At 53.3% G+C, this 57,671-nt stretch carries 42 protein-coding genes and 1 CRISPR repeat array (1 of these 43 running past the window's edge); of the genes, 21 read left to right on the top strand and 21 right to left on the bottom strand.

The features are described from left to right. From ACMHXH_RS12475 to ACMHXH_RS12465, 3 genes are all read left to right on the top strand, one after another. Positions 1-1,645, top strand: the 3' portion of a protein-coding gene (locus tag ACMHXH_RS12475; RefSeq protein WP_335912305.1) for a diguanylate cyclase. It extends 257 nt beyond the left edge of the window; the window shows 1,645 of its 1,902 coding nt (coding positions 258-1,902); its start codon lies off the left edge, out of view; its stop codon occupies positions 1,643-1,645. Then, positions 1,642-2,652, top strand: coding sequence for a porphobilinogen synthase (hemB, locus tag ACMHXH_RS12470; protein ID WP_039034053.1), 1,011 nt, complete (start codon positions 1,642-1,644; stop codon positions 2,650-2,652). The genes ACMHXH_RS12475 and hemB overlap by 4 nt, the downstream gene beginning before the upstream one ends. A gap of 202 nt (positions 2,653-2,854) precedes the next feature. Next, the gene (locus tag ACMHXH_RS12465) at positions 2,855-3,391 is read left to right on the top strand and encodes a thioredoxin family protein (RefSeq protein ID WP_071475694.1); all 537 of its coding nucleotides are present in this window, start codon (positions 2,855-2,857) and stop codon (positions 3,389-3,391) included. 104 nt (positions 3,392-3,495) lie between these two features. Here the strand turns inward: ACMHXH_RS12465 and ACMHXH_RS12460 are convergent, their stop codons facing one another. Together ACMHXH_RS12460 and rhlB are read right to left on the bottom strand one after the other, a co-directional pair. Then, positions 3,496-4,416: an exopolyphosphatase gene (locus tag ACMHXH_RS12460; RefSeq protein ID WP_039034051.1), complete on the bottom strand. Its 921-nt coding sequence runs from the start codon at positions 4,414-4,416 to the stop codon at positions 3,496-3,498. Then, complete coding sequence (rhlB, locus tag ACMHXH_RS12455) at positions 4,417-5,730, bottom strand: ATP-dependent RNA helicase RhlB (RefSeq protein WP_039034050.1); 1,314 nt, start codon at positions 5,728-5,730, stop codon at positions 4,417-4,419. It lies immediately after the preceding gene. A 153-nt stretch (positions 5,731-5,883) separates the two neighbouring features. Here rhlB and trxA point away from each other — a divergent pair, with 153 nt between their 5' ends. Together trxA and rho are read left to right on the top strand one after the other, a co-directional pair. Beyond that, a complete protein-coding gene (gene trxA, locus ACMHXH_RS12450; protein WP_025011563.1) occupies positions 5,884-6,210 on the top strand; it encodes a thioredoxin TrxA in 327 nt (108 codons plus the stop codon). 213 nt (positions 6,211-6,423) lie between these two features. Next, positions 6,424-7,689: a transcription termination factor Rho gene (gene rho / locus ACMHXH_RS12445; protein WP_039034049.1), complete on the top strand. Its 1,266-nt coding sequence runs from the start codon at positions 6,424-6,426 to the stop codon at positions 7,687-7,689. A gap of 107 nt (positions 7,690-7,796) precedes the next feature. Here rho and argA read toward each other — a convergent pair whose 3' ends face one another. Further along, entirely contained in the window at positions 7,797-9,116 is a 1,320-nt protein-coding gene (gene argA / locus ACMHXH_RS12440; RefSeq protein WP_039034102.1) for an amino-acid N-acetyltransferase, read from the bottom strand. Between the two features lie 672 nt (positions 9,117-9,788). Between argA and ACMHXH_RS12435 the strand changes: the two genes are divergently transcribed. Together ACMHXH_RS12435 and pbpC are read left to right on the top strand one after the other, a co-directional pair. Then, positions 9,789-15,431: an alpha-2-macroglobulin gene (locus ACMHXH_RS12435; RefSeq protein WP_335912306.1), complete on the top strand. Its 5,643-nt coding sequence runs from the start codon at positions 9,789-9,791 to the stop codon at positions 15,429-15,431. Beyond that, positions 15,428-17,713, top strand: coding sequence for a penicillin-binding protein 1C (gene pbpC / locus ACMHXH_RS12430; RefSeq protein WP_335912307.1), 2,286 nt, complete (start codon positions 15,428-15,430; stop codon positions 17,711-17,713). Before ACMHXH_RS12435 ends, pbpC begins: the two co-directional genes overlap by 4 nt. 132 nt (positions 17,714-17,845) lie before the next feature. Further along, positions 17,846-19,973: a CRISPR direct-repeat array (repeat unit 28 nt; unit sequence TTTCTAAGCTGCCTGGGCGGCAGTGAAC). 150 nt (positions 19,974-20,123) lie between these two features. Here the strand turns inward: pbpC and cas6f are convergent. The 10 genes from cas6f to ACMHXH_RS12380 form a co-directional block, all read right to left on the bottom strand. Next, complete coding sequence (gene cas6f / locus ACMHXH_RS12425) at positions 20,124-20,762, bottom strand: type I-F CRISPR-associated endoribonuclease Cas6/Csy4 (protein ID WP_071475678.1); 639 nt, start codon at positions 20,760-20,762, stop codon at positions 20,124-20,126. 9 nt (positions 20,763-20,771) lie between these two features. Beyond that, entirely contained in the window at positions 20,772-21,803 is a 1,032-nt protein-coding gene (csy3, locus tag ACMHXH_RS12420; protein ID WP_071475679.1) for a type I-F CRISPR-associated protein Csy3, read from the bottom strand. An 11-nt stretch (positions 21,804-21,814) separates the two neighbouring features. Continuing rightward, positions 21,815-22,702, bottom strand: a complete 888-nt coding sequence (gene csy2 / locus ACMHXH_RS12415; RefSeq protein WP_335912308.1) for a type I-F CRISPR-associated protein Csy2 — start codon at positions 22,700-22,702, stop codon at positions 21,815-21,817. Further along, positions 22,699-23,961, bottom strand: a complete 1,263-nt coding sequence (gene csy1, locus ACMHXH_RS12410) for a type I-F CRISPR-associated protein Csy1 (protein ID WP_335912309.1) — start codon at positions 23,959-23,961, stop codon at positions 22,699-22,701. The genes csy2 and csy1 overlap by 4 nt, the downstream gene beginning before the upstream one ends. A 14-nt stretch (positions 23,962-23,975) precedes the next feature. Beyond that, entirely contained in the window at positions 23,976-27,353 is a 3,378-nt protein-coding gene (gene cas3f, locus ACMHXH_RS12405) for a type I-F CRISPR-associated helicase Cas3f (protein WP_335912310.1), read from the bottom strand. Next, positions 27,350-28,339 carry a type I-F CRISPR-associated endonuclease Cas1f gene (cas1f, locus tag ACMHXH_RS12400; RefSeq protein ID WP_071475682.1) on the bottom strand — a complete coding sequence of 330 codons (990 nt, stop codon included), beginning with the start codon at positions 28,337-28,339 and terminating at the stop codon, positions 27,350-27,352. The genes cas3f and cas1f overlap by 4 nt, the downstream gene beginning before the upstream one ends. A gap of 113 nt (positions 28,340-28,452) precedes the next feature. After that, complete coding sequence (locus ACMHXH_RS12395) at positions 28,453-29,289, bottom strand: WYL domain-containing protein (RefSeq protein ID WP_335912311.1); 837 nt, start codon at positions 29,287-29,289, stop codon at positions 28,453-28,455. 215 nt (positions 29,290-29,504) lie between these two features. Then, entirely contained in the window at positions 29,505-32,348 is a 2,844-nt protein-coding gene (locus ACMHXH_RS12390; RefSeq protein ID WP_412514182.1) for a M16 family metallopeptidase, read from the bottom strand. 1 nt (position 32,349) lies between these two features. After that, on the bottom strand, positions 32,350-34,122 hold the full coding sequence (locus tag ACMHXH_RS12385; RefSeq protein WP_413738122.1) for an ABC transporter ATP-binding protein/permease: 1,773 nt from the start codon (positions 34,120-34,122) through the stop codon (positions 32,350-32,352). Between the two features lie 58 nt (positions 34,123-34,180). After that, on the bottom strand, positions 34,181-36,643 hold the full coding sequence (locus ACMHXH_RS12380) for a TonB-dependent receptor plug domain-containing protein (RefSeq protein WP_413738120.1): 2,463 nt from the start codon (positions 36,641-36,643) through the stop codon (positions 34,181-34,183). Positions 36,644-36,847: 204 nt separating this feature from the next. Here ACMHXH_RS12380 and ACMHXH_RS12375 point away from each other — a divergent pair, with 204 nt between their 5' ends. The 8 genes from ACMHXH_RS12375 (at position 36,848) to ACMHXH_RS12340 (ending at position 43,026) form a co-directional block, all read left to right on the top strand. Next, a complete protein-coding gene (locus ACMHXH_RS12375; protein WP_143078346.1) occupies positions 36,848-37,588 on the top strand; it encodes a DUF3450 domain-containing protein in 741 nt (246 codons plus the stop codon). Further along, positions 37,585-38,913 carry a MotA/TolQ/ExbB proton channel family protein gene (locus ACMHXH_RS12370; RefSeq protein ID WP_039034037.1) on the top strand — a complete coding sequence of 443 codons (1,329 nt, stop codon included), beginning with the start codon at positions 37,585-37,587 and terminating at the stop codon, positions 38,911-38,913. The genes ACMHXH_RS12375 and ACMHXH_RS12370 overlap by 4 nt, the downstream gene beginning before the upstream one ends. Further along, positions 38,910-39,404: a MotA/TolQ/ExbB proton channel family protein gene (locus ACMHXH_RS12365; protein ID WP_052248049.1), complete on the top strand. Its 495-nt coding sequence runs from the start codon at positions 38,910-38,912 to the stop codon at positions 39,402-39,404. The genes ACMHXH_RS12370 and ACMHXH_RS12365 overlap by 4 nt, the downstream gene beginning before the upstream one ends. A gap of 3 nt (positions 39,405-39,407) precedes the next feature. Continuing rightward, positions 39,408-39,815: an ExbD/TolR family protein gene (locus ACMHXH_RS12360; RefSeq protein WP_039034036.1), complete on the top strand. Its 408-nt coding sequence runs from the start codon at positions 39,408-39,410 to the stop codon at positions 39,813-39,815. Continuing rightward, positions 39,784-40,443: an energy transducer TonB gene (locus ACMHXH_RS12355; protein ID WP_039034035.1), complete on the top strand. Its 660-nt coding sequence runs from the start codon at positions 39,784-39,786 to the stop codon at positions 40,441-40,443. The genes ACMHXH_RS12360 and ACMHXH_RS12355 overlap by 32 nt, the downstream gene beginning before the upstream one ends. After that, on the top strand, positions 40,427-41,617 hold the full coding sequence (locus ACMHXH_RS12350; protein WP_335912318.1) for a hypothetical protein: 1,191 nt from the start codon (positions 40,427-40,429) through the stop codon (positions 41,615-41,617). Before ACMHXH_RS12355 ends, ACMHXH_RS12350 begins: the two co-directional genes overlap by 17 nt. 127 nt (positions 41,618-41,744) lie before the next feature. After that, positions 41,745-42,446: an iron-sulfur cluster repair di-iron protein gene (gene ric / locus ACMHXH_RS12345; RefSeq protein WP_039034033.1), complete on the top strand. Its 702-nt coding sequence runs from the start codon at positions 41,745-41,747 to the stop codon at positions 42,444-42,446. Positions 42,447-42,510: 64 nt separating this feature from the next. Further along, on the top strand, positions 42,511-43,026 hold the full coding sequence (locus ACMHXH_RS12340; RefSeq protein ID WP_039034032.1) for a helix-turn-helix domain-containing protein: 516 nt from the start codon (positions 42,511-42,513) through the stop codon (positions 43,024-43,026). Here ACMHXH_RS12340 and ACMHXH_RS12335 read toward each other — a convergent pair. From ACMHXH_RS12335 to lptM, 7 genes are all read right to left on the bottom strand, one after another. Next, positions 42,996-43,580, bottom strand: coding sequence for a HupE/UreJ family protein (locus ACMHXH_RS12335; RefSeq protein WP_335912319.1), 585 nt, complete (start codon positions 43,578-43,580; stop codon positions 42,996-42,998). The two genes, ACMHXH_RS12340 and ACMHXH_RS12335, sit on opposite strands and share 31 nt — an antisense overlap. Before the next feature lie 211 nt (positions 43,581-43,791). Next, complete coding sequence (locus ACMHXH_RS12330) at positions 43,792-44,508, bottom strand: HAD-IA family hydrolase (RefSeq protein WP_335912327.1); 717 nt, start codon at positions 44,506-44,508, stop codon at positions 43,792-43,794. Next, a complete protein-coding gene (xerC, locus tag ACMHXH_RS12325) occupies positions 44,508-45,404 on the bottom strand; it encodes a tyrosine recombinase XerC (protein WP_335912320.1) in 897 nt (298 codons plus the stop codon). The genes ACMHXH_RS12330 and xerC overlap by 1 nt, the downstream gene beginning before the upstream one ends. Beyond that, entirely contained in the window at positions 45,404-46,039 is a 636-nt protein-coding gene (locus tag ACMHXH_RS12320) for a DUF484 family protein (RefSeq protein WP_071475688.1), read from the bottom strand. The genes xerC and ACMHXH_RS12320 overlap by 1 nt, the downstream gene beginning before the upstream one ends. Next, positions 46,036-46,863 carry a diaminopimelate epimerase gene (gene dapF, locus ACMHXH_RS12315; protein ID WP_039034028.1) on the bottom strand — a complete coding sequence of 276 codons (828 nt, stop codon included), beginning with the start codon at positions 46,861-46,863 and terminating at the stop codon, positions 46,036-46,038. The genes ACMHXH_RS12320 and dapF overlap by 4 nt, the downstream gene beginning before the upstream one ends. Before the next feature lie 49 nt (positions 46,864-46,912). Then, positions 46,913-48,157, bottom strand: a complete 1,245-nt coding sequence (gene lysA / locus ACMHXH_RS12310) for a diaminopimelate decarboxylase (RefSeq protein WP_335912322.1) — start codon at positions 48,155-48,157, stop codon at positions 46,913-46,915. Further along, on the bottom strand, positions 48,158-48,307 hold the full coding sequence (lptM, locus tag ACMHXH_RS12305; protein WP_162206859.1) for an LPS translocon maturation chaperone LptM: 150 nt from the start codon (positions 48,305-48,307) through the stop codon (positions 48,158-48,160). It abuts the gene before it with no gap. A gap of 80 nt (positions 48,308-48,387) precedes the next feature. Between lptM and cyaY the strand changes: the two genes are divergently transcribed. After that, complete coding sequence (gene cyaY / locus ACMHXH_RS12300) at positions 48,388-48,717, top strand: iron donor protein CyaY (protein ID WP_025011356.1); 330 nt, start codon at positions 48,388-48,390, stop codon at positions 48,715-48,717. Between the two features lie 14 nt (positions 48,718-48,731). On the opposite strand, the gene ACMHXH_RS12295 is transcribed toward cyaY, so the two are convergent. After that, positions 48,732-51,158 carry a class I adenylate cyclase gene (locus ACMHXH_RS12295; protein WP_071475690.1) on the bottom strand — a complete coding sequence of 809 codons (2,427 nt, stop codon included), beginning with the start codon at positions 51,156-51,158 and terminating at the stop codon, positions 48,732-48,734. A 199-nt stretch (positions 51,159-51,357) separates the two neighbouring features. Between ACMHXH_RS12295 and hemC the strand changes: the two genes are divergently transcribed. The 5 genes from hemC to ACMHXH_RS12270 all read left to right on the top strand — a co-directional run. Next, entirely contained in the window at positions 51,358-52,287 is a 930-nt protein-coding gene (gene hemC / locus ACMHXH_RS12290) for a hydroxymethylbilane synthase (RefSeq protein ID WP_071475691.1), read from the top strand. A gap of 12 nt (positions 52,288-52,299) precedes the next feature. Further along, a complete protein-coding gene (locus ACMHXH_RS12285; protein ID WP_039034024.1) occupies positions 52,300-53,028 on the top strand; it encodes a uroporphyrinogen-III synthase in 729 nt (242 codons plus the stop codon). 51 nt (positions 53,029-53,079) lie between these two features. Continuing rightward, positions 53,080-54,189 carry a uroporphyrinogen-III C-methyltransferase gene (locus ACMHXH_RS12280; protein WP_052248048.1) on the top strand — a complete coding sequence of 370 codons (1,110 nt, stop codon included), beginning with the start codon at positions 53,080-53,082 and terminating at the stop codon, positions 54,187-54,189. Further along, positions 54,186-55,355: a heme biosynthesis HemY N-terminal domain-containing protein gene (locus ACMHXH_RS12275; RefSeq protein ID WP_071475693.1), complete on the top strand. Its 1,170-nt coding sequence runs from the start codon at positions 54,186-54,188 to the stop codon at positions 55,353-55,355. Before ACMHXH_RS12280 ends, ACMHXH_RS12275 begins: the two co-directional genes overlap by 4 nt. A 277-nt stretch (positions 55,356-55,632) precedes the next feature. Next, positions 55,633-57,671 (top strand): retention module-containing protein (locus tag ACMHXH_RS12270; protein WP_413738116.1); only part of this gene is annotated, 2,039 nt, incomplete at its 3' end.

Here is a 57,671-nt window from a genome sequence, read left to right as displayed (position 1 = left end):
TGCCAAAGAGCCGGGCCATTTCAACAGAATACTGGCCTTTAATAACCCCAGTACGGACAAGCTGGAGATCTACCACTACATCGATGGTCGTCTCCAGCGTCAGCTAACATTGGGAGATACCCAGGCCTTTGGCCACAGAAGCATATTGAGTACCAGCTTCCTCTATGCCTTTAACATCAAACAGCAGGAACAGCACCAATTCTGGCTCAAATTGACCACCGCTGGCAGCAGCTATCTGCCTATTCACCTTTGGGAGCCATACGCGCTGCTACAAAGCCAGGAAACCCGCAATATGCTCAATGGCATACAGTTAGGCGCCCTGGCCGCTATAGGCTTGTTTGCATTGTTTATCGCCCTAACAACCCGCTCCTTCAGTTACAGCTATTATGCCGGTTATGTATTGACCATGACGCTATTGGTTGCCTGCATCAATGGTACGGCCTTTCGCTATCTTTGGCCCAATGTGCCGCAGCTGCAACAATATGTTATCCCTTCGTTGGTCCCTCTGGTGATTGCCTTTGGGATACTCTTTACCGAGAAGGTATTACAGCTCAAATACCACAGTATCCGTATGTTGAGGGCCTGTCGCTATACGGCGGCCAGCGCCATACTGCTGATTTTCGCCACTATACTGCTTGATTACGCACTCGCCATCTATATTGAGATAGTCTCAGTCATGTCTGTGAGCCTGATGCTACTGTTTTTCAGCATATTGCAGGCGATACGCGGCAATAAACTCGCCAAACTCTACACAGTATCCTGGAGCGGGATGACGCTGGGGATCTTCGTCTCCTGTTTCATGTATCTGGGTATTTTAAAGCTACCCCTGATGCCACAAACGCCGGTGCTATTGGGGCTCACCTTCGAAGTCGTATTTATGGCGGCAGTGTTGGCGATACGCTACAACGATGAACGCAAAGCCAAGCAAAGAATTCAACAGGAAGCTCTGAGACAGGCGGAACGGATCCGCGAAGCCAGAGAAGAAACCCTTAGAATGGAAGCCGAGAGTAACGAGAAGCTGGAACGTATGGTACAAGAACGCACTCTGGAGCTGGAAATAGCGCTCAGAGAGCTGAATGAGGCCAACCAGAAGCTCACCGAAAAGGCCACTATAGATAGCCTTACCGGGGTCAAAAACCGCTCCACCTTCGACAAGCGTCTGCAGGCCGAAGGGCGCATCAGCCGCCGACAACAGACGCCGCTGGCACTGCTGATGCTGGACATAGACAGATTCAAGACCATTAACGACACCCATGGCCATTTGGCCGGCGATCAAACCCTTAAAAGTATTGCCAATACCCTCAAGAATATCCTCAGGCGCCCAAGTGATCTGGTATCACGTTTTGGTGGTGAGGAGTTTGCTATTATATTGCCTAATACTGATACTATCGGGGCCCTGAGTGTGGCAGAACAGATACGTCACGCCATCTCGGCCTTGGATGTCAGCTGGGATAAACAGACAATCCCTCTGACCGCCAGTATCGGCGTCAGTGTCGCCATTATAGAGTCGGATATGCACATCACCCAGTTGCTGGAGCAAGCCGACAAGGCACTGTATTGCGCCAAGAATTCAGGCAGGGATCGGGTCTACGCCTTTGATCCCGAGCAAGATACCCTTTCAGATCCAGCCAGGAGCCCAAAGTGAACATAATTACCAGTGCCTACCCACAGCGTCGTATGCGCCGTATGCGCAAGCATGAGTTCAGCCGCCGCCTGATGGCTGAGAACCTGTTGACAGTCAATGATCTCATCTACCCCATGTTTGTGCTCGAAGGTAACAAGCGTACCGAATCTGTAGCCTCCATGCCGGGCGTTGAGCGTTACAGCATAGATCTGCTGCTCAAAGAAGCCGAAGAGCTGGTAGAGCTGGGTATCCCTTTGATTGCCCTCTTCCCGGTAACACCGGCGGAGAAAAAGTCTCTGATGGCCGAAGAAGCCTACAATCCTGACGGTTTGGTGCAACGAGCCGTTCGAGAGCTCAAGGCCGAGTTCCCTCAATTGGGCGTGATGACAGATGTCGCACTGGATCCCTACACCACTCATGGACAAGACGGCATCATAGATGAGACCGGTTACATCATTAATGACATCACCACAGAAATTCTGGTGAAACAGGCACTGTCCCACGCCGCAGCCGGTGCAGATATGGTAGCCCCTTCAGATATGATGGATGGCCGCATAGGTGCCATACGTCAGGCACTCGAAGCCGCAGGCCACGTCAACACTCAGATTATGGCTTACAGCGCCAAGTATTCCTCCAACTACTATGGCCCCTTCCGCGATGCGGTCGGCTCTGCCGGCAACCTCAAAGGCGGTAACAAGCACAGCTATCAAATGGATCCGGCCAACTCGGACGAAGCATTGCATGAAGTCGCCCTGGATATTCAGGAAGGCGCCGATATGGTGATGGTGAAGCCAGGCATGCCTTATCTGGATATAGTGCGCAGAGTCAAAACCGAACTGGGTGTACCGACTTTTGCCTATCAGGTCAGCGGTGAATACGCCATGCATATGGCAGCAATTCAAAACGGCTGGCTGGCAGAAAAAGCCATAGTGATGGAATCTTTGCTGTGCTTCAAACGCGCCGGCGCCGATGGCATTCTCACTTACTTTGCCAAGCAGGCCGCCCAATGGCTGAAAGACGCCAAGTAAATTGAACTCCAAAGCCGCCTTCAAGGCGGCTTTTTGTATTTGTCTCATTCCCGGCAAGAATCCACTCCCTCGTTGAAAAACCTCTTTGTTCAGATCAAAATTATTTAGTGATCTTGCTAACATACATAGTGTTTGTCTCTTTGCGATATCCCTCACCAATGGTTGAATCAAGGTATGGAGTCACCCCACCCGAGGTAGTATGATGCACCAGAATGTAAAAGCGTTACTCGCCACCACCGCGTTATTCTTCAGTTGCCAGGTTATGGCCAATGGCGGTTGTGGTTTCGAAGACAAACAGGAAGGCTTTATCGCCACCTGCAGCGAGGAGAAACAGGAAGTGATCTTAACGGGCGCAGTCGAAGCACAGAAACTGGTGACAGAATTACCCGAATTCAGCAGTGGCTATCAAAGTTATCAGGTAGAAGCAGAGGTATTGGCTCCAGTAAAAGCGGTCAAGAAAGCCACAGAAATTGTCGTCATCATAGGTACATGGTGCCCGGACTGCCACAGAGAAACACCGCGCTTTATCCGCATCATGGAGCAAGTAGCCAACCCTAATATCCAAGTGCGTTATATCGGGGTAGATCGCCAGAAACAGGATCCGGAAGGCTTGGCCGCTCAATATGACTTCCAGCGGATCCCAACCTTTATTGTGCTTCAGGATGGCAAAGAGATTGGCCGTATCGTTGAACGCCCGGAAGTATCTCTGGAGCAGGATCTAGCCAAGATCCTCGAGTAATCTTTCAAGCCACTATGCCGCGTAACCTAAGGTGCACTCGGACTGTAGCAACAAAAAAATGAGATAGTAAAAAGGACCTGGTTAAGGTCCTTTTTTAATTGTGCTTATTCTGCAAACTGCCGTTTGGCCAACATCTGCAGCACCCCTTCACGCAAAGCGCCGCCGGATAAATGCAGGCGTTCAATACCCAAAAGTTCAAACAGCGCCAGCAAGATGGCAACTCCGGATGCAAAGGTCGGCGCCCGCTCGGGACAAAGGCCACTTATGCTATCCAAAGTTAGGCTCTCCTGCGCAAGCAACTCCTGTTTCAACGACTCCAGTACCGTCAGGGTCAGGGTTTCCGACTCCTGCCTGTGCTGCAACACTTCAACCACTGACTGCACTGCTCCGGAAGCACCGACCACCGAATGCCAGCCCAGCGCTTTCAAAGTCGATTTGTGTTCAGCCAAGGCCTGCTCCACCTTGGCTCGCACATCGTCAAAGTCCAGCGGTTGCAGGGGGGCAGAGGTGAAAAAGCATTGATTATAGGTGACACAGCCTATGGGCAGACTGGTTTTAAACAGCACCTTTTCACCGTCACCCACAATAAACTCGGTACTGGCGCCACCTATATCTATCACCAGGCGTCGCCCTTCACCATGAGTGGTCGCCACCATGCCTTGATAGATAAGTTCGGCTTCGCGCATACCGCAGATGATCTCTATCGGGTGCCCCAATATTTGCAGGGCACGACGATTGAATTCATCTGAATTACTGATACATCGAAGAGTTGCGGTAGCAATAACAGCCACATTGGCATCACCAACTTGATGCTCGACAAGCATATTGGCGAACATCGCCAGGCAATCGAGGCCTCGTTCGAATGCCGCCTGATTAAGACTGCCATCGGCCTCAATTCCCTCGGCCAACCTCACCTTACGTTTGTATTTGGCAAGAACCTTGGGCTGGCCGCCGACGGTACGGGCAACCAGCATATTGAAGCTATTGGAGCCAAGGGTTATGGCGGCGTAGGCGGGTTTCGGCATTCAGGAATGTCTGCGGGTCCTGTCGTGACGAGGTGGACGACCACCGCTACGATGAGCTCCCTGAGGACGTCCCTGACCGCGATCGCGGGTATTACGCGGTCCGGCATGCTTACGATGGATACGAACCGGTGCAGGAATATCATCGAGCAAGGCTTCGGCATCGTAAGAGGTTACCGGAATCGAGTGCTTGATATAGTCTTCGATAGCCGGCAGGTTGAGGGCGTATTCTTCACAGGCAAAGCTGACTGAAACCCCTTTGGCACCGGCGCGGCCGGTACGACCGATACGGTGAACATAGTCTTCACAGTCATCAGGCAGGTCGAAGTTATAGACATGGGACACATCAGAAATATGCAGGCCACGGGCTGCGACGTCTGTGGCCACCAAAATATCCAGATCACCCTTGGTGAACTGCTCCAGGATCTTAAGACGTTTCTTCTGTGGCACGTCACCGGTCAGCAGACCGACTCTGTGACCATCTCCTTCGAGCCAGCCCCAGAGGTTCTCACACTGATGCTTGGTGTTGGCAAAGACTATCGCCTTATCCGGCCAATCTTCCTCTATCAGGGTAAGCAGCAGTGGGATCTTGTCCTTCATCGAAGGATAGAACAGCTCTTCCTTGATGTTTTTTGAGGTCTTCTCTTCCGGTGCAATTTCGACTTTGACCGGATCATTCATATGGTCATAAGCCAGCTCCTGCACCTTCATCGACAAGGTAGCCGAGAACAGCATGTTGAGCCTGTCTTTGGCATCCGGCATACGGCGGAACAGGAAGCGAATGTCTTTGATAAAGCCCAGATCAAACATGCGATCCGCTTCATCCAACACTACCGCCTGAATGGAACTGAGGTTGATAACCCCTTGACGCACATAATCTATAATGCGTCCTGTAGTACCAATCAGGATATCCACGCCCTTGTCCAGCACCTTGCGCTGGGCATCATAGCCTTCGCCGCCATAGACAATCCCCACCTTGAGTTTGGTGTGTTTGGACAGCAAGGTGGCATCTTTGGCTATCTGAATCGCCAGTTCCCGGGTTGGTGCCATAATGATGGCTCTGGGCTGATTAAGTTGGCGTTCGGCGGGAATATCGGTTGAAAGTAAATGGTTAAAAGTTGCTACCAGAAAGGCCAGGGTCTTGCCCGTACCTGTCTGCGCCTGACCGGCGATATCCTTGCCCTGCAAAAGTACCGGCAGGGAAAGTGCCTGAATAGGCGTACAATATTCGAAACCGTTTTCTGCAAGCGCCTGAATTACTTCAGGATGTAGTGGCAGTTCGGCAAATTTTTGTTGAGATAAATGTGTTTCGCTCATAGCGCAAGCATACCAGTTAGGGTTGCAATAAGATACTCGATCGTTTGAAATAGCGACAAGAAAAAAACGGTGACTTGAATTGCCGTTAATCCAACCCAATATACAGGTTAAGCCATTAACAGACCAGTAATGGCAACCCAACTGGAGAACATCATGAGCGATAAAATTGTGTACCTGAGCGACGACAGCTTTGAAAATGACGTCCTGAAATCAGAACTGCCTGTATTGGTAGACTTCTGGGCCGAGTGGTGTGGCCCATGTAAAATGATCGCTCCCATCCTGGACGATGTTGCCGAAGAATACGCTGGCAAACTGACCATCGCCAAATTAAACATAGATCAGAACAACGCTTCACCTGTTAAATACGGTGTTCGCAGTATTCCTACCCTGTTGCTGTTCAAAAACGGTGAACTGGTTGCCAATCAAGTTGGCGCCCTGTCCAAGACTCAGTTGAAAGAGTTCATCGACGCCCAGATTTGATCACTCAAATCAAATAAGTGACACCCGGCACGCCCTAGAAATAAAAATGTGCCGGGTTCAGTTAAACTTCTGGACGCCCTGTCCTGATAGTGCTACTTTAATAACCAGATTCTTTCTACTAACCCACTTCTCGCTGTTCAATCAACATCCATCAAGTCCAATTTGAGAGATTGAGCGCGTAAGCTTTGTCGCGTGAAACAAGACCCACCAAAAATGAATTTAACTGAATTAAAAAACAAGTCTATTGCAGACTTAGTCGCACTGGCCGAAGAAATGAAGCTGGAGAATATGGCTCGTGCCCGCAAGCAGGATATCATCTTCTCTATATTGAAAGCCCATGCCAAGAGTGGTGAAGACATCTTCGGCGGCGGCGTTCTGGAAATACTTCAGGATGGATTTGGTTTCCTGCGCAGTTCCGATGGTTCGTATCTGGCCGGTCCCGATGATATTTATGTTTCGCCAAGCCAGATCCGTCGTTTCAACATGCGAACGGGTGACACCATTTTCGGCAAAATACGTCCCCCAAAAGAAGGCGAACGCTATTTTGCTCTGTTGAAAGTCAACGAAGTTAACTTCGACAAGCCTGAAAACTCCCGCAACAAGATCCTGTTTGAAAACCTTACCCCACTGCATGCAGAAGAACGTCTGCGTATGGAACGTGGTAACGGTTCCACCGAAGACATCACCGCCCGAATTCTGGACCTCTGCTCACCCGTGGGTAAAGGCCAGCGTGGTCTGATTGTTGCGCCACCCAAAGCCGGTAAGACTCTGCTGCTGCAGAACATTGCCCAGTCCATCACCTATAACAACCCTGAAGTGGTGTTGATGGTACTGCTGATCGACGAACGTCCTGAAGAAGTGACCGAAATGCAGCGTCTGGTTCAAGGTGAAGTGATCGCTTCCACCTTCGATGAGCCTGCAAGCCGTCACGTACAAGTTGCAGAGATGGTTATCGAAAAGGCCAAGCGCCTGGTTGAACACAAGAAAGACGTAGTGATCCTGCTGGACTCTATCACCCGTCTGGCTCGTGCTTACAACACGGTTGTACCTTCATCCGGTAAGGTACTGACAGGTGGTGTAGATGCCAACGCACTGCACAGACCCAAGCGTTTCTTCGGTGCTGCCCGTAATATCGAAAACGGTGGCAGCCTGACTATTATCGCCACTGCGCTTATCGATACCGGCTCCAAGATGGACGAAGTAATTTACGAAGAGTTCAAGGGTACAGGTAACCAGGAACTGCATCTGTCACGCAAGGCCGCTGAGAAGCGAGTATTCCCTGCCATTGATTTCAACCGCAGTGGTACCCGCCGTGAAGAGAAACTGACCACGCCGGATGAGCTGCAGAAAATGTGGATCCTGCGTAAGATCCTCAATCCTATGGATGAAGTCAGCGCGATGGAATTCTTGATCGACAAACTGGCAATGACCAAGACCAATGAAGAGTTCTTCACTGCGATGAAGCGCACCAAGTCTTGATGCAAAAGGCAACGGTCCTCATAGGACCGTTCCTACTCTGAAATCCATTAACACCATTCAGTCAAAGTTTGCTTAACTGAATGGTGTTATGTCAAACAGGTTGAATCTTACAGGTCGAGTGCCAAGATTTTCGAGCGGCGCTGGTAGTTGTAAAGCTGCTTCTTCTTGTTAGGCAAAGCATCCACCTCCACCAATTCAAAACCATGCTCAAGGAACCAGTGAATACTACGGGTCGTCAACGCGAATAACCTGGAGTAACCACGTACCTTGGCCTGGCCTATGATGTTTTGCAGCAGCAAGCTACCGCGATCGGCATCGCGATAGTCAGGGTGTACCACCAAACAGGCAAATTCGCCGGCATTATCCTCTTCAAAGGGATAAAGCGCCGCGCAGCCTATCACCAAGCCATCACGCTCAATAAGCATAAACTGCTCTACCTCTATCTCCAGTTGTTCGCGGGAGCGACGCACCAGGATACCCTGCTCTTCCAACGGGCGGATCAGGTTGAGTATGCCGCCAATGTCGGCAATGGATGCACGCCGTAAGCGCTCGGCACTCTCAGTGACTATCTGGGTACCTATACCTTCACGAGAAAACAATTCCTGCAACAGGGCGCCATCTTCCAGATAGCTGACCAAATGGCAACGGGGTACGCCACTGCGACAGGCATCAATACTGGCCTTGAGAAACGCCATGGTGCCGACGCAACCTTCACCTTGACCAGCCAGTTTATCGAGAATTTTCTGGGCATCGTTGGGCATCAGCTCGGCAATCACATCACCATTACGGTCCAAAATACCGTTCTGGGAGCTGAAACCTATCATCTTGTCGGCTTTGAGCTTGATTGCTACTTGAGTCGCTACCTCTTCAGCAGTGAGGTTAAAGCTCTCGCCGGTGACCGAAGCAGCTATCGGCCCCATCAGGATGATGCAGTTATTTTCCAATTGCCGCTTAAGCCCTTGAACATCAATACGGCGCACCTTGCCGGAGAGGCAATAGTCAATGCCATTGTCGACCCCCAAAGGCTGGGCGATGACAAAATTACCGCTAACCACATTGATCTGAGCTCCCTGCATAGGTGTGTTCGACAAGCTCATGGACAACCTGGCTGTAATATCAAACTGCAAAGAACCAGCCACCTGCTTAATCAGCTTGAGAGTGGCTTCGTCGGTGATCCGTACACCTTGATGATAGGCGGGCTCAATCTGATGATGAGCCAAGGATTCATCTATCTGCGGCCGGGCGCCATAAACCAATACCACCTTGATCCCCAGGCTATGCAGCAAAGCAACATCATTGATGATGGAACGAAACTTAGGCTGAGCCAGCGCCTCCCCTCCTAACATCACAACAAATGTCTTACCCCTGTGAGCATTGACATAGGGAGCAGAATGACGAAAACCATCAACCAATTCTGTGGTACGCACCTTGGGATTTACCTCACACTCGTTAAAACCGGCAGAAATGAATGCCACACCTGTGGCACGAACAATATGTTAATGCATTTAAATTCACTTAAAAAGCATTTATTTTCACATGCAGTTATTTTAAGCCCTAACCATTCACAAGCAGGAGAAGCAATCTCCAAATGCTTTTCCCAAAGACCACTATCGAGTCAATATTCGCAGCCAGGGTTCCAGTTACTGCAAAGAAAGGTATAGCAGGGATCTGTTGAGAATGTATGAACCTGTAGCGCCCCGGAACCAGCGCCATAAGGTTTGCTATTATCGATGGGCAGATAGACAGGACCTGCAACTCAACCTGCCCCAAACAAGAAGAACTCCAGGTAAGAGACACGGATACGGCGAATATAAAGTACAAAGTCAAACCTCGAGTACCGACGTCCTGCCGGCGGGCTCGTAGCTGGGAAGGAGGGTTTCTGCAAATATCGATGCAACTGCCGCCCTATTATCAATTTTGAATTCAAACGCGGATCAAAAATCAGCCTGATTGCTGTACCATATAGCCACAGTTACAGAGGCGATATCGAATAGGGCATCACAGCATCGGCCCGGTCTGATTGACATCGGCGACTGACATCTTTAAAACGTCACCCAACTTGGCGATAGCGCTACGAGACACAGCAAGGACATGGACTGATGGGACAGCTTATAGGAAATTTCTTCTCGGTAGTTTGGCGAGTTCTCGCTGCCGTTTTTGGTCACTGGCAAGCGCCGCCCTGGATGCATTGGTGCATAAAACATCCCTTTAAAGCATTGGGAAGCCTACTGCTGCTATCTGTATTGACTGTGCTTTGCTGGGGCGGCTGGTATTGGTACCAGCATTTACCCAAGCCCTATACCCTGCACTACACGCTCAAGGCGCCGAGGCTGACCGATTACCACCAAGCCAAACCTCAGGTCGCTCCCTTGACCCTGACCTTCAGTGGTTCGGTCGCGCCTTTGGATGTCATAGGCAAACCCGTCTCCAAGGGCGTCAGTCTCAGCCCCCAACTCGCCGGACAGTGGCGCTGGGCCAGTGACAAACACCTGCAATTTACTCCGGATAACGACTGGCCGATTGCGGAAAAGTTCGCAGTCAGCCTGGATAAGAAGCAGCTGCTGGCAGACCATATCTTACTGGATAAATACCAGAGCGAATTCAGCACAGCCGCCTTCACGGCCACCATCTCTGACGGACGCCTGTACCAGGATCCGGCCCAGCCGAGTATTCAAAAGCTGGTCGCCACCCTGGCCTTCAGCCACCCGGTGGATACGGCTTCGGTCAAACCCCAACTGGCGATATTGCTGAGCCCCGGCTTGACCTACAGTGGCAATGGCGATACCGAAGTCACCTTCGACGACAAGCATCTGTTCGCTTACATACATTCTCCTGCGCTCGTCACGCCACTTGAGCAGAGCACTGTAACCCTGGAAGTCAGCAAAGGGATCCTGGCGGCCAGCGGCGGCAACAAGGCGGGCAAGAGCCAATGGCAAGTAGAGGTTCCCGGCCGTTATCAGCTGAGCTTTAAACACCCTCAGGTCAACTTCGCCTACAACGACAAGGATGAACCCGAGCCGGTATTGACAATGGAAAGCTCACGTCCGGTCAACGACGAAGCGCTTCAAGGCAAGGTACATGCCTGGTTGCTGCCGCTGAAAAATCCCAAGGGAAGCCGTCACTGGTATCAGGAAAATGTCACCGAGCAGGTGCTGGCCAAGGCCGACAAACTGACTTTGACCCAGATCCCCGGCGCCGAAGGCCTCAACCAGTTGCACAGCTTCAAGCTGAAAGCTCCGGTCGATCGCTACGTGGCGGTAATGGTGGATAAGGAAGTCGAAGGCCAAGGGGGTTATCTGTCCCGCGATGCCGTGCTGACTGTGCTGCGAATGCCGCAATATCCCAAGGCGCTCAACTTCCTCGGCGAAGGCTCCTTGCTGACTCTGGACGAAGATCAACGCCTCGGCTATCTGGCCCGTGGGGTGCAAAAGGTGCAGATTGAAGTCGCCCAGTTGCTGCCTGATCAGCTCAATGCCCTGATAGATCAAAGCTCGGGCAGCTTTGCCGAGCCCTACCTCAACAACACAGATTTCGACCGTTTGGTCACCCGTCAGGTGTTCAAGCAACAGCTTGCCGGGCGCGATCCCAGCAAGACGCTCTACGGCAGCGTCGACCTCAAGCCCTTCTTCAAGGACAAGCGCGGCATCTTTGTGGTCAAGCTGACTCCGGCCGATGAAAGAGACAGCCAAACCTTCGACTATTACCAAACCGAGGCCCACGATCTGCGCTTTGTGGTCGTGACAGATCTGGGGATACTCGCCAAACGCAGCCGTGATGGCAGCCAGGATCTGTTCGTGCAATCCCTCGGTAAGGGGACTCCAGTGGCCGGAGCCCGGGTGGCCGTCATCGGCCGCAACGGTTTGCCGGTAGCCGAGGCTTTGACCGATGAACGCGGTCATGCAAGCTTTGCCAAGCTTGGCGATCTACGCCGGGAAAAGACCCCGCTCTACTATCGGGTCGAAAAGGATGGCGATCTCTCCTTCCTGCCGCTGGCTGATTGGCGTCGCCAGCTCAATCTGTCCCGTTTCGACACCGGCGGCAGCTACGAGAGCGACGATCCCGGCGCCCTGAGAGCCTACCTCTTCACCGACCGCGGGCTGTATCGCCCCGGTGAAACGGCTCATATCGCCAGTTTGGTGCGGGGCCAGGACTGGAGCACCGCCCTGGGTGGCCTGCCGGTAAAAATGCAGATCACCGACCCCCGCGGGGTGACCGTGCTGGATCGCACCTTCAAACTCGATGGCAGCGGCTTTGACAGCCTGGACTTCAGCGCCGGTGAAACCGCTGTTGCCGGTGACTATCTCGCCACTCTGTCCCTCATCAAAGACAGATACCGCCTCACACGTCTGGGGGATGTCACCTTCAAGGTGCGCGACTTCGAGCCGGATCGCATCAAGGTGCGAGTCTCTCTGGGCACCGACAAGCAGTTTGAAGGCTGGCGCAAGCCGCAGCAACTCAAGGCCGAGGTCTTGGCCGAGCAACTCTTCGGTGGCCCGGCGAGCGATCGCCGAGTCAGCGGCGAAATGGTGCTATCACCAACCGATATCAGCTTCAAAGCCTGGCCCGGCTATCGCTTTGGGGTATTGGGCAAGCTCAAGGAATCGTTCCGCGAAGACTTGAGCGAAACCACCACAGACGGCGAAGGCAAGGCCAGCCTGGACTTGGCGCTGGACCGCTTTGCCGGCAGCACTTACAAGCTGCACTTGCTGGCGCGGGTATTTGAAGCCGGTTCAGGCCACGGCGTCAGCGCCCAAGACCAGCTACTGGTATCCGATGCCGACTGGTTACTGGGCTACAAGAGCGATGGCGATCTGGACTTCATCAGCAAAGACGGCAAGCGTGTGCTCAACCTGCAAGCCGTTGGCCAGGACCTTCAAGGTGTAGCTACTGAGCTCAAAGTCGAGCGTATCGCCCGGCGCTGGGTGTCTGTGTTGGTGAAACAGAATGACGGCACCTACCGCTATGAATCGCGCCGCAAAGACAAACTGCTGGGCAGCAGCGCCCTGAGTCTGGCCGCAAGCGGTGGCCAATTGGAACTCGACACCAGGGAGCCGGGTGACTACCGCCTGCGACTGCTGGATGAAAACGGCCGCCAGTTGAACCAAATAGATTACAGCGTTGCCGGCAGCGGCAACGCCAGTCGCACGCTGGAGCGCAACGCCGAGCTGGAACTGACGCTAAACAAGGCAGAATATCTGCCGGGTGAAAGCATTCAGGTAGCGATCCAGGCCCCTTACAGCGGCGCCGGACTCATCACCATAGAGAGAGACAAGGTTTACGCCTTCAAATGGTTCAAGGCCGACAGCACTCGTTCGTTGCAAAGCATTACCCTGCCGCAAGGCATTGAGGGCAATGCCTATATCAATGTGCAGTTCCTGCGGGCACCGGACTCGGAAGAAGTCTTTATGAGCCCGCTGTCCTATGCCGTGAAACCCTTTAAGGTGGATCTCGGTGAGCGGCGTCAAGCCATCGCCCTGAGCCTGCCGGAAAAGGTTAAACCCGGGACGCAACTGGATATCGACCTCAAGCTGCCAAGCAAAGCCAGAGTCGTGGTATTCGGGGTTGATGCCGGTATTTTGCAGGTGGCCCGCTATGAAGCGCCGGATCCACTGGCGCACTTCTTCGACAAGAAGGCTCTCAGCGTAGATTCGAGCCAAATTCTCGACCTGCTGCTGCCGGATCTCAAGGTGCTGATGCGCCAGGCTGCCCCCGGAGGTGACGCCGCCGCGCTGCTGGCAGCCAACCTCAACCCCTTCAAGCGCAAGCGCGCCAAGCCTGTGGTCTACTGGTCGGGTATTCGTGAGTTGGCCGCCGGAGAGCAGCGGCTGCAATATACTGTGCCCGACAGCTTCAACGGCAGTATCCGCTTCTTTGCCGTCAGTGCCACCGAAAGCGGCATAGGCACCAGTGAGGCCAGTGTCGCGGTTAAAGCGCCTGTGGTGATGAGCCCCAATGTGCCGGCTTTCCTGGCACCCGGAGACAGCGCCGATGTTACTGTGGGACTCTATAACACAGAAGCCGAGGCGCAGGATGTTACCCTGACCCTCAGCCTGAGCGGCGCCCTTCGCAGCGACCTGCAACCGCAGCAGTTCCATATCGAACCGGGCCGAGAGGCCACGGCGCACTTTGCCGTCAAGGCAGGCGAAAATCTGGGTCAAGGAGAACTCCACTGGAAGCTGGCCACCAGCGAAGGCGAGCTCAAGATCAGCGAGAGCATCTCGGTGCGGCCGTTAACGCCCCACCGGTTGACCCTGGCCACGGCTGTGCTCGACCGTGCCGAAGCCAAGCTCAAACTTGACCGTCAGCTGTTTACGCCGTTCAGCAAGGTGGAAGCGGCCCTCGGCAACAGTCCGCTGGTTTGGGCTCAGGGGCTGAGCCACTATCTGGACAACTATCCTCACGCCTGTACCGAGCAGTTGGTATCCAAAGCCGTACCGGCGCTGCTGCTGGGCAAGCCCCAGGATAATCTCAATGACTTTAACCAACTCATTAGCCAGTTGCGTAGCCGCCAGAACAGCAGCGGCGGCTTCGGTCTCTGGGCCGCCAACCCGATAGTCGAGCCTATGGTGGCCTTGTATGTGGTAGACATGCTGCTGGACGCCAAGGCCCAGGGTTACCCCGTGCCCCAGGATCTACTGGACAAGGCCAACAGCTATCTGTCGAGCGTGAGCTCCGGCCCCAGCAGCGGCTTGGATGAGCTGCGCGAGCGTGCCTATGGCGCGTATCTGCTGGCCCGCCAGGGGGTGCAGGTGAGCGGCGCCCTCGCCGACATCCGCGAGCGTTTGCAGCGCTACTATCCCAAGGATTGGCAAGCGGACATCGCCAGTGCCTGGCTGGCCGCCAGCTTTACCCTGATGCAGCAGCAACAGTTGGCCGAGCCGCTGTGGCAGGCGCAGAAGTGGCAGCTGCTTGAGGACAAGCCCCAGCGCCTAGGCCTCTACCTGGATCCCATGGTGCACGATGCCCAGCTGCTTACACTCATCGCCCGTCAGGCGCCACAGCGCCTGGATGACCTGCCGGAACAGCTGCTGCCGCGCATGGGCCAGTGGCTCAGCGAGCAGCGTTACAGCTCGCTGTCTGCCGGTACTCTGGTGCGGGCACTGACCGCCCTGGATAACTCCCGCGGCGATCAGGGGCTGGCCATGCAAGCCTTGGTCGATAAGGCCTGGCAGGCACTGAGTCTACCCAAGGCTAAGCTGCCCCTCGGCAGTGAAGAAGTGAAATACCAGAAAACCGGCAGCAACCCTGCCTTCTATCTTCTCAGCCAGCAGGGATTTGACCAAAGCCCGGCCAAGCCTTTCAGCCAGGGGCTGGAGGTGAGCCGCGACTATCTGACCCAGGAGCTGCAACCTCTTGCCAAGGTCAAGGTCGGGGATGAATTCCTGGTCAGGCTGCGGCTGCGCGCCACAGATATGGACCAGTTGCAGCAGGTGGTTCTAATAGATCTGCTGCCCGGCGGCGTGGAGCCGGTTTATCGTGACAAGGATGACAGCTTCGACGGCTGGCAGCCGCCAGTGGGTATGGCTCAGCACAGCGACTGGTCGCCACAGTGGCTCAATGTTCGCGAAGACCGCCTGGTGCTCTACGGTACCGCCTGGCGCGATGCCAAAACCTTTGTCTACAAGGTTCGGGCCACCAATGTCGGCCAGTTCCAGGTGCCGCCCGCCTACGCCGAGGGGCTGTATGATCCCCTGGTTCAGGCTCAGGGCCCAAGCGGTGAGTTGGTGATCGAAGCGCCATGAAACGCCGCTATTTGTGCCTGCTGGCCCTGGCAGCCTTGCTGCTGGGGCTGAGACTCTGGCCGGCACAACCTTTTTCAAAGCTGGCGCCCAGTTCCCGCATGGTGTTGGCCGCCGATGGCAGTCTGCTGCGGCTGACGCTGGCCAGTGATGGCCAGTATCGGCTCTGGCAACCCCTGGAAGGGGTTTCAAACAACATGGTGCAAGCCATCTTGCTCAAGGAAGACCGCTATTTTTACTTCCACCCCGGCATCAACCCGGCGGCCACCGCCAGGGCGATAGTCGCCACCTATCTTAAGGATGATCGTCAGGGCGCTTCGACCCTGACCATGCAGCTGGCCCGGCGAGTTTACAACATCAACAGCCGCCAGGTTGCCGGGAAATTGCAACAGATGCTGGCGGCGCTCTGGCTGGAGCTGCGTTACTCCAAGCATGATATTCTCGAGGCCTATCTCAATCTGGCGCCCATGGGCGGCAATATTGAAGGTGTCGGCGCTGCCAGCCGCATCTACTTTCATAAAGACGCCGGTGAACTGTCACTCAGTGAAGCCCTCAGCCTGGCGGTCATGCCGCAAAGCCCGGCGCGCCGGGCCCGCTTCGGCGCCGACTTTCAGGATGCCCGCGACCGTCTGGCGTTGCTCTGGCAACAAAGCTATCGCGACGATCCCCGCAACAACGGCCTGTTGACCCTCACCGCCATCGGCCATGACCGCACTGAGCTGCCATTTCTGGCGCCGCACTTCAGCCGCCGCCTGCTGCGGGATAATAGTGACACCCTAATTCACAGCACCCTGGACATCAGCCTGCAGACCTTGCTGGAGCGGCGCCTTGGGCTGTATATCGAAAGCCAGCGCCATCTGGGGGTCAAGAATGCCGCCGCAATCCTGGTGGACAGCCGCGATCAGAGCATCAAGGCCTGGATAGGCTCGGCAGACTTCTTCGATACCGATATCCAAGGCCAAGTGGACGGCGTCACCGCCCGCCGCTCGCCGGGCTCAACCCTGAAGCCATTTCTGTTTGGCCTGGGCATAGATCAGGGGCTCATACACCCGCTGAGCATACTCAAGGATGCGCCCACCGCCTTTGGCAGTTTCCAACCGGAGAACTTTGACCACAGATTTACCGGCCCCATCAGCGCCCACGACGCCCTGGTCAAGAGCCGCAATCTGCCGGCCGTGTGGCTGGCAGGACAAGTAAACCAACCCAATCTCTACGGCTTCCTGCGCCAGGCCGGCATTCAGGGGCTCAGAGGTGAAAGCCATTATGGATTATCCCTGGCGCTGGGGGGCGGCGAGCTGACCATGGCGGAGCTGGCGCGGCTGTACCTGATGCTGGCGAGCCAGGGCCATGACTATCCGCTGCGGGATCAACAAAGCCAGCCCATCAGCCCGCAAGGAAAGAGCTTGCTGAGCCCGGCCGCCGCCTTTATGGTGCGGGACATACTCAAGGACAACCCCCGCGCCGACGGCCTGCCCGGCAGCAACTGGACCGTGGCCTGGAAAACAGGCACCTCCTGGGGGTATCGCGATGCCTGGAGCGCCGGTATCACAGGCCCCTATGTGTTGGTGGTCTGGGTGGGTAACTTCGACGCCACCCCCAACCCGGCCTTTGTCGGCGTCCGTACCGCCGGGCCACTGTTCTTCGCCCTCAGCGATGCCTTGCAGGGCGCGCTGCCGGGCACGGCTGACATGGCCAACACGCCGCCGGATACAGTGAAAAAGGTAGCCTTCTGCGCCGCCTCCGGCGAGCTGCCCAACCCTTGGTGCCCCAAATTAGTCGATGGCTGGTATATCCCGGGAGTTTCTCCCATCAAGGTCTCCAACTTGCATCGCCCGGTGTGGCTGGATAACAAAACCGGCGCCGCCGTCTGCCCGCCCTACGACTCGGCAATTCACCACCAGGAGGTGTTTGCCTTCTGGCCGTCAGACTTGGCGGCCCTGTTCGAGCAGGCAGGTTTACCCCGCAGGAGGCCGCCGGAGCTTCCGGCCGCCTGTAGCCAAAGAGTCGCGGTCAGCGACTCGGCCCCGCTTATCCGCTCCCCCTTGAAGGGTGTCACCTACAGCCTGCGCCAAAGCGTGGCCAATGAACACATCGCCCTCAAGGCCGACGCCGCCTCCGACAGCCAAATACTCTACTGGTTTGCCGGTAACAGCCTGCTCGGCCAGAGCCTGCCGGGCCAAACCCTGGAATGGCGCCCACCCAGAGCAGGACGCTTCCAACTGTCGGTCAGCGACGACAAAGGCCGCAGCGCCAGCAGACTACTTCGAGTAGATATGCTACCTTGAGCCGGGCCGCTATTTAGATCACCTCAGTTTCGGCCTCTTCAGCCCCACAAATGCAGGACGTTCAGATATTGCTGAGGTTGTAGATAAATCCCCGCAGCACGGCAAGGCTCAAGGGTAATTCACCAGAAGAACTTTCTAAGCTGTCTGGGTGGCAGTGAACCGACCGTGGAGTTACCCCCCGTAAGAAAGGACTTTCTAAGCTGCCTGGGCGGCAGTGAACCATGTCACCGAGCTTTATCAGCTGCCGGTGCATTTCTAAGCTGCCTGGGCGGCAGTGAACAACGCATCCGGCGTTGAAGTTTCAATCGAACATTTCTAAGCTGCCTGGGCGGCAGTGAACAAAGGCAGGCCAATTTGTAAGCATTGCGGCGATTTCTAAGCTGCCTGGGCGGCAGTGAACTATCGCAACATAAGCGAGTAAGGGCGGGTAGCTTTCTAAGCTGCCTGGGCGGCAGTGAACATGAGGTGACCGTCGCCAGTTATGCCGACTTTTTTCTAAGCTGCCTGGGCGGCAGTGAACCATAGCGTTTCTACCCCAAAAGCCCCAATCAATTTCTAAGCTGCCTGGGCGGCAGTGAACAACAAGACTAGGTGCGCCAACATCATCCCAACTTTCTAAGCTGCCTGGGCGGCAGTGAGCTATTTCGCGATTATTTTACCAATTCTCCTTATTTTCTAAGCTGCCTGGGCGGCAGTGAACATTTAACAGCCTGCTGCGAAGCTTTCGTATCTTTTCTAAGCTGCCTGGGCGGCAGTGAACAAGCTCAACGCGATAAGCTCCGACCTTGCAAATTTCTAAGCTGCCTGGGCGGCAGTGAACAAAAAATGCTGTGAAAGCTCTCAATGATGTAATTTCTAAGCTGCCTGGGCGGCAGTGAACCATTAGTGTATCTCCCATAGATATACCAAGGCTTTCTAAGCTGCCTGGGCGGCAGTGAACGCATAGGGCCCTCCATGTATGGTTTGGTTTCATTTCTAAGCTGCCTGGGCGGCAGTGAACGTAAATCGCGCGTACAATAGCGCGTATAGCTGTTTCTAAGCTGCCTGGGCGGCAGTGAACGTCATCCGGCATATACTCAGCCCTTGACGCAGTTTCTAAGCTGCCTGGGCGGCAGTGAACTCTGACTTGCTCATTCCAAGCGCCACATCCTTTTTCTAAGCTGCCTGGGCGGCAGTGAACATTTTCGATGCACATAGCAATAGCTATCAAAATTTCTAAGCTGCCTGGGCGGCAGTGAACGGAAACAAGCGCATGAGAATGGTATCCATTGATTTCTAAGCTGCCTGGGCGGCAGTGAACCTTTAGAGATAATTGTGCGCATTTGTATGTGCTTTCTAAGCTGCCTGGGCGGCAGTGAACCAGACGTAGAAACAGACTTGGAGCCTACTCAATTTCTAAGCTGCCTGGGCGGCAGTGAACATTGAGCAACATAAAGACCATGCCCATGTCCATTTCTAAGCTGCCTGGGCGGCAGTGAACATCGGCACCAGGCCATTTGTTAGGGCCCTGAATTTCTAAGCTGCCTGGGCGGCAGTGAACGCTGAAGCAGAAGCACAGGCCAGGATTGAGCATTTCTAAGCTGCCTGGGCGGCAGTGAACCCGTCAGCAGTGGGAAGACATGCCACTGCTCATTTCTAAGCTGCCTGGGCGGCAGTGAACCTTGTTCTCTCGTGGTGCCTTCATCCCATGCATTTCTAAGCTGCCTGGGCGGCAGTGAACTCGCAGAGCGCCAACGCCAAGTATCGGCAGAATTTCTAAGCTGCCTGGGCGGCAGTGAACTTTTCCTTCACAGCCTCGATGCAAATTGCTTCTTTCTAAGCTGCCTGGGCGGCAGTGAACTTTTCCTTCACAGCCTCGATGCAAATTGCTTCTTTCTAAGCTGCCTGGGCGGCAGTGAACCACGTAGTGCATTGCCGCAGACTCGACCGTCTTTTCTAAGCTGCCTGGGCGGCAGTGAACTGACTGATAAGTTCAACTGGTCATCAGGACATTTTCTAAGCTGCCTGGGCGGCAGTGAACTTCGAGGTATTCAAGCTGCTGCTTTTCCCACTTTTCTAAGCTGCCTGGGCGGCAGTGAACTTGCTATTTGTTTTGCTCTTGGATTTATGGCGTTTCTAAGCTGCCTGGGCGGCAGTGAACCGATTTTAACAAAGGTAAGGGAAACGGATGATTTTCTAAGCTGCCTGGGCGGCAGTGAACGCTAAGTTAGATCCTAAAGAATGAATGTGTCCTTTCTAAGCTGCCTGGGCGGCAGTGAACAATAGAATAAAGCAATAAAAGAAAGTCACAACAGGTGGTTAGGATAAAAAACCTATTTTTACCCTGTTGAATACCACCTGTTGTAACTGATTGTATACAAAGCTTATTTTTAAAGAGCAAAAATAAAGGGTAAAACTCACCCTTTGATGCTTAAAAGTGCGGTACTGTTCCAAGCGATGCAATACCATTAACTTTACGACTCAGCCCGTAGCAATCGAACAGCCCATCCACAGGTGTACTTTGCGGATATCTTTCGATAAACAGCGGGAACTTGCTGTTTTTGTCCGGCGAACGTTGTTTCGTTTGCTGGCTGTGCAAGAAGATAAATGGCAAATCACACTGCCCAGTCGGTTTGCTTTTTTCAAGATCGGTTAAGCACTCGGCCAGCGGCTTGCCCGACTTTGCCGCCCATAATGCCGCCTTTTGCTGCATAGCCCGCTCAATCCGCTCAGGCGATTTCACCTGTTTGCGTACAAAGCTCACGTAGGAAACATCACTCGGTACGGGTTTGATCCCTTTCATATGCGCATAGTCTTCGAACCGATTCAGCCATTGGTGAATGGCTAGCTTTTCCAATGACGCTTGTTCTTTGGCAAAGAGGCGCAATTTACTGCCCAGGGGAAACTTAGCCCGGAGATAATCAGGAAAGCCAACCGCAACACTAGACTGATTTGCATCCACTTTGTGTTCAACAAGTGCAATATGCACTTGTTGAAACACGTTTTGCCAGAGGAAACCAAGCGAGATATCGACATCCGGTAGTAAGGTAATTTCTTGGTAGTAGTTCATTACCGCCACCTATTTATCACTTTCGCCGAATACCCCGCCGCGCACCAACACGGCCACCACATAATGCTCATCTTCTTCACGCGGTAGTGGTTCTCCACGAGCCCACTTGTCAAAGAAGCTGTAAAAATCCTGCTTATCTTTCGGAGTGCGGAATGCTTTACCCAAATTGGTCACTGCGCCATAAGGTTCTATGGCAATCGCCCCTGCACTTTGTTCTGCCAAAGCATATTCCGGATACCAGGTATCAATAGAACGCAATGCATTACCTATTTTTTGTGAGTGCATCGCTGCATGTTCATTAACGGCATAAAGAATTTTACTTTTCTTGGTTTTGCTATTGCCTTTATCCAACACTAGCTCTTCACTTGGATAAACTTCTTGCGCTTTACCCACTTTTGCGTAGCAGTCAATTTGCAGCATCAGGTGTTCGGACTTACTGGCCAAGGCCTTGGCAATGCGTTCAGCCAAACTACTCACTTGTTCGTCGTTATGATCGAAATGACGGGTGCTGAACTTTTTGGCGTCAAACGTCCAAGTTTGCTCCGCCCCTTTATTAAGCGCCTTAACTTGCACTTCGATTTCTTCAGCACCCACTCGGTTACGCCATAAGAAACGCGCGTTTGCCAGGTTAGTGGCGTAGCGTTTTGCCAATTCAAAACAACCATGCTTGGCAATGTACTGCTCAACTGCGGCACTATAGCTCTGTTTGAATTGCGCATTATTACAAGCCGAAGGTTGAGCTAAACCACCCAACACTTTTAGGGTGAAATGGAGTTTAAGAGTGTCTTGATCTTGCCCCAGAGCACAGGCATCGACACGTTGTAAGTTTGCTTTCTCCACTTCGGCATTTAACTTAAGTGGATCATTTTTTACTGCCGCTTTTAAACGGTTAGAAATGGTTCCACGTACCGATTTTTCTTGTAACGATAAAGGAGTGACCTGTTCTTTAGCGTCCCAGCTAGTGCCAAATAGATAGCCATCTGATGGGACTAGTTTCTTCTCAAATGCCAATACTGAAGCGGTGTCGTTAATTTTAGCCATGAGATTGTTCCTTATTGATGTTCGTTGATAGCGTTAACTTGCTGACAAAGGTAAAGATCGTTTTCTAAATCGGAGTTGTATTGCCAAAGGGCGTCATCGAGGTTTTTAATTTTGTGCGCCATAACAAACTCACCTAGCGTGACCACGCTTTCGGCAAAACGATGGGGCGTAGTGGGATCTCGTTGATTTTTCGCCTCACCTAATGGTGAAATGCCCTGAAACCCAGTGGCAATCGGCACAATCCAACCATGGGTTTTGCGCTGGCTGTGCCAAACAACACTGCCATCTTCAAGCTGTTCACAATTGTGGTTAACGCTGAGGTAGCCAAGCAGTGCATCTAATGCATCATTGTCTTGCTGCATGGCCTCTATCATTAGATCGCGCCGTTCTAGCAGTACATAGCCCGGCATCAGTTGGCGTAGAACTCGCGTCGTATCCTCTTCTGTCACCACTGAGCCGATTGCGGGCTTTCCTATACAGATGACATCACCACCCGCTACTTTCATGGTGGCGATGACCGCTTGCAATTGCCCTGCAAAATCAGGATATTGCACCTGTTCCTCATCGCCACTCCACTCAATCACTAAAGAGACGTCTAAATGACAGCGTGCTTCTTCTATAAATGCCGAACGCGAACCGTCCTTATCGAGTGGGTTACCTGTACCAATGATTGAATGGACAAAATCGCCCTCACCTTTGTGAGTTTGTACATCACAGCAATGACTGACAACGGCGACACTGTGCAGCATTAACTCAGACAGACCGGCTTGGTTCAATTTGCGCTCCAAAGCGTGGACAAACCCTAACCATGCTGTCATGGCCGGAAAACCTATGGTAAAAGGGCTTGAGAGTGCATTGGCGTTGTGAATTTTAATATGGGGCAAAATCAGCACTCTCATCGAAAGTTCTCCCTATTGCTGGCAACCACTGTCTCAATGGCCAAGAGTTCTTGATCAGCCAGTAATAAGGGGTTGCTGATGACTTTGCTGCGGCTGTAGTGGTTGATTAAACCACGGGCAATTTGACGAGTGATTTTATCGAGCCACTCATTCTCTTGTTCTCGCTGCGATTCAAATTCAGGGTACAACCAAACTTTTTGCTCCGATGGCAATTCGCTTGGTAAGTCGCCTTGATGGTCAGTGAGAAACAGGCGCACTTGCCACATTTTTTCAATAACCAAATCAACGTATTGCTGAATACGGTAATCGCGTCCATCACGGATATTGATGTTGTTATAGTCAGCCTTAAACAGTCGATGCAACGCTTCCAACACCTCCTTGGCTTGCCAAGCAGTAAAACACTCTTTGAAAAAGTCCGTCTTAGGCAAGCGGATTTCTCTGGGTGTTAAATTAGGCGGAATGGATGGAAGAAGATGGGCTTTTCCCGCATTTTGGTTATTGAGCACGCTGATGTTTTGAGGTTTTGTACCGCCAAAGCCAATGGTCGTTAGACCAAATATTTCTTGATAACCCTCTGGGTGAAATCGATTGGCTTTTTTGCTCTCTCTGGCCTCTTTGACAAGCTCCCCAAATCGCATTGCATCAAGTCGTTTGCGTAATTCAAAAAGATGGCCTGAATGGGTCAATAGTGACAATAAATGATATTCACCTTCGGCTACCGGGAAATAGACCTGCTTAATCTTCGAGCTGGATACCGAAGCTTGATCGCTATCGATCATTTTTAAAAAACCGTCTCGTAGCGTCTGATAATCACAGGTTGGCACCTCAAGCAACTGGCGAGCCAACTCACTTTCTTGTTCAATATGCACGAGCAGAGAGCGTTGATCGCTCATCGGCAAGCTCAGGAACTTATACACGTCCAATGCCGCTGCATTACCGAGTGCATCAGGCTCTACCGCCACATTGCCTGATCGCAGAAAGCCATCGGCACTCGGTTTATTCTTGGCAATTATCGATGAAACATAGCCATTTTTGTTCTTTCGCGCACTCGGATGACTAAAGGTGCAGGGATGTGAGGCTATTGAGATTTGCCCTGCCCTTTTAGCAGCATCGGGTAACCAATTTGCCAACAGAAAGTTTTGCTCACACTCCCGCTGTTTTTCCAATACTTCTGATTCTTGCATCGAGGTACTGACATTTTTCTTAAGCCAGGCTTCTTTGCGCTCGGCAAAGAAGGTGACTATTGCTGGATCTAACACAGTAAATCCCTCCACTATTTAACCTTAACCAAGCCTAATTGGTCGTTGTAACTGTATTGTTGACTTCCTTCCCGGTAGATAAAACTGATTTCTCCGTATCGTACTGACGTGACAAACTCCTGCTCAGGGCTTGGACTGTATAAACTGACTAACTCACTGTAATCACGCTGTAGCCAAAGCTTCTGTTGTTGGGTTGATGGAAACGGTAGATGTTCAATATTCAAGGTGCGTTCAATCGGGTGTAAGCCGCCCTGATCTTCACGCAAACAAAACTCAATGCTGCGCGCTTTTTTAACTAAGTAGATTTGCACTGAGGGTTCACTTTTACGAAAGCGTTTGAAGTATTGCGGCAATGCCGTAAGCCACCAGTAGCCATGAATATGACCGTGTAAATGCTCACACCAACAAGATTGACGCTGGCTTTCCCGACGGTTGCGGCTGAATCTATCCCGGCGGTTAACTTCGCTTACTTCTGACTTGCCGATTTGATCCGTGCCGCATGTTTTGGCGGTGGCAAAGTGCTCTAAATCCGCCAAGTTTTTTTGTGGCTCCAACGTCGCTCGCTTCTGAATTCGAGCAACCGCATTAACCGATTGCAGCAATGGCTTTTCGTCCACCAACTGGGTTAAGTCATGAGTGACGAGCTGAGTAGTTCGGTCGGTTTCATAGCCAGGACGGTTAAATACTCGCTCTTCTCCCCCCTTGAACCCTTTGAGGTTGTACTGCAACAAGCCAATATTGGGCACAGGAATTTCTCCATCACGGTGCCTGCGTACACGGCCTGCCATTTGAATAATCGAACGAAAAGAAGAGGGCTCTATCACCGCCCAATCAAAGTCATGGTCACGCCCCACTTCTTCCACAGGCGTAGTCACCAAAATAAAGATCATATTTTTTGCAGAACAGGCATTTAAATGACCGCGAATAATGGGATGGCTGAAGGCAAGCGGTAATTCGTTCGCGGCTTCTTTACGCTTAAGCACCTCATCTAGATGCTTTTCTTGCTCGTGACGCAGCAACAACACTTGCTGACTGTGGTAAGCCATACAACGTACTTCGGTATCTGCAGGCCAATCACAACTGAGCAAGTACTTGGTTAGCTCGACACAGGGTTGAATATTGGCAAGGCGCACCACACCAAAGGAAACTTGAATTTGGCTTTGGGGATCTAAGGTAAAGTGGTGCCGGTGTTTAGCCAGCACCGCTTGCTTTACCGTTGCAAAATACTGAGTATCAAGCGGTAAATCTGGTTGTTTGAGGCAGGGGATAATTTCGGCTTTACGTTTGGCGGTTTGCTGTTTGAGCTTCTCGACCCGTTTATTGATAAAGCCTTGTTGCAAAGCCCGGTAAGCCTCCAAGTCATAATCATTGCTCCCCACCAACTGAGTATGTGCCGTAAATTCATCAATATAAATACAATTAATGCTGGCTTTTCGGTCACGACTAGCGGCAAATACTGCCCACCCCTGGCGATAGGCATTGTACAAACCGAGCGCTAAATCCGGCGGGATGGTGGCAGAGGAAATCATGACTTTTCGCCCCAGCATACCGGCCAAGTGAACGAGTCTGCCAATCGCAATCAGATCGTCGCCAGTAAAATCATCGATTTCATCTATCACCAAATCGGATGACATTAACCGTAAGCAAGGCAATATATAACGCCCACCCCGTTTGGTTTCGGTAGCCGCCATAATATGATCTATGGTGCAAGCCAGTACCGGGGCATACAGCAACTTGCGATCTTTTTCCTTGATTAAAACTGTGGTGAGTTCTTCTTCGGGCAATACGCCCTGCCAATGCAGTTCATCAGTTTCTTCTTGCAAGCTTTCCATCGATTCAGAGCCAAGCTCAGCTTGATTAAGTTCCACTTCCTCCTTATCGACTTGCGCACCAGTCTGGTGATGTAACTCGTAAATCGCCTTAGAGCCAATGAGCACAGCGAGATCTTTATCTTGCAGTTTGAGCCGCTGCTTGTATTCATCGCCGGTTTGCAAAGTAAGGGTGCGCAAACCAAGCGCGAGAATAAACCGCAGACTTTCACCATCCTCCGAGAGCGCCTGCATGATTTTGGCGTTAGCCATAGTTTTCCCGCAGCCAGTACTCGCCATATTGACCACAAAACAACCTTGGCTTTTATCTTCAGTATGCTCACGCCACTCGATAATTTTACGTACCGCTTTGTCTTGCCAACGGAACGCTTTTGGGGTGCTGCTTTTGGGTGCCAGCTCGGTAAGTTCAGTCGCTTTTAGCGGCTCAGATTCAAAAAAGGGCAGCAACCTCACCGTATTCACCGCCACCCTGGCGACATTAACCAAATGTTCATCCAGCTTTTGTTTACGCTCTTTGGTCTCGGGATCTGTATTGGCGTACAGCTCGGTTGAAACCTTCCAACTAGGATCATTGGCTTGCGAGGAGTAATAATGGTCGCCCAGCATCAAGCACAACCGTGCATGGTGTAAAACCACGCGCCAGCTGCCGTCATTCATCGCTTGCTCTAACAAAGGCAACTGATGCAATAAATCCTTAGCTCGGCGTTGCAATGCCGTTAGCCAAGTTTGTGATTGGGAAAGTAACCCTAAAGGAAATTCAAAGCATTTGGGTAACAGCCTGTTGTAATCCTCAAATTGGTTTTCATACCCCCATGCCGAAGTAATTCTGGCCAACAAATCACCAAGCGAACTATTATGATTCTCTCGCTGTTCCCGACACATCTCTTCTTTTTTGGGCAGCGGTAATCTGTGATGAGAAACAATTAACCAACTAATCAATGCTGCTGCGTTGGGCAGTTCGCTTAGTGGCTTTTCCGTTTGTAACCTTTGGTAAGTCAATCGCGACTCATCAATGCCTTGGTTGATCAGAAAGTTCAACCATGCTTCATCGTGACTCTCACTCATCTGGCTTGTAACGAACTGATGAAATAACAGGCAAGAGATCCACTCATGGCGCAGTGGGTCGCCTTTATGCTGGGTTTTAATCTCTGGTTTTAATTTTTCCTGAAACAGTAAAGAAGCCTTACCCCAATCGTGCAACAAAGCGGCCATAGCTGCGAGCGCTTTAATCAGTGGCAAATATTTCCAATCACTTTCATAGTCGCTGTTGAGTAAATCTTTCTCAGTACTGTTAACTGGCACCACACCTTCCAAATTAAATTTCTTTTTATTCCCCACCACCCATAAAAACTGGCTGCGGGAGCGAGAGCGGATCCAATGGCAACTGACGGCAGTGCTGCGGCTGGCGGTTTGACGTAGCATTTTTTTCACCGTTAACAATCCCTCTTCGGTGATCAGGGTTTGCCAGGTGTTATCGCCAATCCGGTTGGCGAAAGCATCCAGTACGCGACGGGTTTTCTTAAGCGCGTTTTTTTCACACTGAGAGACAAAGGTGACCATCATAATGGGATTACCTCGCGCTCTTGTTCACCCTGACCTCGCAAGGCAACGCGTTTTACTGTGTCAAACATAAAGTCGAGGGCTTTGTGCTCAATAAAGGCTTGCAATATTTGCTGGCGAAACTCTTGTTCGGTTGCGTTTTCTTTGGCACAAACAAAGGCCCAGGGCAGCACAATGGCGTCTTTGATTAAATCGGCCACATCAAACACCAAAGCACCGCGGCGGGTTTTACCATGCATCACGGCAAAGCCATGCGGAATCCCCAATACCCACAAACAGCTTGCTGCCAAACCATAAGCTAAGTAGTTGCCATGATTTAAAAAGTCGTTGGCTTTGTCGGTACATTTTTTGTCGGGTTGTTGTTGGCGAGAAAAACCCTCTTTGCCGGTATTATTGGCTGCGTATTTGTATAGAACTTTGGTTAATTGCGCTTCGGTAAGCAGCAGCTCTGAAGATTGACTGGCTGCCACTGTGCGCTTGTGGAAGGTTTCAAGTGATTGTTGGATAACCTGATCCTGAACATTGAACTTTTCCAGAGCGAGTTCACGGTCAGTGCGCCACACCTTTTGTAAGTAGTCGATTCGGGCATTTTGAAATTGTTTCGCGGCGGCTAAGCGCTTTTCATCATCAAACCAAAATGAGAGCCAGCCTTGCAGGTATTCGGTAGGCCGATATTCACTTTGCGGTGTAAACCATTCCACTTCAGTCGCCATATGCAACGGTGTGCCGCCACCGCCACAAAACCCTACCAGTACTCCGGCCTGCGAGAGCATACGCATTGCGGCCTGAGTAATTGATGTACCGTTGCCAAGCAGCAAGACTGTGGTGTTGGCGATAGGGATATTGAAGTAGAGGTTTTCTTTATCAGCTTCGGTTAAATAGAGTACTCGGCCATCTTTTTGCATTACGCGACAATATTCGAGGTAATACATGTTGGCGCGTTTTGAGTGCAGAATCACTTTAAGATCAGAGGGTGAGAAATCGTCCATTTAAATACCTCGGCGTTAGATATCAGTTACTTTTACCCAACTTTCCTATTGCCACCAATACTGTACAGACACTCAGGTTAACTGAGTTTACCTTGGCTTAAACCATGCCGGTCCTAGCTATTGAATAGCCACTGCTTGATGTCATTTCGGTTTACCAGCACCAACTGCTGAGCCTCTGGAGTGCCATCCAGATACTTGGTATTGACCTGCATTTCCCTGAGCAGGTAATCCACCAAAGCTGCCCGGCACTGAATAATGAGTTGTCCCCCTTCCATCTGATAATCTTTGGCCAGCACCTGTTGTTGCTGGGCTGTCAGGCGGGGATCAGGAGCCAGAATTACCGCCAGCATGGTCTGCCAGGCAGAGTCATCTTTTACAGTTTGATGGGCGATGCCCTCCACAACAGGAATTCCCCGAAAGCGGCTCAGGACAAGATCGCGAAAAGCCGCTGACTTTTCACAGTAACCCCGAACATGGTAGCGGCTGCCGGCCTTGACTAAGGTGTGGGGGGTAAAAATTCGGCCTTCATCTTCGGGATTGGACAGAGAGACATATTCCACCTCAAGCCTGAGGTTTTGCTCGATGGCATTAATCAAACCGGCGAGGACATGGCGGCAAATGTTGCGTTCCGGCAATGCCATTCGGGTGGCACAGGAGCCATTCAAGGGGCGGGGCTGAGCAAAGTAACCTGTCTCGTACCAGAGGAAAAAATCATCCAGGGAAGCGGAGGAGTAGCTGAGACTGGCGTGCTCCGCAAACCCGAAACAGGCCTTATCGAGCTTTATCAGGGCGCCGGGGTGCAATTCCCGGTATTTGGCCAAATCTTTGTGGGCTTGCTGACGGGTAATGGTAAATTGGTGTTCGATATCTTTATTGCGGACTCTCCCTTTCCAAAAGGCCAACATCTCGAGAAAAGCAAATCGCTCTATCGGCAACTTACAATTGCTCACCTTCCCCTCCATGGACATTTAGCTGTCGTCACCTGAACATAAATTCAGTCTGCCATAGCCCCATGTTAACGAGTAGGTCTGATGGCGAAATATTCGACACAGCTCATACAATATATGATTCGGTAAAAGTCACTCTGATAAATGCCCTCAACATATTGTTTAGTAAAAGAAGACGGCCGAATGGCCGTCTTGTTAGATACCTCGGCTCTTGGGTATTAAATCTCTGCCGGCTCCAACATAAAGACCTTCTTATGCTGTCCCATGAGTTGTTGCAGCAGTTGATTGGTCTGCTCCAGCGTCAGCTTATTCAGCGTGTTATCAGTCTCGGCTAGCTCCTGAAGTCGCCCTTCATCGGCCATGGTCTGTGCCAGCGCGGCGCTCCAAAAGGCGGCGCTTTGGCGCTGTTGACGCTGCAATACGGCCAGGGTTTGCTTGGCCTGTTTGAACTCGGCCACACTCATGCCTTCGCGCACCAGATGCTGCACTACGGCATCGGCGTCTGCGGCCAGCGCCTCGGCCCGCTCAGGCGCCGCGGTGAAGTTGAGCCGTCCCAGATAATAAGCCGCCGGGTCACGCGCCAATAGCTGCGACATCTGGATCACATAAACACCGGAAGCCTCGGTGCGCAGTTTCTGCCGCAGCCTTTGGTTCAGCACCTGCTCTATCAACTGCATCGCCATGCTGTTTGCCGCACTCCACTTCGTATCCTGGCTGTATTGGATCTGCACCATGGTTTTCGGGCTGCTGCTCCAGGGATAACGGCGCTCCATGGACTCGGCCTTGGGGCGAATGTTGCGGTCAGTCCAGCTCTGCGCCGTTTTGCCATCCTGTTTGGCAAGATGACCGAGCCAGAGGTTGGCCTGCTCGCCCAATTGCTTGAGCGGCAGATTGCCGCTGATGCTCAGCACCATGGCGCCCGGGTCACCCAGCAGTTGCCTATCTAATTGCTCAAGCCTTGCCAGCTCTGATGCAGGGTCATTGCCCTGCATCAATAGCAGCTCTCCGTTCTCAAAGGCGGCTTGTGTGATGGCATCCATAAAGCGCCGCTCGGCGGGCATATGATTCCGCTGTTGCTGAATGGCCTGTAGCTGCCTGCTCAAAGCCTCCTGGCAATACTTGGGCTGGGTCAAACGCAGGGTAAATAACTTGAGCAGCGGCGCCAGGGTATCGGCGGATGCCTGACCACGCAGGCCATGATGCAGCAGCTCGGCATAGGGGGTGATGCTGATGCCGTATTGCTTCTGCAAGGCCAGCAGATCCCGGCCCGAATATTCGCCGATACCGCAGGAGGATGGCAAGTAAAGTGCTTGGCTGACATAGCCCTTGGTGTTGTGGTTCTCCAGAGAGCGGCCACCGGGAAGGCGTAGATCCAGCTGAATATTATCGGTCAGCATAGGATCGCTGTGCAGCAGCAAGGTCAGGCCATTGGCCAGTTGCCAGCGCTCGCTGCGAACCTTGGGCAAGGCGCCAAGCGCCGGCAGTGATGCTCTATCCACAACCTTATTCATCGCTGGCGGCGTTAAGTCCAGTGTCAGTTGCCTGGGTTTGAGCGCAAAGGCGCCTGGCGTGCTCGCCAGCCCCTGTTGCCAGGCGGTCAGCAGACTATTTTTATTGAGCTTTTCAGCGTCGGTGTCCGGCCCTATGAGGGCAATTTTGACCTCGGCCTGTTGCAGCAAAGACTGCACCGCCGCCTGCAGATGCTCGGGCGTGACCTCGGCGAGGAAGGTCTGGGTCATCTGCCACTCTTGCTGCTTGTTCAGCATAGGCATTTGAAAGCTGACGGCATTAGTCAGTTGCTCAAGCAGATAACCGCTTTCATAGCGCGACTCGCTCAGCGCCTGCTGTTGCAAGCGCGCCAACAAGGGCCCCTTAACGGCATCCAGCTCGGCTTGGCTCACCCCTTGGCTCGCCAAACGTTTAAGCTCGGTGGCAAAGCGCTGCAACGCTGCGCCATAGTCGGCATCGAGCGGGTGCAGAATCGCCAGATGCTGAATTCGCGAGGGCGACAGTACCGCGCTCTGATCGCCGAGCTGCGCCTTGGCAAACAGCTGTTCATCCACCATCAGGCCGAGACGACGGTTCAGTACCGCCAGCCAGAGCCTGTCGAGCAGATCTCGCCATTGGCCGTTGACACTATTGAGCGGCGCGGGCATGGGCTGTTGCAGCATGAGTTGGATGAAACGCTGCGATTGCTCGGGATCCAACACAGTTTGCAGTTGCACCTCGGCAGCGGAGGAATCGAAACGGCCCCAGTCGGCGGTGACTTTACTGTCGCCCTTCGCCATAGGCCCGAAGAAGTGCTCGATATGCTGCCGAGCGTCTTCGACATCGAATTCACCGGCCATCATCAGCACCATATTCTGCGGCTGATACCAATCCTGATAATACTGCTTGGCCAGGGTCACAGGCGCATTGCGGATCACTTCGGGCAGACCTATAGGATTACGCTCGGCCAGTTCGCTGCCTTGATAACGCAGTTGCTCCAGGGCGCTGTTGATCCTCTGCCCTAGCCCCTGACGCAGACGCCACTCTTCGATGATCACTTCCCGCTCGCGCTCAAACGCTTGGGGATCGAACGTCAGCTTATGCCCCCATTGGGATAAGATTTTCAGTCCCAACGCCACTTGCTGCTCGTCGGCGGCGGGTAAAGACAACTTATAGACGGTAGAAGCAAAGCTGGTGACCGCATTAACATGGCTGCCAAGGCTGATCCCCTGCTGCTCCAGCTGTTTAAAGCTTTGCTGATCCGCAAATGCCTCTGTGCCCTTAAATGCCATGTGTTCAACGAAATGGGCCAAGCCTTGCTGGGCGTCGGTTTCCTGCAGCGAGCCGGCCTTGACCAGCAGCCTGAGTTCCACATTTTGCCGCGGATCTTTCCTGGGCAGCAACATCACCTGCAAACCGTTTTCCAAGGTATAAGTTTGCAGATCCGGCCTCAGTGGCAAGCTGTCCTCGGCAAGCGGCTGCTGTGATTGTTGCAGCGACTGTGGTTTTGGCTCAGTAGTGCTTTGGCAAGCCAGCAGCAAACCGGCCAGCAAACATACTATCAAGGGTTTCATTTCAGACCTCCCTCAAGTGGGTAATGGTGGCTGGCGGCATCAAGCAATGATCGTCCTGTTCCAGAGAGATAATCTCATCGGCCAACTGATGTAACTGCAATTGATGGCTAACCAACACTATGCAGGCCTTGGGCAACTCGGCGCGCAAGAGTTGCAGCAGCGAAGTCGCGGCGGCTATGTCCAGCGCCGAGGTGGTTTCATCCAGCAGGATCAGCTCAGGGGCGTTGAGTAGCAACCGGGCAAACATTACTCTTTGCTGCTCGCCGCCCGATAGCCGCTGCAGCCAGTTATCTGTGTGTTCGAGCGTGTCCTGCAGCTCCCCCAGCCCCACCTGCTGCAACACCTGGCGGCAACGCTCATCACTAAACCTCTGAGTGGCAGCCGGATAACAGATGAGCGACTTGAGTGAGCCCTCCGGCAGATAAAGGCGCTGGGATATCCAGCAGGGACTAACCCGAGTCGCCAGTTCCCCGCAATAGCCATCCCAGAAGCCTGCCAGAGTTCGCAGTAAACTGGTTTTCCCGATACCGGAGCGGCCGTGCAGTACCAGCAGCTTTCCCGGTGTGAGTGAAAGGCGCAGTCTTTGCAGCAGCGGCCGACCATCCGGCAACAAGAGATCCAGACTGGCCTGCAACAGCGGCAAGGCCTGTGAATCGAGCACATTGACACTTTTCTCTGGGACACTATCGGTTGCAGCTGAGGGCTTGGCGGCGACTGCCGCCTCGGGCCGCGACGTATCGGCAAACAGACTGGCTTCAAAATGACTCAGACGCTCGATTGTGGCGCTCCAGCGCGCCAGGTCTTTATAGGCGTAGATAAACCAGCTGAGGGCACTGGCCACCTGGGTGAAGGCCATCTTTATCTGCATCAAACCGCCGAGCTGAATTGCCCCGGCAAGAAACTTGGGCAGAGCAAAGAATATCGGCGCCAGCATGGTGACCTGGCTGTACCCTGTCGTGAAGAAGGCCAGATTACGCTCCTTGGACATCAAGGCGTACCAGTTACCGGCTACCCGGGAGAAGCTTTGTGCCAATGCCTGCTGCTCGCAGTCCTCGCCTCGCTGACCGGCAATGGCTTCACTATGGTTACGGCGCTGCACCAGGGCGATACGGAAATCCGCCTCACGCTTTTGCTGCTGAAAGTTAAGCCGGTGCAATGGCCTACCCACCTTGTGGGTGATCAGGGTGCCAATCAGGGTGTAGAGCAGGCAGACCCACACCATGTAGCCGGGTATGGTCAGCTCGGCATCGCCCAAGGGAATGCTGATCTCGCCGGACAGCGTCCAGAGGATCACCACAAAGGAGCCTATGGTGAGTACAGAACGCAGGAAGGATAACAGCAGATCCAGCGAAGTCTCCACCAGCAGGAAAACATCCTCGGCGATGCGTTGATCCGGGTTGTCAGGCTCCTGCTGCCCAAGCTGGATTCGGTAATGGCGACTATCCGGCGACAGCCAACGGCTACAGAGATCCCGGGTCATCCATTCACGCCACTGAATGATCAATTTTTTCTTCAGGTAGTCGGCGTACACCAACACCAGCACCAAGGCGACTATGATCAGCATAAACTGCTGCAACAGGGGGTAAATCAGGCTGCCATCCAGCTGCTGCAGCGCGTTGAAGAAGTCGCCGTTCCACTGGTTGAGCTGTACGCTGAACCACACCGAGGAGAGGCTTAAGGTCAACACCACCACCAGCAATGCCAACGCCGGCAGCCGTTGCCGATTACACCAAAAGGGTTTTATCAAATGCCAGAACATGGCCAGATGTTTCATATCGGAAAATCCATCAATAGCAACGGGCGGCCGCTGGGCCGCCCGCCGAAGGGTCAGCTTAGTATTCGTAGTTCAACTGCAACCAGAACTGACGCCCCGGTTCATAGTTGAAATAGAGTTGATCCTGGTGAACAAAGGAGTCGTTGGCATTTTTATGGTTGAGCAGGTTATAGATCTCTACCGACACTGAAGCGCCTTTGGCAAATTCGGGCTGCCATTGCAGCTTGGTATCCCAACGGAAGGTCGAGGCAAAATCCACTTTGCTGTACTTGACCAGATCCTTGCCGGTCTCGGGATCGCGGAAATAACCATTCTGATCGCGACTGGCCTGCTCACGGCTGGAGGTCCAATGCAGCAGGTTATACCAGGTGAGGCCGTAGTCATCGAACTCGTGGGTCAGTTCCAGATCTATCTTCCAGGGCGCATTGAAATCTGTGGCCGGTAAATCGGCCGCAGCAATGACCTTGCCGTCATACCAAACCTTATCGGCATCCACGTTAAGACCGGATTCGAAATAGCTATATCCCTGATCTTTTGGGGTGTTGCTCTTGGTTTCCTGCCAAGCGACCGAGAACTTGGCCTGGTGGTTCGCGCCCAAGAATTGAAGGGTTTCCCGATTCATCAGGGTGAAGATCACGCTGTCATGACTGGTGCTGCCGCTGTTGTCGAAGGTTCGAATGGCGCGCTGTTCATAATCATCAGTGCCGGGATACTTGTAACGGCTGCGCACTTCATCGCGGCCGTTACGGTGCACATAATTCAGCTTCCAGATACTGTTGTCCCAAATCTGTTGAACGCCGACGGTAAACTCGTCGTTATAGGGCGTATGCAGCTCTTCCATCCCCTCATAATCCCGGGTCGGCATCCAGTCGTTGTCGGCAGAGTTGGGTTTACAGTCAAAGTAGCAATGCACCAGGCCACCGTTTTGGCCACTGTAGAGAGCATAAGTCAACATGGAGCGACCATAGTAACGGTTGGCCCCGGCGGTCAGCAGGGTGTTGCCGTCGCCAAACAGGTTCCAACTGCTACTGAGCCTCGGAGCCAGATTATTGCGATTGACAAAGCCGTCGTGATCCAGCCTTAGACCAGGCCTGAAGCTGAAATCGCCCCAGTTGATCACATCTTCAACATAGAGAGCATACTGGCTGTGAGTGCTCTTGTATCTGCCTTCAAGAAAGGCATCGAGACGCAGTTGTGACCAGCCCATCATCTCCAGGCTGCCGTCGTAGTTGTTGCGGTAGTAAGTCTTGTCCCGGTTGAACTCGGCGTCGGTGTAACTGGCTTCGCCCCCCAGGGTAAAGGTGTGGCTCATACCGGCCCATTTGAGGGGATCCCATTTCCACTTCAACTTGGCGGTACTGGTTTCCTGGGTAGAGTCCAGATCGCCCGGGCCTCCTGAAGAGTAGGAGCGATTGCTCTGCCAATCCATCAATTGCACCCAGTAAGTTTGCTCGCCGGCACGCTTGTCTGTCATGCGGTTATAGTTGAGCGACAACTCCAGTGTCGAAGCGTCAAAACCGTGCTCTATCTCCAGGGTAGAACTGTAGCCCTTGTGTTCATCGCGGTAGTCTGAATTGGCCACTCCGTTGAAGAACATCTCCGCCTCATAAGCCGAATAGGCCAACGACAGATGCGCCGTGGTGCGTGGTGAAGCGTACCAGGAAAACTTGCTGAACAGATTGTCTGAGGTGCGCCGTTGATGCTTGAGGCCGCCGCCTGTCTTGAAGGCCACCAGCTCACCGTTGGCATCCAGTCCCACTGCGGTAGCAGGTACATTCATCATAGGGATTTTCGACTCACGCCGGGAAACCGAAGCCACAAAACCCAAGTCGTCGGTAATGCCGGTTTCAAAACTCAGGCCATAGTTGCGCTTGCTGTAATCCGTCTGGAATCTGGCCGGTTGTGACAGATCATTATTAGCCGAGTCGAACTGCAATTTGTCATCTATATGCACCTTGTTCCAACTGGCATCCGTTTGGCGGAAATAAACACTGGCGGCAGTTTCCCCTTGCCAACTGCGGGTTGTAGCATCCACTACCCCGCCGGTAAAACCACCGAATTCCACCGGAATATTGGCATCATAGAGGGTCACGCTGTCTATCAGGCGGCTGTCGACATACAGGCCCTGCTCATCGCTGGACAGGCGGGCATTGGTGACCACGCTGCCATCGACCGGATCCAGATCGTTATTGATGCTCATGCCATCGAGCAGGAAAGCATTTTGGTAGGCATTACTGCCGTGAATGGAAATGTCGGCGGGTTTGATCTCCCCTTGATTCAAACTGCTGTTGGCGCTGTTGGAAAACTGCACCGCTGGATTAGACCTGAGCAAGTCGGTCAGGTTACCGTCACCTGTTGGGCGTTTTTTAATATCTTCCCGGGTCAGGGTTTCATGTTGAGTCAGGCCATTGTCGGCCTGCTCTCTGACGATTATCTCCTGTTGATCAGCCACATCAACCTGTTGCGCCTGAGCTACCGGCACTAATGCCAGACCACAGACTGCAGCCGCGTGTTTCTTCATCCTCAATCCCTTTATTGTTAAAAACAGCGATGCCGGAGTTGAACCCGCACCACTAAAGTGTGAGGTTGGCCAAAATAACCTGATCAAATGCAAATGACAATTGTTATCATTACTATTTGCTGGTAATGTCTCAAATCATGTCAACATTCTGGTGATGATGTGCGCAAAACCACAGCATTCCAGACAAAAAATATTTTCATTCAGATGTTTACTAAAACAGCAGTATCTGTCTTGGCCGCCTGGGTATTACAGGTAACGGCCACGCCAAGTGACCTCAACGAGATCCACAAGGCCGACCGTCAGGGATTAAAGGCCAGCCAACACGCCCAGCAAGTCATAGAGAAACTCGATGATGAGCAGCAATCCCTGATCCAGGAAAACCGCCAACTCAAGCATGAAATCCAACTGGCCAGCCATTACCAAAAGCAATTACAGCAGCAGATAGGGCAACTGCACTCTGCTCTGGAGGAGCTAGGCGAGCAGCGTCGGCAACTGCGCCAGACCCGGATGCAGCTGGCCCCGATGATGGACGAAATGCTGCTGTCGCTCACGCAACTGGTGCGGGCCGATCTGCCATTTCAGCAACAGGAACGGCAGCAGCGTCTCGATAATTTGCAACTCCTGCTGCAAAGCGCCGAGCTGAACCAGGGCGAGAAACTGACCCGGCTGTTGGATGCCTACCAGGTTGAGCTCAGCTATGGCTACAGTGTGGAAAGCTGGCAGGGCAAACTCGGCGACGGTCGGCTGGTGAATTTTCTGCGCGCCGGGCGCCTGGGGTATTTTTTCCTCACCCTGGATGGCAAGGCCGGTGGCCGCTGGCAGGGAGATAATTGGCAGGCGCTGGCGCCTGAGCAGCTTGGCAATGTCGCCGCGGCCATCCGAGTCGCCTCCGGAGATGGCATACCGACACTGCTGCAACTGCCTCTGATAGTGGAGGCATCATGAGCTTTTTGTCTTCCCTCACTCGCCAGAGCATGATGCGTCCCGCATTACTGTGGTCGCTATCGCTGTTGTCGCTCTCATTGTCCCTCCCCTGCCAGGCCGAGAGTCTGCAACAGGTGTTGGAACAGGTTCGCAGTGGCAGTCGCCAGGAACAAGTGGCCGCCGAGCGGCAAGAGAACCAAAGCCGTCAGAGCCTGGAGCAGGTGCGCAGCAACCATAAGAAACTGCAACAGCAACTCACCCGGACTCAGGCAAATAACCTGGAACTTGAAGACCAACTGCTGGCACTGCAGCAAAGCCTCAAGGACAAACAGGCGCAGCTCAACGCCGAGAAAGCCAGTCTCGACGGGGTGTTTCGCGCCATCCAGGAACATGAGCAGTTGCTGCTCACCACAGTGGCACCCCACAGCCTCTGGCGCCACGACAGCAGCGGCCTTGCCGAGATACCCACTGACCAACTTGGCCTGCAGCGACTGCAGGCGCTTTGGACCGCATTGACAGAACAAAGCGTATTGGCAGCCAAACCCATAGTGCAAAGCAGCGAAGGCCTCAATGCCGATGGCACCCCAGTGCTATTGAATGTCACCGAATATGGGCCTTTCAATGCCCTCAGCGACAAAGGCTGGGTACGCTACTTGCCGGCGCAGCAAAGCTGGCAACTGCTGGCAGAGCAGCCAAAGCTATCGACCACCCAGGGGAGTGTCTGGCTCGACCCCTCATTTGGCAAGTTGCTGCAACAGGCGGCAAACGCTAACGGCTGGTTCGACAAGCTCAAACCGGCAGGGATAGTCGGCATCTTTATCGGTCTGATAGCCCTGATAGCCTCAGGCATAGCCCTGAACCGCCTGTGGATACTGCGCCGCGAAAAACGGCGGCTGACCCAACAGCAGGCCAGCCAGCAAGTCAAGAGTGACAATGCCCTCGGCCGGGTGATGTTGGCGGCAACCGACTGCCCCGAGGAGCAACTCGAAGCGCGGCTCAACGCCGCCGTACTCAGCGAAGTCCCCCGCCTGACCCGTGGTACTGGCACCCTGGCGGTATTGGCGGGGATCCCGCCGCTGCTGGGGCTTCTGGGCACGGTTGGCGGCATGATTGAAACTTTCGATGTGATCACCCGTTTCGGCAGCAATAATACTGAACTGCTCTCGGGTGGTATTGCCGAGGCGCTGCTGACCACCCAACTGGGACTGATGACAGCCATTCCGCTGCTGTTGCTGCACTGCGCAGTCAAGAGCCAGAGTCGGCAACTGACCCAGATACTTGAGCAGGAAACGGCCGCTCTGGTGATATTGCAGCGCTTTGGTGGCACAGGTAACCCCGGGCAATGAGCGCCTTCTATGATTTTGTGCTGCAGGCCGGCGTCATCGTTTGGCTGATACTGCTGCTCTCTTGTCTGATGTGGTATCTGCTGCTGAAGGGCTTTAGCCGTATTCGCCGCCTGAGCCCCCGCTGGCGGGATGATGCAAATCAGCTGAGCGTCAGGCTTGCGCATTATGGCCTCTGGCAAAAGGCGCAGTTGCAACAAGCTTTTCTCAGCCGCGCCGCCCTGAGTCTAAGCGGCGGACTCGACTGGATAGATTCACTGATAAAGATACTGCCGCTGCTGGGGCTCTTGGGCACTGTCGATGGGATGATCAGCAGTTTTGCCGAACTTGGGCAACTCGATGTCCAAAAACAGCTGTCATCCGGGATCAGCTCGGCACTGCTGACCACACTGGCAGGCTTGGTGACCTCCTTGTCCGGGCTCTATCTGGCCTATCAGCTCAAGCAGAGCAATCAGCGGTTGCTGGCGGAGCTGCGCCGGACACTTTCGGAGTAAAAGATGCAATTCAAACACACAGATGATCAAGGTACAGAAGCCAATGTCGATCTCACTCCCTTGATCGACGTGGTATTTATCCTGTTGATCTTCTTTATCTTATCGGCGTCATTTCAGAAGAACCAGTCGCTGGAACTGGAACGTCCCACGGCTCAGGTGCAAGACAATCAGGATAAGCGCGCCATCTTAATCAGCATAGACAAACACAATGTGATCTGGCTGGAGCAGCAAGCCGTCAAGGCGGTTGAACTGCCTGCCAGGCTGAAACACACGCTGGCAAGTTCAGAGCAGAGTTCGGCCATTATCGAAGTGGATAAGCATGTCACCAGCGGCAAGCTCATCGAAGTGGTCGACAAAGTACGCATCGCAGGAGTCAATAATGTGGCCGTCGCAACCCAAGACCCCAGCTAACCAAACAGGACTGATTTTCACCAGTGCCATACTGATCAATCTGGCATTGGCCAGCCTGATCTATGCCCTGACGCTGGGACAGGGCGCGGCGCCGGTTAAACAGGTTACATTGGGCGGAGTCTACTTTCCCGAGCGGCAGGATAGCAAACCGCAAGAGCCCTTGCCTGAGGTTCGTCTCAGCGCTGCGCCGCTGACTTCCTCGCCACCGCCTCCGCCCATGACACTGGATCTCAGCGCGCTAGACGCCAACACAGGTATTCCTGTGCCGGATCCCCTGTGGCCGACGCCGGATGATATTCAGCAAATCCAACCACCGACGCTGAATTTCAGTCAAAGCGGCAGCGCTCCCGGCAGTACCATGCAGGCCAGTATAGCCATGGCGCAGGTGGTGTTTCAAATGCCGCCAGAATACCCGCTGCAGGCCAAACAGCGGGGCATTGAAGGACAGGTGACTCTGGATTTGGCGATCAACCCGGACGGTCGGGTGGAAGATATCAAGTTGGTGGATGAAACCCCCAGCGGCGTGTTTTACCGCTCGGCTTCCAGAGCCGTGCTCAGGTGGCGCTTCGCAGCGCCCAAACAGACCCAATGGCAACGGATAGTGATCAGATATGAACTTGAAAAATAGCCTGTTGTTTTGCTGCATTCTGTTCAGCGCGCCGCTGCTGGCGAGCAATGCACTGCAACGTTATCAGCAACTGCAGTTTCAATTGCAGCGGGATCCTGCTGCGGCGCTCAAGGCGATTGAAAGCTTTCAGCGTCAGTATGCCAAAGGCAGCGACAACGAACAGCAGATGTCGGCCTACCTGCATCTGCAGGCCTGCATCAACCTCAAGGACTATCTGTGCGCCGCGCAGCAAACCCGGCTGTTGCTGGCTTTACCCGTCACGGCATTGCAGCAACGGGATCTCTATAAGCTGGGTGCCCAGTTGAACTATCAGCAAAGCGAATACCGCCAAAGCCTCGAATACAGTAAGCAGTGGCTGCAACTGGCGAGCGAAATCATAGACCAAGAACAAGAACTCAAACCCGGCGCCACTGAATTTGCCACCATGCACTCGCTAGCCTCCTACGCCGAATTTCAGTTGCAGCACCTGCCAAAGGCCACTGAGCAGATGCGTCTGGCACTGGATTGGGAAGTCACCGAAACCCGGCAACACTTTCTGCAGTCCCTATATCAAAGGCAGCAGCGTTTGCCGGAAGAAGAGCAACTGTTGAGGCAGATGATCGCCGCCTATCCGGATCGCCCACTATATTGGGAACGCCTGGGCCATAACCTGCAGCAACAGGGGCAAGAGCAGGAATCACTCAATGTCCTCAGCTCGGCCTATAAGGCCGGGCAGTTGCCCACTCGCAGTATTCCACTGCTGGCACAGTTATTGATGCTGCATCAGGCCCCCGGCCGAGCGGCAGATCTGCTGGAGCAACACAGCGAGGCACTGGCACAACACTCCAGCTATAAGCCGCTGTTATCTCAGGCCTATCTGTTGTCACGTCAAAGAGACAAGGCGCTGAGCCTGCTGCAGAAATCAAACGAAACCCAAGGGCAGAAATCGCTGCCGCTACGGGCACAATTGGCTTACAGCCTGGGGCAATGGCCGCTGGCACAACAACTGTTATCACAGCTACGGCAGCAAGATGCAGATAACCGCTACTGGCAGCTGTTGCTGGCCCTGAGCCACTACGAAGCCGGGCAGTTACAACAAGCCAAAACCTTGCTTAAAGCGATAAATCAGGGAGAGTACCAGACGACGGCGGCTCAGTGGCTGAATCAAATAAACTACCTCACGGACGACCCCTGAGGCTCTATCAGGTTTGCTGCAAAATGTGATTAACCAAGCAAAACAGTCAAGTTTTATTGGCCTAAGCTTGGCCAAAGTTAAAGATGCCTTTATTATGCATGTAAATTGATAATACAGAGAGCATCCTATGTCAGCGCAAATCTCCCTCGAACGCAGAGTCGGCGAACTGGTCGCCGAAGACTTCCGTAACGCCCATGTTTTCAGCCGTTTTGGTATCGACTTTTGCTGTGGCGGTGGCCGTTCATTGGCATCGGCCTGCGAGCGAGCCGGCGCCGAGCCTACCGAGGTATTGCACGCCTTGAGCCAACTGGCCGCAGAGGGCACACCGGACGATGCCTTGGCCAAATTGCCACTTGGTGAGCTTATCGAGCATATCGAAGCGACCCACCACAAGTACATACGCGATACCGCACCGCTGCTGCTGGAATATGCCCAGAAGATGGTGCGAGCCCACGGTGAGCATTATGAAGAGATCAAGCCCTTGGCCGGTTGGATCCGCGCCCTGATGGACGACCTCTTACCCCACCTGCAAAAAGAAGAACAGATACTGTTTCCGGCCATTCGCGCCCTGAGTCAGGGGCAAGAGTTCAACGCCTGTTTCGGCCATATAGGCAATCCTATCCGGGCAATGGAATATGAGCATGATGAGGCGGGACAAATTCTGGCCAAGCTGCAGCAGTTGACCAATCACTACCAGGCTCCTGAACATGCCTGTACTACCTGGCGGGTATGCTATGCCACCTTGGCCGAGTTTGAAGCCGATCTGCACCGTCACATCCACCTGGAAAATAACCTCTTGTTTCCCAAAGCTCTGGCACTGGTGAACTGAGGGCTGTTCAAATCCCGGCTGACTTGCTACAACTGCAGTAACAGCAGTAAACAAGGGGTCAGTCATGCCGGTTACAGGTTTCATTCTGGACGATATTGAAAATCTGCGTGAGTCTGCCGCAGTGGAGTTCAAGCTCGCCGCCGGACGCCACGGCAAGGGCGCACTGCCACAGGCGCTGTGGGAAAGCTACAGCGCCTTTGCCAATACCAATGGTGGCGAGATCATTCTCGGTGTCAGGGAGGAAAAGGGCGAGTTTTTTATCGAAGGGATAGCCGAGCCCAGGCCCCTTATCGATGAAGCCTGGAAGATCCTCAATAATTCGCAAAAGATCAGTGCCAATATTCTTGGCCCGGCCGACATTCAGCTGATAGAACTGGCCGGTAAGCAGTTGCTCCGCTTTCGGGTGCCTCAAGCAGACTACAGCCAGCAGCCAGTCTATCTGGGGACAGAAGCGATTGGCGGCACCTATATCAGGGTTGGAGATGCTGATATGCGCGCCAGCCCGGCGCAGGTAAAACGTATGTTAAGACGCAAACAAAGACACAATACTCAAGCCAGCCAGAGTTCCAGGGTCAAATAACTTCCCACCAAGGCAATAGCCGAGCCCATGAGCTGCACCGCCCGTTTGCGCTTGCCATCCGGGTTTATCAAACTGCCAATGGTCAATCCAGCGACATGAATCGCCGCCGTCCCCAGTATAAAGCCCATGGCATAAATACCAGGCCTTGCCAATTCAGGCATTTCGGCGCCGTGGACATAACCGTGAAACAAAGCAAAAACACCGACAAAAGCCATGCCAAAAGAGATAGGCATTTCTCGATTGAGGGCTATAACCAGCCCCAGCAACAATACCGACAGCGCTATGCCGGGCTCAACGAAGGGTATAGGGGTAGCGAGCATCCCCGTGATAGCACTCAAAGTCATAAAAAACAGAAATGCCAACGGCACTGACCAGATGGCGCTGCGCCCGAGCTGAGTGCTGAAAATACCGACACTGAGCATAGCCAATAGATGATCAAATCCCAACAGGGGATGATTGAATCCATCCCAGAAACTCCCATCCGCATGCAGCTCGTGAGCTGAAACCGGCAGGCTCAGCAGCAACAAAAACAGCATGATTATTCGAGATGGCATAGGTTAAATCTCAGGCGCTAACTGTAAATTATTATACACTAGCATCAAGCCGGTGTTAGTAAAATGATAAGAAATAAGTTAATGCGCGCCTTAATGGCAAACAATTGTTTCAATAAGTTGCATTCAGTGAATGTACCCTGGATATACAGACCTAGCCAATCAAAAACAACCAATTGATTATAAATAATATATTGTCAAATCCACAGATGGACTACAGCAAAAGTGTCAATTCACTTAGGGAACTAAACTGTATGTGAGGCAGTAAGGTATTAGCCGCTCTGCAGTTATCACCGGCAAACGCCGGATTGAGCCAGGCAGCCTGACAGCCAGCCTTACGGGCACCTTCGACATCTGTCAGCGGGTGGTCGCCGACATGCAGCAGCGCCTCAGAGGGTAAGGCCAGGCGCTCGGCGGCCAACTGGAACATATCTCCCCAGGGTTTGCGTCTGATGCCATTGCCCGGATGCAGCACAAACTCAAACATCTCTCCCAGGCCAATTCTGCCGGCATCCACATTGCCATTGGTGATCCCGACCAGGCGAAAACGCTCAGTCAATTGCGCAAGTAGGGCGAGCACTTCCTTTGACACCTTAAAGTCGCTGCGCCGCTCAAGGAACAAGGCTAGACCCGCTTCAGCGCCTTGATTGGCCTTATGTTTATCATATCCCAGCATCTCCAGCCCGGTTTGCAGCAGCGCCAATCGCGCGGCACTGGTGTCATGGGTCAGCTCGGCTCGCTGCTGCAACAGCTGGCGCTTCAATGCCCGCCAGTCTGCGGCCTGCCAATTGCCGCTCAGTGGGTACTCTTTGGCCAGCCACTCGAGCAATGTGCCTTCAGCGGCAGCGATAATGGGCCGGTTATCATAGAGGGTATCGTCGAGATCAAAACTGATGGCTTTAATAGCGCCGGGGCGAAGAAACACCTGCATCATTTGTCCTTTTTGGCTCTGGGGTGAGCGCCGTCATACACCTTGGCCAGATGCTGAAAGTCCAGACTGGTATATATTTGGGTGGTCGCCAGATTGGCGTGTCCCAGCAGTTCCTGCACCGCCCGCAAGTCGCCGCTGGATTCCAGCATATGGGTCGCGAAGGAATGCCTCAGCTTGTGGGGATGCACCCTGGCGGATAGCACCTGCTCCCGCCCCCAGCGCGCCATGCGCGCCTGAATACTGCGATGCGCCAAGCGCTTGCCCTTGGCGGTCACGAACAGCGCCTGATCTTCACAGGGAATATCCCGGCGGTAATCCAGCCATTGTTGCAATGCGGCAATGGCGACCGAGCCCACAGGCAGCAGCCGTTCCTTGCCACCTTTACCCATCACCCTGATTTGCTGCTGGGCGAAATCCAGTTGCGGCACATCCAGCGAAGCCAACTCGGCCAGACGTAACCCGGAGGAGTAACACAGCTCCATCATCGCCTTGTCACGGGCACTGAGGGGATCTGTCACCTCAATATCCAGCAGATGGTTGATGCTGTCGGCGTCGAGATTCTTGGGCAGCGGCTTATTCTGTTTCGGGGCGCTCAGTTGCCGGGCGGGATTACTCTTGACCAGCTCTTCGAGCAGCAGAAATTCGTAGAACTGCTTGACCGCCGACAGGCACAGAGACAAAGAACGCGGGCTGAGACCCCGACGATGTAACTTGGCCAACACAGCACTCAACTGGGGATCGGTTACCTGATCCCAATCAATATCCTGCGGCAACAGCCCGGCAACCCGTTGCAGTTCGCGCAGATAGTTGCGGGCTGTGTAAGGAGACAGCTGCCGCTCGGCACTGAGATGGCGCTCGAAGCGGCCAAGCCAGGGAGAATCCTGTTTAACGGCCATCAGAGCTTGGGCAGCAGATGGTCCAACAGCTGCCGCAACTGATCCAGCAGCATATTGTCCATCTCCGGATGGAAGTGAGTCACATCGGCACTGGCGATAGCAAAGATCACCTGGCCATTTTGCTCCGACAGCCGTGCCAGTGACACTGAGCCGACTTCAGAGCCGAACAAACGCTTGGACTCCTCCTTGGTCAAGCGACCAAAGTAATAGCCGTGCTGCAGGCGCTTACGCCAGATGGCCGAGAGTTCTGAGTCGATATCATGCACGGTAATCAGGCGTACATGGCTGAAGTTAAAGGCTTCTTTAAGCTCGGCGCACAACACCTGCCTAAGCTCGCCCATATCTTCGCAATCGAGCAGCTTCAATGAAAGCTGGGTGTTAAAGCGAAAGATTTTCTCATTGCGGCTAGCCATACCAAGCAGCGCGGTGATCTCCTCTTCCAACTGTTGTACCCGGCTGCGCAGCAGCTCCTGCCGCCGCTCCACCAGAGAAACTGTGCCACGCTCGCCGTGGGGCAGACGCATAGCCAACAGCAGCTCGGGGTGACGGCAGAAAAACTCCGGATTATCCAACAGATATTCACGGATGATCTGCTCATCAAAAGGTGGATTGAGCTTAGCTTTGGCGTCTTTCATATCTGTATCTGTCCGTCGTATACCTGTTCGGCCGGGCCTGTCATCCACAGCGGCTTGCCCTCACCGTCCCATTTGATTGTCAGAGTGCCGCCGGGCAGGTCGACCCGCACTGTATTGCCCAGCTTGCCCTGCAGTTGGCCCACCACAGCAGCCGCGCAGGCACCACTGCCACAGGCCAGGGTTTCAGCGGCGCCGCGCTCATAAACCCTGAGCTTGATATGACCCTTGTTGAGCACCTGCATAAAGCCGACATTGACCCCTTTGGGGAAACGTTCGTGGTTGGTCAGTTGCGCGCCGATAACATCGACATCCGTGGCAGCCACATCCTCGACTTCCAGCACGCAGTGGGGGTTACCCATGGAGACTGCACCGCAGAGGAAGGTTTGCCCTTCGGTAGGCAACAGGTAGGTCTTTTCGGCCTTTTTGGCCTTGAAGGGGATCCGCGCCGGATCCAAGATAGGTACGCCCATATTGACGGTGACATTGCCATCGCGCTCCAGGCGCAGGGTCATCTTGCCGGATGAAGTGCTGACCTTGATTTTGTATTTCTGGGTCAGGCCCTTGTTGCGAACAAAGCGGGCAAAGCAGCGGGCGCCGTTGCCGCACTGTTCGACCTCGCTGCCATCGGCATTGAAGATACGATAATGAAAGTCCAGATCCGGATCATAGGGCGGCTCGACCAGCAGCAGTTGATCGAAACCGATACCGAAGTTGCGGTCGGCCAGGCGCCGGATCTGCTCCGGCGAAAAGTACACATTCTGGGTCACGCCATCGACGACCATAAAGTCGTTGCCCAGACCATGCATCTTAGTGAAGTGGATCAAGATTACTCCTAGGTTCCAACGCCTACAGCGGGAAAGTACTCACACTAGTTTACGGCAGCAAGTGCTCACCTTGCCACAGTTGTTCCAGCTTTTCCCGTTCACGCACCAGATAATGTTCACTGCCATCGACCATGACTTCGGCCGCTCGCGGACGAGTGTTGTAGTTGGAGGACATCACAAAGCCATAAGCGCCGCTGGAACGCACCGCCAGCAGGTCTTTAGCTTGCAGCACCAAGGCGCGTGATTTCCCCAGAAAATCCCCGGTTTCACACACTGGGCCGACTATGTCGTATTCCCGGCTTTCGCCCTCTCTTGGCTGTACCGGGATAATCTGCTGCCAGGCGCTGTAGAGTGACGGCCGGATAAGGTCATTCATGGCACCGTCCACTATCGCAAAATGCTTGCCGGCATTCTCTTTCTCGAACAATACCTGGGTGACAAAGATCCCGGCATTGGCGGCAATCGCCCTGCCCGGTTCGAAAATTAGCTTCAGTGGTCGTTCACCCAGACGCTCGAGCAATGCGGCGGCATACTTGTCCGGTTGTGGCGGGGTTTCTTCATCATAAGTGACTCCCAGACCGCCGCCCACGTCCAGATGCTCAATCACTATGCCTTTTTCTGCCAGCCTATCGATCAATGCCAGCATTCTATCCATAGCATCGAGAAACGGCCTGAGTTCAGTAAGCTGTGAGCCGATATGGCAGTCGGCGCCCTTGATGGCCAGGTGCGGCAAGGATTGCACCTGCAGGAAGGCTTCCTCGGCTTCATCCATGGCGATGCCGAACTTGTTTTCTTTCAGGCCGGTGGAGATATAGGGGTGAGTACCGGCATCCACATCTGGGTTGATCCGCAACGAAACCGGCGCCTGTTTACCCAAAGAGCCTGCCACTTCGTTGAGCAGTTCAAGCTCGGCGCGGGACTCGACGTTGAAGCAATATATGCCCAGCTCCAGTGCCAGTTTCATTTCTGCCGCTGTCTTGCCAACACCGGAAAACACCACCTTGGCCGGATCGCCACCTGCGGTGATTACCCGGGTCAGTTCTCCGCCTGAGACAATATCAAAGCCACTGCCAAGACGCGCCAACACATTGAGCACCGCCAGATTGGAGTTGGCCTTGACCGCATAGCAGATAAGGTGTGGATGAGTGGCCACGGCTCTGTCAAAGGCATGCCAATGGCGCTCCAATGTTGCCCGCGAATAGACATACAAAGGCGTACCATATTGAGCCGCCAAATCGGCTACGGCGCAGTCTTCGGCATACAGAGCCTGAGCTTGATATTGAAAATGATCCAATTAGTTTTCCTCTGTCGATTGCTGGGGTTGCTCGGTTTGTTCCGTCTGGGATTGGTTGTCCGGCAGATCCGGGCTCTTGTAAAGCACGCCTTTTTGACCACAACCAAGCAGCAACAGGCTAGCAAGCATCAGGGATAAAAACAGTCTCATTTTACTCAACATCTGGGCAGCAGGATTACATTAGCCTTATAATCGCATTCATCTTGATGAAAGCAAAGGACAGATATTCCATGGCCATGACAGATACCGAATATCATCAGCTCGCCGATGAAATGTTCGACCGGATAGAAACCGCAATTGAAAATGCAATAGATGAGCAGGATGCCGATGTTGATATCGACGCTTCAGGCAATGTACTGCAGCTCGAGTTCGCCGACAGCTCCAAAATCGTGATTAACAAACAGGAGCCGCTGCACCAGATCTGGGTAGCAACCCGTTTCGGTGGTTATCACTTTGGCTATGTCGACGGTAAATGGATAGATGAGCGCAACGGCGGCGAGTTTATGCCCTTCGTCAGAGAGTCCATCAGCCGCCAGGGTGGTATAGAACTGTCGTTCTGATGATTTAGGGGCGGTCAGAACTCTGTCTGCGCCGCCCTTGCCGTGACCCCAAAAGGCACCACATCCAGATTACCGCTCTGGCGCACCAGGCGGAAAAACTGCGGAAAGTTGAACTGATTTTTAAGGTTCAGTACTTCACCGAAGGCGTAATGCTGGGTGACAGTATTAACCAATTCACTGACATCCGGATTGCTGTGCACATAGTGGCTCAAGCCATTTCCTTCATCCAGTACAAACACATCCAACTCATCTTCCCGGCTGCGCAGGAAATACTGGATCACTCCTTTCACCGCATAGTTCTGGATAACCTCGGGCACCTTGACCCAAGGATCGTTGGCAAGCTCGGGCCTTGGCAGACTCTGTAGCTCGCCCCTGGCCAACTGACGATAGAGGGACTTCACATCGCTGAGATCCCGGTAACTCATGCCCTTGGCATCGAAAAACAGGCCATATTTCTTTTCACCCAGCTGTAATGGCTGCACTAAAGTCTTGGACGGACAGGCGTCTTTTATCAGTCGGTGCACCTGCTTGAGAATATCCACTACAGTTTGTTCCAGCTGGGACTGCAGCTTTTGCGAGGCGCTGACGACATCGAAGGCCACCTGTTGTGGCGCCCTTCTCATACCTGGAGTGGCAAAGGCAATGGCCTCCAATAGCGCCTGCTCACCGCTAAAGCTATGACAATGCCATTCCCCCCAAGAATTAAGGCTCATCAGTTGCACCGAACCCAGCAAACTGGCTGCCGGTTTTCCTGTCGCCAGCAGGTTGCTGCCCATGAGTTCCAGCATCAAGCTTTGACCCTGCCAATGCTCGCTGGGGTCCTGCTCCAGATTAAGAATCCACACCAACTTGCGATAATGCCAAGGCTGACACAGATCCAGTTTCGACACCCGCCATTGCTTGTCTTCGGTATAAGGCAATAGCCGTTCGGCAACCTGGTTAAGACGCCGACACCGTAGACGACCCGCGCGATACTCAAACCAGCGGCTGTTGGCGGTAGCCACCCCGTTGAGGCAAGCCCAAATCATCAAAGAGGCGGCATCATCGGCCTGATAGATGGCCACCTCGCCCATAAACTGTCGCGGCTCCGGCGATAGACGATAGAGATGACAGCGGCCATCCTGCTCGCTGCGAACTATGGTCAGATTCGGCTCAGCCAGCGACTGACTCCAAAGCCGGTTGAGCCGCAGGATCTGCTGCTTGTCCTCGCTGAAATAGGTGTGTAACTTGCGGGTCAACAGCCCCAAGTCTTCTACTTTAAAGTACTCGCTCAGCCTGTGAGTCGAAGCGAAATGCAAAAGAGTTTGGTAGCTGGCCAGCATCAACTCGTTAAGTTGAGCGTTGAACCACTGCAACTGCCCACTGTGCCAATGTTCGCAATCATCCAGAGTAATCAGCAGACTCTGGGGCCATTCCCACTGCTCCACCAATTGCTTGAGTTTGTGGTAGCGCCAATCGTGACACTGCTCGACATCACTGAGCCTGATACCACATTTGAGGTAAAAACAGCGGCGCACTATCTCCAACCGACGCTCGTCTCCCACTTTAAGCAGATAAGACTCTATATATTGATACAGGAGCAAATAGGCGTCGTTGGCGTTGGAAAAGTCACCGGCCAGAGTTCTCAACCACACCCATTCACTGACCAGGTTGGTTTGTGGATAGTTGCTGGCATAAGCTTCCAACAGCAGTACCTTGAGCAAGGCCTTGTGCGGCTTGTCCAAGCCTTTGTAGAGCTGCCATAAAGAGGCACCAAAATACTCATTGGCGGGTAGTTGGTGCATATCACCAAGAAACAGAAAATCGCTGCAAGGCTCGGCATTGGGCCACCAGGCGACCGTCTTGCCGGCCAGGCGGATATGGCTGCGGTAGAACTCTTCCAGCAGCAACCAATGTTGGGCGCTGCCGCTGTGTTCATGCCCCAGCAGCTCCCACTCGGCATCCTGATTGCAAGTGTCGTCACGGCAAAACTGCCGCGGGTGTACCAGATAAAAGTTCACTTCAAATTGAAAGCCGGCAAACCAGCGGGTGAGTTTGAGGCTCTTGTCCCGCAGCAACTCTACTTCCTCTTGTGTCAGCCCGGCGTCATAGACTAACCAGACATCCACATCGCTCTTGGGATTCTGGCCAAAACTGGCGGTACTGCCCATTACGTAAACCCCTTCCAGCACAGGACTGGCATGCAGGGTATCCTCGAACTGGGGTAACGTGAGGGTAGCGAGCGATTCCTTGAGCTCAACTGAGAGTTGGAACCCCTTGACTCCGCATGGCGTCAAAGGACTGTTATATCCTGGCAGTCGGCTGTGGTGCTGATGCAGCAACAGGGGGATCAGGTTAAACAGATGCCTTTGCAATGGGGAAAACAGCGCCTGAGCACGAGCCAAACGCACTCGATTGAGGCGCTCGGCGTATTCGGCGTATTGTCGCTGACGCTCGGTCATCCAAATTTCACTATCCCTGAACCAGTTGGATGATCATGCTAACACTTTTGCGGTAGCAGGCAAGTAATGAGATCAAGATCACACTATTTGGCAAAAATTTAACGTGCCCACTTCAAAGATTGAGCAGCGTTCGGTGCCATTCTCCAATGGGCAATGTTAGCATTGGCGCATTTAACGTACTCTCACGGAAAAGATTGGCATGTCAGAAAATCGCATTCGCATAGCAACACGTAAAAGCCCTCTCGCCATGTGGCAGGCAGAATTTGTCAAAGCCGAGCTGGAACGCATTCACCCCGGGCTGACAGTAGAACTGCTGCCAATGAGCACCAAGGGTGATGTCATCCTGGATACTCCTCTGGCCAAAGTAGGCGGCAAGGGGTTGTTCGTTAAAGAGCTGGAAGTCGCCATGCTGGAAGACCAGGCGGATATCGCAGTGCACTCCATGAAAGATGTGCCGGTTGAATTCCCGGAAGGGCTGGGGCTGGAAGTGATCTGCGAACGTGAAGATCCCCGTGATGCCTTCGTTTCCAACAGCTACAAGAGTATAGATGAACTGCCTCAAGGCGCGGTTGTCGGTACTTCAAGCCTGCGCCGTCAATGTCAGCTCAGAGCCCGTCGCCCGGACCTTATCATCAAAGATCTGCGCGGTAATGTGGGAACCCGTCTGGGTAAGCTGGATGCCGGTGAATATGATGCCATCATTCTGGCTGCCGCCGGGCTTATCCGCTTGAAACTGTCAGAGCGTATTGCCAGTTTTATCAGCGCCGAAGAATCACTGCCGGCCAACGGCCAGGGTGCTGTCGGCATTGAATGCCGCACTAATGATGAGCGGGTAAAAGCCTTGCTGGCACCGCTTGAACATAAAGAAACCCGCTACAGGGTATTGGCCGAAAGAGCGATGAATACGCGTCTTGAAGGAGGTTGCCAGGTACCTATCGGGGCCTATGCCGAGATCCAGGGCGAACAACTAACCTTGAGAGGTTTGGTAGGTAATCCTGACGGTTCTGAAGTCATTTCAGGAGTGGTAAGTGGTCATCAAGACGAAGCGGTAGCCTTGGGTAACGCCCTGGCAGAAGAACTGCTGAGCAAAGGCGCCAAAACCATATTGGATGCCGTTTACGGCAAATAACAAGGCGGCACTATGAAAGTGTTGTTGACGCGCCCTGAGGGGCGCAATCACGCCATGGAACAGGCGCTGGCAGAAAGGGGCATACCTTTTATGGTGACCCCTCTCTTGGCAGTCGAGGCCATGGAAGACAAAAGTATCTCCCCTACCGAGGTGCAGGATGCCGACATCATTGTATTTGTCAGCACCAATGCGGTGCATTTCGGCACTCAGGCGCTGAATGCCTCATGGCCGTCACACATTCAATATTTTGCCGTCGGCGAAGCCACTTTTGAGGCCTTTGCACATTATGGCATTCAGGGGCATAAGGCTCCGGATGACAATCAACAGACCGAAGGCCTGTTAACCCTGCCAGGACTGCAACCCGAAGTAGTAAAACACAAGAAAGTGGTCATAATTCGGGGCAACGGTGGCCGGGAAGTACTGGGAAAAACACTTCAGCAATATGGCGCTGTAGTCAAGTTCTGGGAGGTCTATCGCCGCACCTGCCCTTCCTATGATGCAGTACAACTGGTCAAGGAATGGCAAGCCTTCGGGATAGACACCATAGTGATCAGCAGTGCAGAAAGCCTGACGAACCTTATCCGGCTGCTGCCAAAAGAGTATTTTGCTTGGCTGCAAGCATGTCATATTATAGTTCCCAGCATTCGGGTGGTAGATAAGGCCGTCGTCGCCGGATTAACTCAGGTGACTGATGCTACGGCGGCCAATAGTAAGGCCGTACTCAAGGCATTGAGGCTTTAGTTTCCCCCCTCCCGATTTCCAGCCCTATTGTCGCGTTAAAGGACTGCATTAATGGATAACAGCAAGCCAGAAGTCGGGAGCGATACCCCCGCACTGCCTACCCAGCCCCAGGATCTCACAGAGCAAGATACCCCTGTGGCGACAGCCAAGCACAGCTCATTGCTCCTGAAACTAACCCTACTATTGAGCCTGTTGCTGGCACTGCTGGCCTGCGCCACAGGTGCTTATCTCTTTTGGCAACTGCAGCAACAGCAAACCGCCAATGCGCAGCTGGCAACGACCCTCGAACAAGTCAAACAAGCTCCGGAGGCCAGATTGCAGGCACTGGAGCAGCAACTGAGAAGTGACCTGCAACAAAATCAACAGCAACAAGGTGCCATAGAACAACTGCGCGATGCTCAACAACAGATGCAAACCCGTATCGCTACCCTTGCACAACGTAGTCCCAACCATTGGATGGCGGCTGAAGCCGAATACTTGGTGCGGATGGCGGGACGTAAACTGTGGCTGGAGAAAGATCCGCAAACGGCAACCGGCCTGTTACAAGCCGCCGATGAGCGTATTGCTGCCATGCAGGAGCCATCTCTTATGCCGCTGCGTCGTGCCCTCGCCAACGATATGGCGGCGGTAAGCGCCATCAAGAATACCGACATCGCAGGTACTGTGTTCACCCTGGATGGCATTATCACCAAGCTGGACAAGCTGCCGCTTAACCGTGTCGGCAGTCAACAAATAGAGCCGGAAACTGAAAGTAAAATGTCTGACTCTATTGGTGACTGGCAGAGCAACCTGGCCAAGACCTGGAGCGCGCTGAAGGAAGACTTCTTCACTATTCGCAAAATAAGCTCAGATATCACACCTCTGCTATCTCCCCAGCAGGAATGGTACCTACTCGAGAATATCCGCAATAAACTACTGCAGTCACAGCTGGCCCTCTACCAATATGATGAGCTCAACTACCGCCAATCATTGGCCATGGCCCGCAAATGGATCCAACAATATTTCGACCTTGATGATCCGCGCACCGAAGAGGTGCTGACTGCAATTAATGCTTTGTCCAGTCTGCAGCTGGATCCTATCAGTCTGACTAAATTTGAATCCAGCGCCCAGCTCAAGCAGTTGGTCACCTATGGCGAACTCATGCCGGGGGCCGAACTATGATAAGAGTACTCATCTATCTGGTGATTATTCTGGCAGGCGCCTGTCTGAGCCCACTCTTAGCCGGTAAGACGGGTTATGTTTATATCGCCTTCCTGGACTGGCAACTGGAAACTAACCTGCTGTTTGCCGTTATGGCACTCATCATATTCTTTGCCCTGTTGCAGCTACTGGAATGGCTGCTTGTCACTGTGCTGAATCTGGTGCTTAGCAGTCGCTACCTGCCGCGGCGCTGGCGCCGCAATGCTGCTCGTAAGCACACGCTCACCGGCGCCCTGGCACTGGCAGAAGAAGATTGGCCTGCGGCCGAAAAGGCGATGCAAAAAGGCGCCGAAGCCGGTGAACTGCCCGCTCTTAATTATCTGGCAGCCGCCAGAGCGGCCCAACGACAGTTCAAGAATGAAGAGCGGGATGAATACCTGAATAAGGCGGCCCAATTGCCACTGGCAACCCAAGCGGTCACCACCACCAGAGTGCGCTACTACATGCAGCAAGGCGAGCTGGAAAAAGCCCGCGAGCAGCTGGATAAACTACAACCCAGCAGCAAGAGTAAAGCGCCGGTACTGCAACTGGCCTTGGAGCTTTATCAGAGCCAGTTAGACTGGCAGGCCCTAAAACTACTACTGCCGACGTTACGTAAAAAACAACTCCTGGATAATGAAGAGTATGACCTCCTGAACCAAAGAGTAAATAATGCTCTGCTGGCCCAGGCAGCCCTTCGCAGCGAACAGGAACTGGAAAAATGTTGGCACTGGCTTAGCCGTCAGGAACGCAGCCAACAAGCCAATATGGCACAATATGCTTTGGGTCTGGCCGGCTTCAACCGCCGTGACGAAGCCCTAAAACTGCTGAATAAGGCGCTGAAAAAAGAACCTTGCGCTGCGGTTTTGGGAGTGTTGCCGAAAATTTTTGAGCCGCAGGACAACGAAACCCTGAAACTGCTGAAAAATTTGGAGCCCAAGCTCGAAAATCATGCCGACTACCAACACTGTATGGCCCAAATCCATGAGCTCTGCCGTGAATTCAGCCTGGCCCGCACGGCATGGGAACGCTTGTGTCATTTACTGCCCCGCAAAGAGTACTGGCTGGCCTTAGCCAAACTTCAGGAACAGTTAGCCGATCATCAAGGGGCTTTCAAGAGCTATAAGCAAGCCGCCAAGTGCGACTAATCGATAGATCTTTTCGTAATAAAAAAGCCACTTATTTAGTGGCTTTTTTATTAATCATCACAAGATTATCCGCACACATACTGTAACCGCATGAATGCGAGACAGATTCTAAGATGTGGACATTTTGTCCCACCCTCATATAACTTTACAACCATTAACGTCACATATTTGACAGTCTTTGTTTCAACCCCAGACTTAATAATTAATACCTTTAACTGACGCTCATGGGCACAAAGTGACCTTGCCGTCAGTATATGCGTGCAAAGGAGTATGAGTTATGGGCGTCGCAATCAGTAAGCAAGACGCGGTTGTCACCAATCTGGTTGGACAACTCAAGGCCAAGGACGAAAATGGCAATATCCGCGATCTGAGTATCGGGGATGTCATTCGCAATGGTGAAGAGATCATCTTCACTGCAAATGATACTTTCACCATAGAATATGCTGACGGTACCCAGCTGACAGAGCAAAATGCCCAGCCCAACACTCAACCTCAGTCAGACAGCGCCGCTGTTGATGGCGCCCAATTTGCCAATGAAGGGGTCGATGCCGAAATAGCAGCATTACAGGCACAGATACTTGCAGGTGATGACCCTACCGCTAACCTGCCCGCTACAGCTGCCGGTGCCGGGACAGCTGGAAACCAGGGCGGATTCGACTATATATCCGTAGCCAGGGATGGTTCTGAAGTATTGGCGAGCGCAGGTTACGATACCAGTGGCTTTGAGCAAACCACCATCACCACCCAAGAAGAAATATTACTTGATGATCTTCCCCTGACTGGCCCTACACTCACCAGTAGCGCAGCCACACTCTCAGATGCCAACCTACCGACAGGAACCACGCCATCACCCGCGGCCTTGACCCAAACCGGTAACTTGAGCTTCAGTGCCGCGGCTGGCGTAGCCAGCTTGACCCTGGATGGGATTGCCATTGTCTCTGGCGGCGTATTTAACGGCCCTGTCAGTATCAATACCGAATATGGCGTGCTCACCATCAATGCCGTTGACCTGATAAACGGCAATATCAGCTATAGCTTTACCCTCAATTCTGCAGTTGACCACAGCCTCAGCGATGACTTCTCTGAGGCCTTCAACCTGATATTGACCGATCTAGAAGGAAACAGTGTCGGGAATACCCTTACCATCTCGGTACTGGATGACGCTCCAAGTGGCCAGGATGACATCAACAGCGTAGATGAAGACTCACAACTGGCCATTAGTGGCAATCTGCTCGATAACGATGTTCAGGGCGGCGATACCGCACAGGTGACAGCCGCCGGCAGTGGCGGCAACCTCGATAATACCGTGTCCAGTCAAAGCCTTGTTTCCGGCAACTACGGCCTGCTGACCCTCAATGCCGATGGTAGTTACAGCTATCAAATAAACTCTGCAGCACAAGCAGTTCAGGCGCTCGCTCAGGGAGAATCCCTGACGGAAGTCTTCTCCTATCTGTTGACAGATGCCGATGGCGATACCAGTGTCCAAACCTTAACGATCACCATAACGGGTACCAATGATATACCTGTGATCAGCACGCCCCAGCCAGGTGAAGCCGATGGTACAGTGCGAGAAGCCGGTCAATTTGATGATGGTAGCATAGACCCCGGAACCCCAGGCGTCAGTGGTCAGCTCAGTGCCAGCGATGTGGATAATGGTGCCGTGCTTGTTTGGTCCGGCAGTGCCGACAGCCCCTTTGGCAACTTCAACATAGATGCCGCCAGTGGTGCCTGGAATTATCAGCTAGATAACACCGCAGCCGATGGGCTGCTGGAAGGTGAAATTCGCACTGAAACCTTCTCTGTTACTGTGACGGATGAGTTTGGCGCCAGCGCCGAACAACTGGTCACTATTACTATCATAGGTACCAATGACGCCCCCATTCTTACCGCTGACACAAGTGGTGCCGTCATTGAAGACGTGGATGTTATTGATAGCATGCTCAGCGACAGCGGTGCCTTGAGCTTCACCGATGTCGATATTGGTGACAGCCATGTTGTCAGCAGTAGCTACAATGGCGATGCAAGCTGGAGTGGCGGCGCTCTGGATCAAGCCACCCAGGATGCTCTCGCCCAGGGCTTTAGTGCAGACAATTCCGGTTGGAACTATGAGATCGCCAACAGTCTGGTACAGTTCCTCGCCGTCGGTGAGACCATCACCTTAAGCTTCACGCTGACGGTCACCGACGACTTTGGCGCCAGTGATTCACAACAAGTCACTCTGACCATTACCGGCACCAATGATGCGCCGGTGCTGAGCATCGACATGAGCGGCGCGGTCACCGAGGATGTCGATGTCATCAATGGCATGCTCAGCGA

It is taken from the genome of Shewanella sp. BJSY2023SW001 (genome assembly GCF_047314685.1).
Classification (GTDB): domain Bacteria; phylum Pseudomonadota; class Gammaproteobacteria; order Enterobacterales; family Shewanellaceae; genus Shewanella; species Shewanella indica.
Note: the sequence above shows the minus strand (reverse complement) of the source record. Positions and strands in the feature narration are given on the sequence as shown.

Bases quoted from the DNA above. Each gene is read 5' to 3' on its own strand.
- ACMHXH_RS12465 (WP_071475694.1), top strand. From the start codon at position 2,855: ATGCACCAGAATGTAAAAGCGTTACTCGCCACCACCGCGTTATTCTTC.
- ACMHXH_RS12460 (WP_039034051.1), bottom strand. From the start codon at position 4,416: ATGCCGAAACCCGCCTACGCCGCCATAACCCTTGGCTCCAATAGCTTC.
- rhlB (WP_039034050.1), bottom strand. From the start codon at position 5,730: ATGAGCGAAACACATTTATCTCAACAAAAATTTGCCGAACTGCCACTA.
- trxA (WP_025011563.1), top strand. From the start codon at position 5,884: ATGAGCGATAAAATTGTGTACCTGAGCGACGACAGCTTTGAAAATGAC.
- rho (WP_039034049.1), top strand. From the start codon at position 6,424: ATGAATTTAACTGAATTAAAAAACAAGTCTATTGCAGACTTAGTCGCA.
- ACMHXH_RS12435 (WP_335912306.1), top strand. From the start codon at position 9,789: ATGGGACAGCTTATAGGAAATTTCTTCTCGGTAGTTTGGCGAGTTCTC.
- pbpC (WP_335912307.1), top strand. From the start codon at position 15,428: ATGAAACGCCGCTATTTGTGCCTGCTGGCCCTGGCAGCCTTGCTGCTG.
- cas6f (WP_071475678.1), bottom strand. From the start codon at position 20,762: ATGAACTACTACCAAGAAATTACCTTACTACCGGATGTCGATATCTCG.
- csy3 (WP_071475679.1), bottom strand. From the start codon at position 21,803: ATGGCTAAAATTAACGACACCGCTTCAGTATTGGCATTTGAGAAGAAA.
- csy2 (WP_335912308.1), bottom strand. From the start codon at position 22,702: ATGAGAGTGCTGATTTTGCCCCATATTAAAATTCACAACGCCAATGCA.
- cas3f (WP_335912310.1), bottom strand. From the start codon at position 27,353: ATGATGGTCACCTTTGTCTCTCAGTGTGAAAAAAACGCGCTTAAGAAA.
- cas1f (WP_071475682.1), bottom strand. From the start codon at position 28,339: ATGGACGATTTCTCACCCTCTGATCTTAAAGTGATTCTGCACTCAAAA.
- ACMHXH_RS12390 (WP_412514182.1), bottom strand. From the start codon at position 32,348: ATGAAACCCTTGATAGTATGTTTGCTGGCCGGTTTGCTGCTGGCTTGC.
- ACMHXH_RS12385 (WP_413738122.1), bottom strand. From the start codon at position 34,122: ATGAAACATCTGGCCATGTTCTGGCATTTGATAAAACCCTTTTGGTGT.
- ACMHXH_RS12380 (WP_413738120.1), bottom strand. From the start codon at position 36,643: ATGAAGAAACACGCGGCTGCAGTCTGTGGTCTGGCATTAGTGCCGGTA.
- ACMHXH_RS12375 (WP_143078346.1), top strand. From the start codon at position 36,848: ATGTTTACTAAAACAGCAGTATCTGTCTTGGCCGCCTGGGTATTACAG.
- ACMHXH_RS12370 (WP_039034037.1), top strand. From the start codon at position 37,585: ATGAGCTTTTTGTCTTCCCTCACTCGCCAGAGCATGATGCGTCCCGCA.
- ACMHXH_RS12365 (WP_052248049.1), top strand. From the start codon at position 38,910: ATGAGCGCCTTCTATGATTTTGTGCTGCAGGCCGGCGTCATCGTTTGG.
- ACMHXH_RS12360 (WP_039034036.1), top strand. From the start codon at position 39,408: ATGCAATTCAAACACACAGATGATCAAGGTACAGAAGCCAATGTCGAT.
- ACMHXH_RS12355 (WP_039034035.1), top strand. From the start codon at position 39,784: ATGTGGCCGTCGCAACCCAAGACCCCAGCTAACCAAACAGGACTGATT.
- ACMHXH_RS12350 (WP_335912318.1), top strand. From the start codon at position 40,427: ATGAACTTGAAAAATAGCCTGTTGTTTTGCTGCATTCTGTTCAGCGCG.
- ric (WP_039034033.1), top strand. From the start codon at position 41,745: ATGTCAGCGCAAATCTCCCTCGAACGCAGAGTCGGCGAACTGGTCGCC.
- ACMHXH_RS12340 (WP_039034032.1), top strand. From the start codon at position 42,511: ATGCCGGTTACAGGTTTCATTCTGGACGATATTGAAAATCTGCGTGAG.
- ACMHXH_RS12335 (WP_335912319.1), bottom strand. From the start codon at position 43,580: ATGCCATCTCGAATAATCATGCTGTTTTTGTTGCTGCTGAGCCTGCCG.
- ACMHXH_RS12330 (WP_335912327.1), bottom strand. From the start codon at position 44,508: ATGCAGGTGTTTCTTCGCCCCGGCGCTATTAAAGCCATCAGTTTTGAT.
- xerC (WP_335912320.1), bottom strand. From the start codon at position 45,404: ATGGCCGTTAAACAGGATTCTCCCTGGCTTGGCCGCTTCGAGCGCCAT.
- ACMHXH_RS12320 (WP_071475688.1), bottom strand. From the start codon at position 46,039: ATGAAAGACGCCAAAGCTAAGCTCAATCCACCTTTTGATGAGCAGATC.
- lptM (WP_162206859.1), bottom strand. From the start codon at position 48,307: ATGAGACTGTTTTTATCCCTGATGCTTGCTAGCCTGTTGCTGCTTGGT.
- cyaY (WP_025011356.1), top strand. From the start codon at position 48,388: ATGGCCATGACAGATACCGAATATCATCAGCTCGCCGATGAAATGTTC.
- ACMHXH_RS12295 (WP_071475690.1), bottom strand. From the start codon at position 51,158: ATGACCGAGCGTCAGCGACAATACGCCGAATACGCCGAGCGCCTCAAT.
- hemC (WP_071475691.1), top strand. From the start codon at position 51,358: ATGTCAGAAAATCGCATTCGCATAGCAACACGTAAAAGCCCTCTCGCC.
- ACMHXH_RS12285 (WP_039034024.1), top strand. From the start codon at position 52,300: ATGAAAGTGTTGTTGACGCGCCCTGAGGGGCGCAATCACGCCATGGAA.
- ACMHXH_RS12280 (WP_052248048.1), top strand. From the start codon at position 53,080: ATGGATAACAGCAAGCCAGAAGTCGGGAGCGATACCCCCGCACTGCCT.
- ACMHXH_RS12275 (WP_071475693.1), top strand. From the start codon at position 54,186: ATGATAAGAGTACTCATCTATCTGGTGATTATTCTGGCAGGCGCCTGT.